Origin of the sequence: Phyllobacterium sp. A18/5-2 (assembly GCF_025452215.1) — a bacterium.
Taxonomy (GTDB): Bacteria; Pseudomonadota; Alphaproteobacteria; order Rhizobiales; family Rhizobiaceae; genus Phyllobacterium; species Phyllobacterium sophorae.
In genome coordinates this window covers 744,429-800,000 of record NZ_CP104966.1, presented here as the reverse complement: position 1 = coordinate 800,000, position 55,572 = coordinate 744,429, and the positions used below count along the sequence as shown (strand labels likewise).

Genomic DNA, 55,572 nt, shown 5'->3' with positions numbered 1-55,572 from the left:
CTTAGATATCTAGAAAGTTATTTTGGTTCTTCTGAACCAAAATAATTTCTAGATATCGTTATAAGGTATCTGACCTTCGAATACATAGGGGTTAGAAGCGAACCCGGGGAACTGAAACATCTAAGTACCCGGAGGAAAGGACATCAAACGAGACTCCGTAAGTAGTGGCGAGCGAACGCGGACCAGGCCAGTGGCTTTTATGAGACAAGTGGAACACTCTGGAAAGGGTGGCTAAAGTGGGTGACAGCCCCGTACACGTAATGCGAATAAAAGTCCTTGAGTAGGGCGGGACACGTGAAATCCTGTCTGAACATGGGGAGACCACTCTCCAAGCCTAAGTACTCGTGCATGACCGATAGCGAACCAGTACCGTGAGGGAAAGGTGAAAAGCACCCCGACAAGGGGAGTGAAAGAGATCCTGAAACCGAATGCCTACAAACAGTTGGAGCCCAAGATTTGTTCTGGGTGACAGCGTACCTTTTGTATAATGGGTCAGCGACTTAGTCTGACGAGCAAGCTTAAACCGGTAGGTGTAGGCGCAGCGAAAGCGAGTCTGAACAGGGCGTTCAGTTCGTTGGATTAGACCCGAAACCAAGTGATCTAGCCATGAGCAGGTTGAAGGTAAGGTAACACTTACTGGAGGACCGAACCCGCATCTGTTGCAATAGATTGGGATGACTTGTGGCTAGGGGTGAAAGGCCAATCAAACTTGGAGATAGCTGGTTCTCCGCGAAATCTATTTAGGTAGAGCGTCGATCGAATACCTTCGGGGGTAGAGCACTGGATGGGCTAGGGGATCTCACCGATTTACCAAACCTAACCAAACTCCGAATACCGAAGAGTACTAATCGGCAGACACACGGCGGGTGCTAACGTCCGTCGTGAAGAGGGCAACAACCCTGACCACCATCTAAGGTCCCTAAGTTATGGCTAAGTGGGAAAGGATGTGAGGATCCCAAAACAACCAGGATGTTGGCTTAGAAGCAGCCATCATTTAAAGAAAGCGTAACAGCTCACTGGTCTAAATAAGGGTCTTTGCGCCGAAAATGTACCGGGGCTCAAGCCATACACCGAAGCTGTGGATTTGCAGTTTACTGCAAGTGGTAGCGGAGCGTTCTGTAAGCCGTTGAAGAGGGACCCGTGAGGGCCTTTGGAGGTATCAGAAGTGAGAATGCTGACATGAGTAACGATAAAGGGAGTGAGAGACTCCCTCGCCGAAAGTCCAAGGGTTCCTGCTTAAAGTTAATCTGAGCAGGGTTAGCCGGCCCCTAAGGCGAGGCCGAAAGGCGTAGTCGATGGGAACCACGTTAATATTCGTGGGCCTGCGGGTAGTGACGGATCGCGTGTGTTGTTCCTCCTTATTGGATTGGAGGGGCTTCGAAGCGGTCCCAGGAAATAGCTCCCGCGTATAGACCGTACCCTAAACCGACACTGGTGGACTGGTAGAGAATACCAAGGCGCTTGAGAGAACTGCGTTGAAGGAACTCGGCAAATTGCACGCGTAACTTCGGAAGAAGCGTGACCCTTTTTGACGCAAGTCAAGGAGGGTGGCACAGACCAGGGGGGTAGCGACTGTTTACCAAAAACACAGGGCTCTGCGAAGTCGCAAGACGACGTATAGGGTCTGACGCCTGCCCGGTGCTGGAAGGTTAAGAGGAGAGGTGCAAGCTTTGAATCGAAGCCCCAGTAAACGGCGGCCGTAACTATAACGGTCCTAAGGTAGCGAAATTCCTTGTCGGGTAAGTTCCGACCTGCACGAATGGCGTAACGACTTCCCCGCTGTCTCCAACGCAGACTCAGTGAAATTGAATTCCCCGTGAAGATGCGGGGTTCCTGCGGTTAGACGGAAAGACCCCGTGCACCTTTACTATAGCTTTACACTGGCATTCGTGTCGGCATGTGTAGGATAGGTGGTAGACTTTGAAGCCGTGGCGCCAGCCATGGTGGAGTCATCCTTGAAATACCACCCTTACCTATATGGATGTCTAACCGCGGTCCGTTATCCGGATCCGGGACAGTGTATGGTGGGTAGTTTGACTGGGGCGGTCGCCTCCTAAAGAGTAACGGAGGCGCGCGATGGTGGGCTCAGACCGGTCGGAAATCGGTCGTCGAGTGCAATGGCATAAGCCCGCCTGACTGCGAGACTGACAAGTCGAGCAGAGACGAAAGTCGGTCATAGTGATCCGGTGGTCCCGCGTGGAAGGGCCATCGCTCAACGGATAAAAGGTACGCCGGGGATAACAGGCTGATGACCCCCAAGAGTCCATATCGACGGGGTTGTTTGGCACCTCGATGTCGACTCATCGCATCCTGGGGCTGGAGCAGGTCCCAAGGGTATGGCTGTTCGCCATTTAAAGCGGTACGTGAGTTGGGTTCAGAACGTCGTGAGACAGTTCGGTCCCTATCTGCCGTGGGTGTAGGAATATTGACAGGATCTGTCCCTAGTACGAGAGGACCGGGATGGACGTATCTCTGGTGGACCTGTTGTGGCGCCAGCCGCATAGCAGGGTAGCTATATACGGACGGGATAACCGCTGAAGGCATCTAAGCGGGAAACCCACCTGAAAACGAGTATTCCCTATCAGAGCCGTGGAAGACCACCACGTTGATAGGCCGGGTGTGGAAGTGCGGCAACGCATGAAGCTTACCGGTACTAATAGCTCGATTGGCTTGATCATTCTCATTACTCATATCCATCGCAACGCGATGCATATTCGATCTAAAAAGCGCTCACGCATGAGCGGGTCTTCGACCCTATGCTCCGCGAGGGCCTCGCAACGGCTCGGACGCACTAGCGTGCTGTATGGGCTCCTTCTGGAAACAGTCCAGAAAAATTACCCATACAGACCGATAGGTCGTCGTGGCTTGCCACGCGCCGTCGCAGCGCCCGTCCCGGCAGGGACGATACGGCGCGTGAGACAAAAAACTTCCAGCTTCTCACATAACGTTGCGCTTTGCTGACCTGGTGGTTACAGCGGGGTGGCCGCACCCGATCCCATTCCGAACTCGGCCGTGAAACGCCCCAGCGCCAATGGTACTTCGTCTCAAGACGCGGGAGAGTAGGTCGCTGCCAGGTCTGCTAAACGCAACGTTCACGCATGGATAAGCTGCATGCGATACAAAATCTTCTCACCAAACAGAACAATCCAACAGGCCGCCGCTTTCAATGCAGGGCGGCCTTTTGCTTTTGCAGACCAAACAAAGTAAGATCAAACTTACGCAAAACACGCAAAAGCCACAGACAATTCCGGTCAACAGCCGGATGGTGGCGCGGGGTGGAGCAGCTCCCCGTCCGGCCATAAGCCTCCTTCAGGCAAAAGGCCGGACAAACGGAAAAATCCGGGCTGTTACGGCAACTTGGCCGTTCTTGGTGACGCGGGGTGGAGCAGCCCGGTAGCTCGTCAGGCTCATAACCTGAAGGTCACAGGTTCAAATCCTGTCCCCGCAACCAAACTCAAAAGCAACGCTGTTCATCATCATCACCACCGTTCAGGCGCAGAACCTGAAGGGTGAGCGGGCGTCCGGCAAAGCCGGTCAATCAGTCCAGTGCACCGATTGAAGCCCCGAACGGGCAAATCCTGTCCCCGCAACCAAAATACAAAAAGCCCGGCTCGTCCGGGCTTTTGTATTTTGACCCGGTGGCCGGCCGAGCTGAACCGGCATCAGGGGCCCGCAAGGAGGCCCAGCCGACGCCGCGGGACAAAAACCAAATCCTGTCCCCGCAACCACATCAAGGCCATCAAAACCAGCCTTTCCAAGCAAAAACCCCGCACAAGCGGGGTTTTTGGCGTTTAGAGGCCAAGCTCAGTCAACCAAGACACGCATGTCGCCACAATCTCTGCAACCGGCTTCGCCACATCCTGACGCAGAACAAGCAATTCGCCAATCGGCGATCAGCCGGTGATATCGACCACGCCGCAGTCTCCGAACTCACTCCCGAAAACAAGACGATGTCCTGTCGTGTCCCAATTCATCGACGAAACAGCGCCTTTGCCAGGGCGGCGCAACAGCACTTCCTTCTGGTCGCCGAAACGTCCAACCATGATCATGCCATCCGAATAGCCGATCGCCACGATCTCTTCAACGGGATGGCAGGCAACCGCAGTTACAAGACTGTCGCCGCGTGTGCCTAGCTCGAGGGGGCTTTGCCCATGGGACCATCTTTCCCGGCAAAGGGCCAGATAATCGCTGCCGGCGCGCCTGATGTGGCGAGCCACTTACCCTTGACGCTCCAGGACCAACTCTTCACCTTGTTCGGATAACCGGTCATTCGCATGTGACGATTGTCCTCGAGCCGCCACCCATGCAGAGCATTTTCCTGCATCGACGTGACGAGGAAACGATTGTCTGGTGAAAATATCACCGAGACATGGGCGCCTTTCCACTCGAGTTCCGTTGGGGCGCCATTCGTTGCTGGCCAATGCAAGGTCACGCCATTATAGCGCGCAACCGCCAGACGCAATCCTTTGGGCGCAAAGGCGACACCTTCGACGCTGCGTTCATGCGGAAACTCCCGCAGCGAACCCTCGGGTGAGCGCACCCAGGCCGATCGCCCCGACGCGAAGGCGAGCGTCCCGTTTGGTGCCGCGGCCAGCGCAGTCATCCACTTGCGCGGAAGCATGTTCAATTCTTGCGCCTCGCCGTTCAATCCGGTCGCACAAATGCGGCCATCTTCACCGCCTGTAAGGATAGACTTACCGTCGAAGGACAGTACCGCGCAAAGCAGACCATCATGGGCCTGTGTTGTCTTATGGCCGTTGTCGAGGCGGTGGATCGTACCGTCGGCCAGCGCAAAGAACGGAACATCCTGGACAAAACGCGCGTCAACGCAATGGCCGGAAAGATCAAGCGGGGCAATTGTGGGCATCAGGCAAGGCAGCTTTCGAGACCGGATTTCAATGCAGCGTGGTCGAGTTCCCGGCCAATGAAAACAAGCCGGCTCTCATGCCTCTCACCCTCTTTCCAGGCACGCTGATGGTCGCCCTCGATGATCATGTGGACGCCTTGGATCACATAGCGCTCATGATCATGCTTGAAAGCAAGGATGCCCTTCAGACGGAGAATATTCGGACCCTGTTCCTGTGTGATTTTCTGGATCCACGCAAAGAACTTGTCGGGATTGAGCTCGCCCGTCCTGAGTGAAACAGACTGCACCGTTACATCATGGATCGGGGATGCGTTATCATGGTGTTCATGGCCATGATCGTGATCGTGATCATGGTGGTCATGGCCGTGGTCATGATCGTGATCACAATCCGGACCGCAGGCATGATCCGGATGATCATGGTCAAGGAAGTGCGGATCGCTCTCCAGCGCGCGCTTCAGATCAAAAGCTCCGCGATCAAGGACGCGCGACAGCTCGATGCCAGCGCGTTCGGTGCGGTGAATTACGGCATGGGGATTGATCGCACGCACAGTTGCCTCGACGGCGGCGAGCTCTTCAGCCGAGACGAGATCGGTCTTGTTGACTAGAACAACATCGGCAAAGGCGATCTGATCTTCGGCCTCGCGGCTGTCCTTCAAGCGCAGTGGCAAATGCTTGGCGTCGACCAGGGCCACGACGGCATCCAAGGCGGTTTTGCTGCGGACATCGTCATCCATGAAGAAGGTCTGTGCCACCGGAACCGGATCGGCAAGGCCCGTGGTCTCGACGATGATGGCATCGAAACGGCCGGGGCGGCGCATCAGGCCCTCCACGACGCAGAATCAGATCACCACGTACGGTGCAGCAAATGCAGCCATTGTTCATCTCGTAGATTTCTTCATCGGACTCGACAATCAGGTCATTGTCGATTCCGATTTCGCCGAACTCATTGACAATAACGGCATATCGTTTGCCATGATCTTCGCTGAGAATGCGGTTCAACAGGGTGGTTTTTCCGGAACCGAGATACCCAGTCAACACCGTCACAGGGATCTGAGGTGTTTGTGCAATCTCTGCCGCGGCAGTGGAAGTCGTCGGAGCTTCACTCATCGTGCGCCTCTTGGAATGGATTGACCCACGATATAGGTGATAAGATTACATATTGCCACACCTATGGCATTCAAATGCGTGAATGGCTGCTTCAATCCGGTTGAGCATTATTGTTTGAAGGTGGAGCAATCAAAGCGGTCGACATCCTCGAGCAGTTCGATAATACCTCTCAAACTGTGCGCCATAATCTTTTCACCGGCCTCTGCCGTGGCCCGGGACGCATTCCCAGCCACGCCGTGTCTGTTGAGGTCGGACATTTTCCAGCCGAAGGCGTGGGGTCCATAAGCACGCAGGTGCTTGTAGGTCTGCGCATAATAACGCTGTTTGGAATCGAAATTTCCAGCTTTTTTCATATCGACGAGCTCGGGACGCAATGCAAGCATCACAGAAGTTTCAATGAAGCCGCCATGGATATCCAATGCTTTCTCGTCCGGCGACATCAGATCATCCGGCAAACCAAATCGTGTCCAACTCGTTGCCACGGCAAGCATATTGAAACGAACGCGCAGCTCAGTGGCAACGATCGTCATGAGAGGTGCGTTGCCGCCATGGGCGTTCAGGATTACCAGTTTGGACAGGCCGCGTTGGACAAGGTTTTCGCCCACGCCGATCCAGCGGCGAACTGCTTCGTCAAAAGCAAGTGTCCGTGTGCCTGCCACATCCATATGTTCGATGGAATAGCCAATCGGCTCAACGGCAAGAAATTCGATGGAAAGAGCGCTGGGAAGCGAATTCCTCAGCCGATCAACCAGCCCAGCGGCGATGATCGTGTCAGTTTCGAACGGCAAATGCGGACCATGCTGTTCATGCGCGCCAAGGGGGAGAATGGCGATCGTTCTCGTACAAGATGTTGGCATGTCCGGCTCATCCGTCTGGGTCAGTTGTGCTATCATACCCGTATGCTCGACAGGAGGATATGTGCCTCGGATAGCATTATTACAGGCATATTTTTGCCTCCATACCAATTCGTCGGCAAATTTCATCAGAATGTCATATAAGCATTGTAACGCGGACTTGCCGGGCAAGGAGAGCCGACGGTTTGGCCGCTGTAGTGAATCCGCCGCGCCAATCCGTGAATACTAGTCTGCGTACAAGAAGTTTGTCTGTTAATTGCTATCCACCAAAGAGACCTAGCCGTCTCATCATCAACCGGACACGCTACAAAGCGAGCAGGAGTTTGAATGGTCAAGGATCGTAAAACCCTCATTCTTCATAGGCTACAATCGACGGCGCGTCTGACCAGAACAGCTTTGGCGATGCGCTTGCTGGGGCATGGGTTCTATGCCGGACAAGATGCGGTGATGCTGCAGTTGGCGCACGAGGACGGTCTTTCTCCAAGCATTCTGGCCAAACGGCTTGGCGTTCGTCCACCGACGATCACCAAGACGATTTCGCGCTTGCAGACGCAGGGGTTTGTCAAGAAGGAAGGTTCGACAACTGATCAGCGTCAGGCCCATATTTTCCTTACCGAAACCGGGAACGAGGCAATCAAGGCAATTGAAAAATCCATTCGGAAAACCGAAAAGGATGCGATGAAGGGTTTTGACAAAAAAGAACGCAAAGCGTTCGTAAAAATGCTGTCGCGTCTTGAAGTCAACCTTTCGGCTGCGGAACAGTTGCGTCAGACGAGCCCTGATGATGCCCATGATGATGACGACGACAGCGATGACGAGTGATCGAACGTCAAAAGATATTTGCAATCTGCGATTACAAACTGCCTGAACTTGATATCATGCGGACGAATCTCGCCCGCCTGATTGGTCATTCAATTGCCTCTAGCTTCCCGCTCTTCACAGGAACCTGCACCGCTCGCTGCGGTCCTTTATCTGCTGGCGGCGGGATTCTTGTTCTCCTGCCTCGATGCAAGCGCCAAATATCTTGTCGTTTCGGGAATTCCGACTGCCTTTATTTCCTGGATGCGGTTTATTGAACATACATTTCTGGTGTTGATCTTTTTTCGGCCGTGGTCCAATCCCGGAATTTTCAAAGTCCGCAGCATTCCCCTGCAGTTCCTTCGCGGGCTCTGCTTGTTTGGCTCGACCTATTTCAACTTCCATGCACTGCAGACAATGCAGCTGGGTGAAACGATCACGATTACCTTTGCAGCGCCCATGGTAATCGCCGCGCTCGCCGGGCCGCTCCTTGGTGAGTGGGCGGGCTGGCGGCGCTGGGCCGCGATCATCGTCGCATTCATCGGCGTTCTGATCATTGCTCGCCCGGGATTCGGTTCGTTCAACCCGGGGTTACCCTATTCCATTGCCGCGATGCTCAGCTACTCTTTCTATGTGCTTCTCACACGGCGCATGGCAGCGACGGAATCTCCGGAGAGCCTCATTTTCTTTTCGGCCCTCGCTCCGGCCATTTTAACGTCACCGGCAATAATGCAGGCCGTCATCCCTGAATCGCCGTTTCAAATCGCGCTGTTGCTCATGCTTGGATTTTTCGGCGGGCTCGGCCACTATCTGATCATTCTGGCTTACAGGCGAGCAACGACAGCGGCATTGGCGCCGTATCCGTTCCTGCAAATCATCTGGATGCTGGCCTTCGGATATTTCATCTTTGACCAGTTCCCGGATATCTACACGCTTTGCGGTGCGGCGATCGTCATTGGCAGCGGTCTTTATATCGTGCACCGCGAACGGCAGTTGCGCACACATAACTGAAGTTCGGGGTCCTGGCCAAACGTTTGACCGCACCCATAACGAAAGAACTTTGATTTATCCGGCTGCAATGGCATAACGCCGGGTAAAGATTACGTAGCTTGTTGGACGATACTGCGGGAGGCGGTTTTTGGCGCAGAAGATCAAACTATCGACGATTGCCGACGCGCTTAAAGTGTCCACTGCAACCGTATCACTGGCATTGCGCGACAGCCCGCTTGTGGCCGACCAGACGCGCGAGAAGATCAAAGAACATGCCCGGGCGATTGGTTACATTTACAATCGGCGGGCTGCAAGTTTGCGCACCTCACGGTCAGGGATCGTCGGCGTCGTGGTGCATGACATCATGAACCCGTTCTTTGCCGAAATATTGCGAGCGATTGAGGGCGAGCTCGACCGCTCCGGTCAGACCTTCATTCTCTCCAACCATTATGATCAGTTGGACAAGCAGCGGACATTTATCGACACTGTGCTGCAATTGGGTGGAGATGGCGTGATCATGTCTCCGGCTATCGGCACGCCGGCCGAAGATATACGCATGGCCGAAGACAATGGACTGCCCGTTGTTCTGATTGCCCGTAGCGTCAAGGATGCGAATGTTCCTGTATTCCGCGGTGATGACGCTTATGGCATTGGCCTCGCCACGAACCATCTGATTTCGCTGGGCCACACCCGCATTGCTATGGTGGGCGGTACGGATCAAACCTCGACCGGCCGGGACCGTTATGAAGGCTATCTTCACGCAATGCAGAAGGCAGGCCTTGAGGTAAAGCCGGAATGGCGCATTCCCGGTCCGAGAACCAAGCAGGCGGGCTTTGATGCCGCGCCACAGTTTCTCGCCTTGAAGGATCACCCGACGGCTGCAGTCTGCTGGAATGACCTTGCAGCAATCGGCATGATGAACGGTATTGCACGAGCTGGATTGGTCGCCGGAGTTGATATTTCAGTTACCGGTTACGACGACCTCGAGGAGGCAGCAATTGCTACGCCAGCTTTAACCACCGTGTGGAACGGCCAGAGGGAAGTCGGCCAGCGCGCGGCACGGGCTCTGCTCGACCAGCTGAACGGTGCTGATACCCATGCTCGTCAGGAGTTGATCAAACCGGAATTGCGAATACGGCAATCCACGTCAAGGCCCAAGGAACGCTAAGCCTCAGCTCGGTCGGCGGGCTGCCATCCGCGCGTTTCACCGTTCGTTAACGCTGCACTACTAGGCTCCCAGGGTGTTGATACCGGGGGTGCATCATGAAATTGGCTAATTCGGCCTGGCTTGGCCTCGTGAGCGCAGCGGCAATTGTTGCCATGTTTCTGGATTTCGCGACATACACGTCCGATGAAGATCCAAGTATTGATATCGCTACAACAGCGTCCATTGCAACTGACGATGGAAAGAGCCTGGATATCCCGACATTCGTCATTCGTGGTCCGGGGGAGGAGTGAAATGCATGGCATTCCCAAAGGAAAATGGCATGCCGGGGCATAACGCTCTCTCCGTCGACAGCAGCTGCGCCGGTCTCTATCCACCGTTGGCGAATGCCAGGACGTGGCACAATAACGAAGATGGAACGATCGATCTGTCCGACAATCTCGGCCGAACGATCGTGGAGTTCAGCCCTGGTGACGGGCTCGACTATATCAGCGTCGAGCCCCGCTCCGTAATCCTGTCGATGTCAACGGAAGGCGTGAGTCTCTTTTAAATCATTCGGCAGCGTGAAGCCGCGCGCGGCTTGCCTTGTGGGCGCGTGCCGCATCGCCGAAAGCTGCGAAAATCTTGCGCGAAGGACTGTCGTTCTTCACCCAATATTCCGGATGCCATTGGACCCCGACCGCGAAACTGCGCGCGTTCTTGACCGAAACTGCTTCGATCGTGCCATCATCGGCCACTGCCTCGATATCCAATTGCGGCGCTGGTCTGTCGATAGCTTGCCGATGAACGGAATTGACCTCTACGGAATCGCTTTGCATGACACTGGCGAGGCAAGAGCCCGGCTTGATTCGCACCGGATGGCGGATCGCGAATCGTTCGGCCTGCTGGTCAGACTGCGGAGCGCGATGGTCCATGCGCCCGTCCAGTTCTTGAATTTCGGTAGCCAATGTCCCACCCAAAGCAACGTTGAGTTCCTGAATTCCACGACAAATCGCCAAAAGAGGGATTCCGCGCTCAATGGCACGCCGGATAAGCGGCAGCGATGTAGCATCCCTGGCGGGATCATAGGGCTCGTGAGCCTCAGTTGGTGCGGCGCCATAAAGCGACGGATGAACGTTGGATTTGGAGCCAGTAACCAGTACACCATCGACACCGTCGAGGATGGCATCGATGTCCAGCCCGTCGCCGAATGAAGGGACGATCAAAGGGATTACGCCAGCCGCGTCGTAGGCCGCTGCCAAATATTGGTCAGGGGCTGCGTGCCATGTGTAATTCTCGAAGGTGCGAACATCGGATGTTATGGCGACGAGAGGTTGCCGCATTGGGTTACTCCAGAAAAATGTTGCCTCATATGTAGTGCAATTCTACAGCGTTTCCAATGGTGACCATAGTGCGGGAATTTTGGCCAGTGCGATGGATATTATTGAAGTATTTCCTAGTAATTTCAAATGACTCCATGGCCACACCCCCATTGTCACTCCACGTGCTGGACTTGGATAAACGAGTGTGTATGGTGATCCCCGAGATCGGGAGACCAGGACACAATTGTCCGGTGATCTGGGCTGAAGAGTTGAGTTCAATCGTTTTTGGAGGAGAATTAATGGATCGTCGTTCGTTCATCACGAAGGCAGGATTTGCCGGAGTTGGGGCTGCTGCTGCAGCAACCACTTTAGCGGCTCCAGCTATCGCGCAGTCGTTGCCAAAGGTCACATGGCGTTGTGCGTCGTCATTTCCCAAGTCGCTTGATACGATTTACGGCGGCGCCGAAGTCTTGTCGAAATATTTGAAGGAAGCGACGGACGGCAACTTTACCATTCAGCCATTTGCGGCTGGTGAAATTGTGCCTGGCCTCCAGGCGGCGGATGCGACCGCAGCCGGTACGGTCGAGCTTTGTCATACGGTTGCCTATTATTACTGGGGTAAAGACCCCACGTGGGCCTTGGGCGCAGCAGTCCCTTTGCGTTGAACGCACGTGGCATGAACGCCTGGCAGTACCATGGCGGCGGCATCGACCTCATGAACGAGTTCTTTAACAAGCAAGGCCTGCAAGCCTATCCAGGCGGTAACACGGGCGTGCAGATGGGTGGCTGGTTCCGCAAGGAAATCAAGACCGTCGATGATCTCAAGGGCCTCAAGATGCGAGTCGGCGGTTTTGCCGGCAAGGTCCTGGAAAAACTTGGCGTTGTCCCGCAGCAGATCGCTGGCGGCGACATCTATCCTTCGCTGGAAAAAGGCACGATCGATGCGGCGGAATGGGTAGGGCCTTACGACGACGAGAAGCTCGGTTTCCAGAAGGTTGCACCCTTTTACTACTATCCTGGCTGGTGGGAGGGTGGTCCGACGGTCAGCTTCATGGTCAATAAGGAGAAATGGGATCTCGTTGCCGCCCGCCTATCAGTCACTGTTCCGCACCGCCGCGCAGGCAACGGACGCAGACATGCTGCAGAAGTATGACTCGCTGAATCCAGCGGCAATCAAACGACTGGTCGCTGGTGGTGCTCAGTTGCGTCCGTTCAGCCCCGAGATATTGAACGCCTGCTTCGAGGCGGCCAATGGTGTCTATGCTGAAATGGAAGCCAATAATCCGGCGTTCAAGAAAATCTGGGAATCCATCAAGGCCTTCCGCAATGAGCATTTCCTCTATGCTCAGGTGGCTGAGTACTCCTTCGACACCTTCATGATGATTCAACAGCGCAACGGCAAGCTGTAAGCTTCACAAAACCAATCAAAATAAACCCCGGTACCGCAAGGACCGGGGTTTTTTCTTGCTGCTTCGACCTTACATTTTCGGCGGCTGGCTGAGGTCGGGTGCTGCCGGTTGGGCAGGAGCGGGCGGGTTGGCCGGTGTTCCACCCAATGGCGGTGAACTCAATTCTCCACCTGGTCCACCAAGATCTCCGCCCAATCCACCACCGAGGCCGCCGCCCAGGTCGCCCGGTATTTCAATCTTCATGGTTGCAGGGTCAACAGTTGGGCCGCTGCCCTTGTAGTGCATAACCATCTGCGGGAACATGATCGTCAATGCCACCATCAGGATCTGGATGCCGACAAAGGGCACGGCGCCCCAGTAGATCTGGCCGGTTGTGATCGGTTGGATCTTCTTTCCCGTTATCTTGTCGAGATAAGGCACCTTGGCGGCAACGGAACGCAGATAGAACAATGCGAAACCGAATGGCGGATGCATGAAGCTTGTCTGCATGTTGATGCCAAGAAGAACGCCGAACCAGATCAGATCGATGCCGAGTTTGTCCGCGGCCGGAGCGAGCAATGGCACGATGATGAAGGCAAGTTCGAAGAAGTCGAGGAAGAACGCCAGGAAGAAGACGAGGAGGTTGACGACAATCAGAAATCCAACCTCGCCGCCTGGCAGCGATACAAGCAGATGCTCAACCCATACGTGACCGTTGACGCCATAGAACGTCAAGGAGAACACGCGGGCTCCAAGCAGAATGAACATCACGAATGATGATAGCCGCGTCGTGGATGCCAAGGCTTGGCTTATGACGCTGAAATTGAGACGGCCTTTTGATGCCGCCATGATCAATGCCCCGACCGCACCCATGGCACCGCCTTCGGTTGGCGTTGCGATGCCAAGGAAGATTGTACCAAGAACGAGGAAGATCAGCGCGAGTGGTGGTATGAGAACGATAATCACCTGTTGTGCAAGGCGCGACATCGTATTCAGTCCGAATGTACGGTCTGCAAGGGCGAAGGCATAGATAATGATAATACCGATGGTCGCGCCCCAAATATCGGCATTTGCTCCGGCAACCGGTGCCAGCAGAATGTGAGCCCCATAGGCAACAGCACCAGCAATCAGGAGTGCTATGATCAAGGAACTGACGCCGGACCCCAGCGTCCGTGCTTCAACCGGAAGTGCAGGCATTGAGTCCCGCTTCCAGAACGTCATGATCAAAATGTAGAGCATATAGAGGCCGGTGAGAACAAGGCCGGGCACGATTGCTCCGTGATACATATCGCCGACGGAACGGCCAAGCTGATCGGCGAGAACGATCAGTACGAGCGAGGGCGGAATGATCTGCGCCAGGGTCCCTGAAGCCGCTATAACGCCTGATGCAACGCGCCGGTCATAGCCGTACCGCATCATGATCGGCAATGATATCAAGCCCATGGCGATTACAGATGCAGCCACAACACCTGTCGTCGCTGCCAGCAGAGCACCGACGAAGATGACCGCATAGGCAAGACCGCCCCGGATCGGGCCGAAGAGTTGCCCGATGGTGTCGAGCAGATCCTCGGCCATACCGGAGCGTTCGAGAATGATTCCCATGAATGTGAAGAAGGGAATGGCGAGAAGTGTTTCATTGGCCATTTGGCCCCAGAAGCGCTCAGGAAGGGCGTAAAGCAATGGCCATGAGAGCGTGATGCTGCCATTCGAATAGGGAGCCAATTCGACGCCCACAAAAAAGAAAAGCAGACCGTTGGCGGCAAGCGCGAAGGCGACAGGGTAGCCGATCAGCATGAAAATGATTAGCGAAGCGAACATGATCGGTGCCATGTTCTGCGCAATAAACTCAATCATTACGCGCCTCCGCGATGGCAGCCACTTCCTGATCCGCAAGCTCTTCGAGGGACATTGGTGGATTGGGATCGGGCATGTCCCCGCGCATCACAGCGATCTTCTTGATGATTTCTGAAACGCCCTGGATACCGAGAAGCAGAAAGCCCACGAGCAGGATCAACTTGGCGGGCCAGAGGATAAGACCGCCTGCGCTGGAGGAAACTTCGCCACTGTTGTAGGAGAGCCGGACATAAGGAATGAAATAGAAAATCATCAGGATGACGAACGGCATCAGGAAAAATATATGGCCTAGCAGATCAATCCAGTGCTGGACGCGCCGAGAGAACGCGCCATAGACAATATCGATGCGTATGTGTTCGTTCTGCAGCAAGGTATAGGCGGCGGCCAGCATGAAGGCCCCTCCGAACAGATACCATTGAAGTTCGAGCCAGGAGTTCGACGATACGTTGAACACCTTGCGAATGATTGCATTTCCAGCGCTGACGATGACCGCGAGAAAGATCAGCCACGCGACATGGCGTCCGATGAATTCGTTGATGCGATCGATTGTTTTTGACAGAGCGAGCAAAGCCGGCATTTAGTCCTCCCCATAGATTCTGACAGCCTGAGTATTGTGAGCGTCCCGCTTTTTTGATCGCGCGGTGTCAGCCTCTTTCAGCCTTGCCTATTAAAAACATGTCGAAGCACTGGTACCAGCCCAGCCTAAAACCATCAACAGAATTGATGGTGCCCATCCATCAAGCAAGAGACTCTTGGCCACGAAGGACCATAGGCAGTTGTCATGACCGCATGAGCAGTCTAACAGTGACAGAACATTCAGGCTTGATGCTCATCGGTATTCGACTAAATGACAGGTGATTCTTCTATTTCCGTTGCGGGAAAAACCATTGCGGTGACCGGAGGCTCGTCTGGTTTGGGCCTGAGAATGGTGCAGGTTCTCGCCGCACATGGCGCAAATGTCGTCTCGATTTCGCGTACACCTGCGCCTGCTCCCGAAACGGAGCTTCAGTCAAGCATCATGAATATCATTGCCGACATTACCATCGCTGCGGATATCGAGCGCGCATTCGACGAGGCAGAGCGACGGCTTCGGCACCGTTACGGTCGTATTTAACAATGCAGGAGTGGCCGCGGTAGAACGGGCGCTGACAATGACCCGAGAACAGTTGCGGCAAATACTCGAGGTAAACGTCGAAGGCGCTTTTTTTATTGCCCAAGAGGCGGCGAAACGAATGATCGCCAAGGGTGCCGGGGGATCAATCATTAATCTATCCAGCATCCTTGCAGACGCGCCGATCAAGGGATCAGCCGCCTATGCAATGTCAAAGGCAGCGGTCTCGCAGATGACCCGGTCGCTGGCGCTCGAATGGGCCTGTCACGGGATCCGGGTCAATGCGATCGCCCCGGGCTGGTTTCCAACGCGGCTCAACGAGACAATCATGGACGGGCCGGCCAAAGGGTTTCTGAAAGGAAAGAATCCGATGCGGCGGCTGGGAGAGCCGGAAGATATTGACGGTGCGGTGCTAATGCTTGCGTCGGATGCGAGCAGCTATATTACTGGCACTGTTATTACGATCGATGGCGGACACAGCCTACAGGGCTAGAACGGCTCCATATAGATAAAAACTTGCTCCAGGTCAGATCCTATACGCGCTCGGTCGCCTGCTGATTGATGCGTGTCGCGAGGACAAAGACCAGCAGCGAGAACACCGCCGCATCACGCCAGAGAACCGAGAAATAACCACCCCATAGTGATTCGACCATCCCGACAATGGCTGCACCGAAGGCTGCATGCAGTGGTCGGGAAAATCCGCCAGCGGCCGTGATAAAAAGGATTTTCAAACCGAAGATCATGCCGGTGTTGAAGCTAACATTGCCATAGTAAAGTGCCGCGAGAAATCCCGCTAATGCGCAAACACCGTAGGCAGCCAAGATCGCTTGTGTCCTCACTTTTCCTGGGTCGATGCCGCACATCGCCGTTGCTACGGGTTCATCACTGACAGCGCGCCAGATGCGGCCAGCGGAAGTTTGCAGCATGATTATCTCTCCAGAAGCAATCACGGCCAAGGCTACGACAATGTTGACCACCTGCATTTGTGTCAGGCTGATGTCTATCTCCGGCCCCAGTAATGGTACCGGTGAAGCGAGCATCGGCGGCAGCCAATAATCCCTTGTGTTGGCAGCAATCCGCGACAGTTCCATCAAGAAAATGCTAAGCCCAAGCGTAGCAACCAAAACGGTGTTGCGCGTTCCCGTGTCGAGCGGGGCGTAGATGAGTTTGGCTATGGCGTAGCCGCCAATAGAGACATAGACGATAGCAATCAGTGCCCCGAACGATAGCGCTGCAGGGAGCGTCATCCAGAGAACGGACCATCCGAACGCAGTCGCAAGGATGAAAGTCTGCCCGGAAAAAGCAAAGATGGCGCCTAGGGAAAGATCTGTACGATGCGTGAGGCCATGGATCAGCACATAACCGTAGGCGAGCAGCGCGTAGAGCGCGGCATTGTGGATGCCGTTAAAAACGAGTTGAAGAAAATACGACATTTTGCGGCTCTCAGATCTGCCCCATTCTAACTTGCAAAACGGATTTTACCAGTTAGAATTTGGGTATGACGTTTGACTGGAATGCTCATCGATTCAGTGGAGGCGTGCTGGCCCTCGATCTCGCCAACACCGTAATTTTTCGCGAGACGCGGGAGCGCTCGCAGGACCGTCTTGCTGATCCGGCCGAAATGCCACGGTTTGCGACGGCTGCTGCAAATTTCAGGCGGGGAGAATGGGGTAACGTACAATTTAGTTCTCCGACATCGAGCGGCGAAATAACGGTGCTGATCGACGTTCGGGAGGCGATCAATGAGCTGTTCCGGACGGCCGTTCGTGGTGGCGGGTTTAGGCCAAAACCGTTGTCGGTTTTCCTGCGCCTTGGTTCCGAGCTCTTCGGTGACGAGCCGAGCGGTCAAAACCTGGCACTGCCGCGGCCTTGCGAACAGAGGCGCGAATTGCCTTTGGCCTCCGCAGCCTTCCTTTCCGGCGTGCGCCTGTTCGAACCGGCGAGACTCGAACGAGATCAAGATATGTCCAAATTGTCATTGGCTGTATTTCGATGAAAGCCGTAATCGCAGCCGGCGTTGGTGTGACATGCGCGTGTGTGGCAATCGAGCGAAGGCGCAACGGCATTACAATCGAAATTCAAAACAGGCAGGAAACGATCATGTCTGAGGGAGTAGGGTCTTTTCGACGTATTGTCCTGTCGGCCGTTCTTGCCAGCACGCTCGGTTTGGGCGCTTGCCGCGACGCGGGCGAGGGTGACTATGTGAATGTTTCCGGCAAGATTTTCGTTTTCAACTACCGGATCGCGCAGGCGACCTATCTCCTCACACTCGCAAAAATCAGGCCCTTGCCTGACGGGAGCATGTTGGAGACGACTTTTGAAAACCCGTCAGGTGGGGATCCGTTTATCGTTAGGCAGAAAATATGGCCCATGATGGACAAGATCACCGTCGAGAGCCCGCCGATCAAATGCGTCAAGGCTAACCGGGAATATAAGGTCAGTATGCGCCTCGAAGACGCTAGCGGGAAATTACTGCAGACAATTGAGCGGAAAATGATTTCCGATGTCGATCAGTCTGTAATGCCCGGAAAACCACTTGTTGTCGGCCCGTTCTACGACACAAATCCCGATAAGAATTCCGAGGATGTCTTATCCACAGCCTGTCCATCGTCATAGAACCAGCGGCTTTTTCAGCGCTGTTGACGTAAAGCAAACTCCTTTTAGGAATTGGTAATTCTGTTTTTCGATTCCTGATGTCTGAATTTTCCCCCTCCCAAAATTAAACGATTTAGATGGATGTCCACCCTATAACCCAACGGTGTTCGCCTTCGAACGTTTTCGTCGGCGTATCCCGGCACGGGTAAAGTTATTTGCGGGCGGCATGGATGACTATTGAACGCAATGAGAGCAGCTCGCTCGAACTCACATCTCTTCACACGCTATATGCGAATAAAACCGCTGTTTGGCGGACGTCTGTTGTCCAGATCATCGCGACCTTGATGATCTATATCAAGACCGGTCACCCGATCTACTCGGCCTTTGCGCTTGCGTTCTTTTTGACCATCCTGGCGAGGACGGCCAATGCCATCGCTTTCGAACAGACGGATTTATCGACTGCCACTGATGCAACCTTGAAGAAGTGGGAGTGGCGCTATCTGTCCGGCGCGCTGACGACGTGCATCTTGCTCGGAATGCTATGCTTCGTGAGTATCTATGTTTTGGCTGATCCATCGGCAGCGATCACAAGTGTTGTTATCGCGGTCGCATCGATGGTTGCCTTGGTGACGCGAAATTATGTTTCGCCCATGGTCGTCGTTGGTATGTCGGTCGGAATTCTTGCGCCACTATTCGTCACGTTCATCTTGCTTGGCGGATTCTATAACTGGCTCCTCGCCTTGCTGATCGTGCCGTATTTCTGGAGCAATATCGCGATCGCTTCGAGATCTGCGCCGGGCACTCTTCGATGCACTGCTGGGCAAAAGGCAACTTGGTATTGTAGCCAATAATTTCGATGCGGCCCTCAACGGCATGCCTCAGGGCTTGTTGATGTTCGACAGCGGTCAGACCATTACGGTCGCAAATATGAGGGCGGCAAAGATGCTGGGGTTTGATCGTCCGGAAACGCTACAGGGGCGCTCCCTTGATGTGCTGCTGCGCTTGGCGCAATTGCGGGGGCACTTCAACGACGATACGCTGGCATCGCTGCGTGTAAAGATGCGGGATCTCCTGAACGGCTCAAAACAGCGCGACACGTTTGTTTCACCCGCGAACCGCCATTACGAATTTACTGCCACACCCGATCCGCAACACGGAACCGTTCTGGTTATTCAGGACGTCACGCGCCGCGCCGATGCGGAAGCCCAGATTAACAGGATGGCGCGGTATGACAGTTTGACGGGTCTTCCTAACCGCAGCCAATTCGCGGAGGTCGCCGGCGCCTACACGGGTACAGTTCAGCTTGGCGCACAGATTGCGCTGATGGTTGTCGACATCGATGGGTTAAAGCGAACGAATGACACGTTTGGACATCGTATCGGCGATGAGTTATTGCGCGCCGTCGCCGACCGCCTGGCTTCCGTGGACGCCAGCCAAGCTGTCATCTCGCGCTTTGGCAGCGACGAATTTGTGCTCCTGTTTGCTGCAACGTCACATGACGAAGCGCTGCTGCGCGTCGAGCGGGTGATGGCAACGATCTCAGGGCAGTACATTGTGTCTGGCCATGAGATACTGATCGGCGTCCATTCGGGTGTCGCGATCGCGGAGGCGACGAAACTAGATTTGGCAGCCATGCATATGAATGCCGATCTGGCGCTCGACGTTGCCAAAAAGGAAACTCAGAAGAAATGGGCGGTCTTTGTTGACACGATGGATCACTCGTTCCGGAGCAAGCAGCGGCTCAAGGGCGATTTGCGCAAAGCCATTGCCGATGGTGCCCTGTCGGTTGCCTACCAGCCAATCGTCAATGTTCGCACATTGCGCATGACTGCGTGTGAAGCGCTTTCCCGCTGGGACCATCCCGAATTCGGAGCAATATCGCCAGCGGAATTCATCCCCATGGCAGAAGAAATGGGACTAATTTCGGAGCTTACCCGAAGCGTCATTGAACGTGCCATCATGGACTGCAGCAAATGGGAATCCCGGATCGCTGTATCGGTAAATTTATCGTCGCATGATCTGCGGAACATGGACATGGTCAACATCATTCATTCCACATTGCGCCGGCATGATATCGAGCCGCATTTGCTTGAAGTGGAAGTAACGGAAGGTGCGATCATCACCGATCGCGAAACGACGGGCAGCGTTCTCGCAGAACTCAAAGACTACGGCATACAGGTCGCCATCGATGATTTCGGAACCGGTTACTCCAGTCTGAGCTATTTGAAGGACCTCCCGGTAACGAAGGTCAAGATCGACCGGTCCTTCATCGCAGACATCGTCAAGGAAGGTCGCTCGCTGAAACTTCTGCGCGGTATCGTCCAGATGTCCCATGAACTGGGCTTGTCTGTGACGATCGAAGGGCTTGAAACAAGCGAGCAATCCGAGCTTATCAACCAATGGATTGGTGCGGAATATGTCCAGGGATACCTTTATGGTGCGGCCATGTCTGCGGACGAGATCGCAAAGCTCCTTGACATTCCAATGGAGCAGAGATTGCTGGCCGCAAAAAACGATCTTGTTCCGCTACTGCATTGATCTTCTTTGACAGCTTGCAATAGTATCGGCGGCGGGTTGCTGTGGAAATTGCTGCTATTCCGGCTTCAGGAGGAAGGACGCCAACATGATTGCTCAAATCGCCATTGCTCCGCTCGTAGCGTTGATTGCGGGCATTGTTATCCTCATAGCTCCTCGACTGTTGAACTACGTGGTCGCGCTCTATCTGATCATCATCGGCGTCGTGGGGCTTTTTCCTAATCTGCTCAATTAGTTGGCCCAAATCTGCTCAATTCGTTGGTATTGAAGCAATCCTTGGTTTCGGAGAAACAGTCTATTTGATTTATATCGATTGAGTCTCCCATGAGCGACCATCTGCGCATTGCACTGATGCGGCGTTTTCGCTATTGCCATTACAACATCGACTATAAGAGGTTTTGAAGATGGCCGAACATCACGATACTTCGCCCGCGGAATTGGGCGCTCCCATGGATTACAAGGAACATGAGAGCACTTACAATCTGTTTCTTACGCTCTCAAAATGGGGCGTGATCTCTTGCTTGGCATTGGTGGCTGCAATGGCATTCGGCTTTTTCGCCGGCGGGTTCTTCTCGGCTACCGTTCTGTTTATTGTTATTTGTCTGGCTGCTTGGTTCCTTCTCTAGATCAGCCAAACCGGGTGGAATGCCCTATCAAAAGCCGTTCGTTCGAACCGGTCGCATCTCAGGGTTGCCAATCGTTATAAGCGGGAAAGGCGCGCTGGCTCCAGGGCCACTGTCTTTGTAGTGATAACTTGCTTGGGGGATGAAGAGCTTGGCTCAGACACTATTCATACCGAAAGAGATTGATGCCAACGAGCCGCGGGTTGGCGGTTCGGCGGAGACAGTCAAAAAACTTATCGGCCTTGGCTTTACCGTCATTGTGGAAACGGGTGCCGGTACGGCATCGCGTATTCCGGATCGTGAATTCGAAGCTGCCGGCGCAACTATTGGCAAAGCTGCGAATGTCAAGGACGCCGACGTTGTTCTGAAGGTGCGGCGTCCGAGTTCTGCCGAGCTGACTTCCTACAAGCGCGGGGCGATTATCATCGCCATGCTCGATCCCTATGGCAACGATGCTGCGGTCAAGGAACTGGCAGATGCCGGGGTGACCGCCTTCACGATGGAGTTCATGCCGCGCATCACTCGGGCGCAGGTCATGGACGTGCTTTCCAGCCAGGCCAATCTTGCAGGTTATCAGGCGGTCGTCGATGCGGCGGCAGAGTATGACCGGGCGCTGCCGATGATGATGACGGCGGCGGGCACGGTGCCCGCGGCCAAGGTGTTCATCATGGGTGTTGGCGTTGCCGGCCTGCAGGCTATCGCCACGGCACGCCGTCTCGGTGCCGTCGTTACCGCGACGGACGTGCGCCCCGCTGTTAAAGAGCAGGTCGCCTCGCTCGGTGCCAAGTTTCTTGCCGTTGAGGACGAGGAATTCAAGGCGGCGGAAACCGCTGGTGGTTATGCCAAGGAAATGTCGAAAGAATATCAGGCAAAGCAGGCAGCGCTGGTCAATGACCATATTGCCAAGCAGGATATCGTCATCACCACGGCGCTCATTCCGGGTCGTCCCGCGCCACGCTTGGTGACCCGCGAGATGGTTGCGCGCATGCGCCCGGGTTCGGTGCTCATCGATCTTGCGGTGGAGCGCGGCGGCAATGTCGAAGGCGCGGTCGCCGGCAAGGTCGTTGAGGTCGACGGCGTCAAGATCGTCGGGCACCTGAATGTTCCCGGCCGCATTGCCGCCACCGCATCGCAGCTTTATGCAAAGAATCTTGTGGCCTTCTTTGAGACGCTGGTCGACAAGGACAGCAAGAGCGTCAAAATCAACTTCGATGACGAGCTGGTCAAGGCAACCGTTTTGACCCATGGCGGCAAGGTGGTTCACCCGAATTTCGCCAGTGCGGCAAGTGCGGCAGCACCGGCTCTGGCCGCGAAGACGGCTACCAAGAAGGCCGCCCCTGCCAAAGCGCCGGCCGCAAAGGATGCGCCCGTAAAGGTAGAGGCCAGCAAAGCGGCTCCCAAAAAATCCCCGACGCCGAAACCGGCTAAGGCGGCTGCCCCCAAGGCTGCATCCAAGAAGACTGAAGGAGACGCGTGATGGCTGATGCTACACTCGAAAAGGCGCTTGAGACGCTGAACCAGGCCACCGAGATGGTGCGCCGGGCGGCCGAGTCGATGCCGGATGCGGCTGGGGCCGCGGCCCACGCGGTCACCGGCGGCGCGGTCGATCCCTTCGTCTTCCGCCTGGCGATTTTCGTGCTGGCGATCTTCGTCGGCTATTATGTAGTCTGGTCGGTGACACCGGCTCTCCATACACCGCTTATGGCCGTCACCAACGCCATTTCCTCGGTGATCGTTGTCGGCGCACTGCTGGCGGTCGGTCTCTCGGCCAGCGGCGCGGCCACAGGATTTGGCTTCATTGCGCTCATTCTTGTCAGCGTCAATATCTTTGGCGGCTTCCTCGTCACCCACCGCATGCTCGCCATGTACAAGAAAAAAGAAAAGTGAGATTTGAATGATGAGCGTGAATTTCGCAACTTTTCTTTATCTTGTCTCCGGCGTCCTGTTCATTCTGGCGCTGCGCGGCCTGTCGCATCCGACCACCAGCCGTCAGGGCAATTTCTACGGCATGGCCGGCATGGGCATCTCGATCCTGACCACGCTGGCTCTGGCCGAACCGAGCCTGAAGGGTCTTGGCCTGATCGTCATCGGCCTTGCCATCGGCGGCAGCGCGGGAGCCTATATCGCCAAACGCATCGCTATGACGGCCATGCCGCAGCTGGTTGCCGCCTTCCACTCACTCGTCGGTTTTGCCGCTGTGATGGTTGCGGCCGCGGCCATCTATGCGCCGGCCTCCTTCGGCATCGGCGAAGTGGGTAGCATTCATGGCCAGGCGCTTGTTGAAATGTCGCTTGGCGTTGCCATCGGTGCCATCACCTTTACCGGCTCGATCATCGCCTTTTTGAAGCTCGACGGGCGCATGTCGGGCAAGCCGATCATGCTGCCCGGCCGCCACATCCTCAATGCCGCCCTGCTGGTTGCCATTGTCGTGCTGGTCGTGGCGCTGGTCCTGACCGAAAGCCATGCGGTATTCTGGCTCATCGTCATCCTGTCGCTGGTCCTCGGCGGGCTGATCATCGTGCCGATCGGTGGTGCCGACATGCCGGTGGTCGTCTCCATGCTGAACTCCTATTCCGGCTGGGCGGCAGCCGCGCTTGGCTTTACACTAGGCAACCTGGCGCTGATCATCACCGGCGCCCTGGTGGGCTCATCCGGTGCAATCCTCTCCTATATCATGTGCAAGGGCATGAACCGCTCGTTCATCTCGGTCATTCTCGGCGGTTTTGGCGGTGAGACCGCCGCGGCCGGCAGCGGCGAGGTCGAGCAGCGTCCGGTCAAGCAGGGCTCGGCCGACGATGCCGCCTTCATCATGAAGAATGCCTCCAAGGTCATCATCGTGCCGGGCTACGGTATGGCCGTGGCGCAAGCGCAGCACGCGTTGCGCGAGATGGCCGACAAGCTGAAAGCGGAAGGCGTCGAGATCAAATACGCCATCCATCCGGTGGCCGGACGCATGCCCGGGCACATGAACGTGCTTCTCGCCGAGGCCAACGTCCCCTACGACGAAGTGTTCGAGCTTGAAGACATTAACTCGGAATTCGCTCAGGCGGACGTTGCATTCGTCATCGGCGCAAATGACGTGACCAACCCGGCCGCCAAGACCGATCCGAAATCGCCGATCTTCGGCATGCCCATTCTCGATGTCGACAAGGCTGGCACTGTCCTCTTCATCAAGCGTGGCATGGGCTCGGGTTACGCCGGGGTCGAGAACGAACTGTTCTTCCGCGACAACACCATGATGCTCTTTGCCGACGCCAAAAAAATGGTCGAAAATATTGTCAAGGCACTCGATCACTAAGCGTAAATTGATGGCGATACTGAAAAAGCCCGCCAGAAGTGGCGGGCTTTTTATTCAGATCAGTTCTTGCATTTTCTGCTTCAGCGCTTTCTCAAAAGCAGCCAATCTGCCCGCAGTAATCTTCTCGGTATCATAAAACGACAGCATGGAAAATCTTGCCCCTGGCGCACAGGGGCCAATAATGGCTCGCGACAGGACACGGCGAACAGGCCGAAACATAATGAACCAATCAATCCACCAGGGCGATCCGAGCGTTGTTATGGCAAGGCAGGCTTGCAGCTGTGTAAGCTTTGGGACCATGCGTCCGAAATCTGGCGCGTGATGGTAGGCTATGCCGGGTACGAAGACCCGGTCGATCCAGCCCTTCAATATGGCGGGCAGTCCGAACCACCACGTGGGGAATATAAGGACAAGCACATCCGCGATCTGAAGGCTTTCTGCGTCCTCGGCGACGGCACGGCAATCATACTCTGAAGCATAGTAGCTTTGCCGCTCGCTTGATGTAAGGCGCGGATCGAAATCCCGTTCGTAGAGGTCGACGATATGCAGATCGTGACCGGCCTCGGCGATCAAGGAAGCAGCGAGCTTTGTCAGATGTCCGCAAAGACTATTCTGAAGCGGATGGGCGAGCACAACGACAAAGCGCTTGCCCACGGTGCATCAAGAAGTTTTGCGTGTACGGGCGAGCCCATCGAGGGCCGGTTTGTATTTTGGATCAAGCTGTACGGCCTTGGCGTAGGATTTCGCCGCACGGGCTTTGTCGCCACGGTGCTCATAGATCAGCGCCTGGTTGGCCCAGCCTTCGGCAATCGTTCCGTCCAGCTTGATTGCTGTATTGAAGTCGTCGAAGGCATTGTCGTCATCGCCGAGAGCGACATAGGAGATGCCGCGGCCGTTATAGGGTTCAGCAGCATCCGGCTGCAGCGAGATGGCCGTCGAGAAATCCTCAATTGCCTGCTTGTGCTGATTACGCGCCTGATAGATCAGTCCGCGGTTGTGATAGGCGCGCGCATCAGTCGTGCTTAGCTGGATCGCCTGCTGGAAATCATTCAGGGCCTGATCCAATTGTCCAGACTGACGATAAAGGTTGCCGCGCCCGATATAGGCAGCATCGTACTGAGGATTGATCTGTATAGCCTTGCTGTAATCTGCCGCTGCCTGAGCTGTATTGCCCATATTGCGGTAAACAAGTGCCCGGTTGGCATAGGCCTGATAGAAATTGGGGTTCAACTGAAGCGCAGTGTTGAAATCCTTGATCGCATCATTGTTGCGGCCGGCACGGCCAAAAGCGGAACCGCGAACATTGTATGCTTCCGGGTCTTTCGGATTGTTGCGAATGACGTCGTTCAGCGAGCTTATGTTCTCGGTGGAGCCCTGTGCCTTGTCAATTCCAGTCATATCAGCTGTGGAGGTGCTCTGACATCCAGCGATTGCCAAGGTAAGGACCGAAGCAATTACCAAACCGGAAAAGCGCGCCGACTTGAAGGTTGATCGAGTTCCACGATACGAAATCATTTCAACTGAATTGGTCATGCTTTATGTGTCCCGTACTACCAAGAGCTTTGCAAGCTCTATTGTTCCGATGGCACCAAACGAAAAAAGGGCGGTGTGGCACGTGCCACTCCACCCCGTATTCGGGTCAAGGCGTCGATAAAATGCTGATCAACGAGCCGCAGAAGCGCGGACCGGAGCCTTGCGTGCCGGCATTGGCAGAAGGCCTTCGCGCTGTGCCTGCTTGCGGGCAAGCTTACGGGCACGGCTGATTGCTTCTGCCTTCTGGCGGGCGCGCTTGATCGAAGGCTTTTCGTAATGATCATGCATCTTCATTTCGCGGAACATGCCTTCGCGCTGCATCTTCTTCTTGAGAACGCGGAGAGCCTGATCAACATTGTTTTCGCGTACGAGTACCTGCACGTTTTATCCTGTATAGCTTAGAATTTCGTTGAGCCCGGCTCGCCGTACCCAATCCTTATTGATGGGACAACAAACCAGACTTCGCGACGGTCATCCATCGCAAACTGCCGTGGGCATTATCAGAAAGTTGGTGGGATGTCCATGCTTTCGATGGGCAAATCGCCGGATATTCTCGCGGTCTGCGGGCAGCTTGTCCGGAATCTTAAATTAAGCGGCGTGGAGCGCCAATCTCCGTCGCAAAATGGCAAAAGACCTTTGGACGGATGCGATACTGATGCGTTAAAGCAAGCTTCCACGCCATAAAATCGATGTCGATTTCTGGACAGGGTCTTGTGAAAATCTCTGAACAATCGCTCTGCGAAGGCCAACTGGTTCGCAAAGGAATAGTTAATGCGGAAATATTCGGTGTTTGCTCTGGCCCGCGAAGCCCTGCGTGCTCACAAAGGCTGGGAGCAGCAATGGACATCACCAGAACCCAAATCGGAATATGATGTCATCATTGTCGGTGCAGGCGGGCATGGCCTGGCGACCGCCTATTACCTTGCCAAGGAACACGGCATCACCAATGTCGCGGTGCTCGAAAAGGGCTGGCTCGGGGGCGGCAATACCGGCCGCAATACGACTATCATCCGCTCCAACTACCTCTATGACGAATCCGCTGGCATCTACGAACATGCGGTGAAGCTCTGGGAGGGCTTGAGCCAGGATCTCAACTACAACGTGATGTATTCGGCGCGCGGCGTGATGATGCTCGCGCATAATATTCATGACGTTCAGGTGTTCAAGCGCCACATCCACGCCAACCGGCTGAACGGCATCGACAATGAGTGGCTCACGCCGGAACAGGTGAAGGAATTCTGCCCGCCGATCAATCTCTCGGCCGACGCCCGCTATCCGATCATCGGTGCGGCCCTGCAACGGCGCGGCGGTACCGCCCGGCACGACGCCGTGGCCTGGGGCTATGCCCGCGCAGCAGCCGATCGTGGCGTGCACATTATCCAGAATTGCGAAGTTACCGGCATGCGCCGTGCTGCCAATGGCGCGGTCATCGGTGTCGATACCAATCGCGGTCCGATCAATGCGAAGAAAGTCGGTGTCGTCGCCGCCGGCCATACATCGGTGATTATGAACATGGCCGGCGTACGCATGCCGCTCGAAAGCTATCCCCTGCAGGCGCTCGTCTCAGAACCGGTCAAGCCGCTGATTCCCTGCGTGATCATGTCCAATACCGTTCACGCCTATATTTCCCAGTCCGACAAGGGCGAAATGGTCATCGGAGCCGGAACGGACCAGTACACGTCCTACTCGCAAACGGGTGGCCTTCACATCATCAATCACACGCTCGATGCGATCTGCGAGATGTTCCCCGTACTGACGCGGTTGAAGATGCTCCGCTCCTGGGGCGGTATCGTCGACGTGACACCGGATCGCTCGCCCATCCTCGCAAAGACGCCAGTGCCTGGTCTCTATGTCAATTGCGGCTGGGGAACAGGCGGTTTCAAGGCGACGCCGGGGTCAGGCAATGTGTTTGCCCACACGATCGCCCGTGATGAGCCGCACCGGATCAACGCGCCGTTTACGATCGAGCGCTTTACCACCGGCCGCCTGATCGACGAAGCGGCCGCCGCTGCTGTCGCGCACTGAATTCAAGAAACGAGACGAAGACGATGCTTCTCATCAAATGCCCTTACTGCGAAGAAGAGCGCCCGGAACTGGAATTCCGCAATGCGGGTGAAGCGCATCTCGTGCGTGCTGCCCCGATCGTCGAGCAGTCTGACGACGATTTTGCCGCCTATCTGTACTTCCGGCAGAACCCTAAAGGGCTGCAGTTCGAACGCTGGCGGCATATTCATGGCTGCGGGCGGTTCTTCAATGCCGTGCGCGATTCCGTTTCGGACAAGTTCCTGACCGTCTACAAGGCCGGTGAGCCGCGCCCGAACGTGGAGTTGCTCCTCTCCCGGCCAGCCGCATCGCCAGACCCGGTTGAGCAGCCAGCATCGACACGCGCGCCCCGCGCCAAGAAAGCAGAGGTGTAAGCCGTGAGCACGTCTATTCATTCAGGAAGCAACCGTATTGCCGGCGCGGGCCGATTGACCCCGGCGAAAACCGTACGCTTTACGTTCGACGGCCAGAACCTGACTGGCCTCGAAGGCGACACGCTGGCCTCCGCGCTGCTTGCCAACGGTATTCACCTGGTTGGCCGCTCGTTCAAATATCACCGTCCGCGCGGTATTCTCTCCGCAGGCAGCGAAGAGCCGAACGCATTGGTTGATATCGAGCGCGACAAGTCGCGCAAGCAGCCCAATGTGCGTGCGACCGTGCAGGAAATCTATGACGGGCTGAAGGTCAAGTCACAGAACCGCTGGCCATCGCTGACTTTCGATGTCGGCGCCGTCAATGATGTCTTCTCGCCGATGCTGCCCGCGGGCTTCTACTACAAGACTTTCATGTGGCCGAAATTTGCCTGGAAGACCATCTACGAGCCCAAGATCCGAGCCGCCGCAGGTCTCGGTGTCGTCCCTGGCGAGCCAGACACGGATCGCTATACCAACCGCTTCGCCCATTGCGATGTGCTCATTGTCGGCGCGGGCGCCGCTGGTCTTGCCGCAGCGCTGAGCGCGGCATCGACCGGTGCCAAGGTCATTCTTTGCGACGAGCAACCCGAAGCCGGCGGCGCATTGCGCTATGAAAGCGACGTCACCATCGACGGCGTTTCAGGCCATGAATGGGCAGCTGCGACGGTTGCGAAATTAAGGGCGATGGACAATGTCACCGTCCTCAGCCGAACCACGGCTTTTGGCTATTACGCGCAAAACTTCGTTGGTCTGGTCGAGCGTATCAGCGACCATCTCAGTAATCCCGGCTCAGATATGCCGCGCGAACGGCTTTGGCAGGTTCGGGCGAAAAAGGTGATCCTCGCCACTGGTGCTATCGAACGGCATATGGTGTTTGCCAATAATGATCGCCCGGGGGTCATGCTGGCTTCGGCTGCTCGAATGTTCCTCAACCAGTACGGGGTTGCGATTGGCCGGAAGGTTGGGGTCTACACTTCCAATGATTCGGCCTATGCCGCGGCGATCGATCTGAAGCGCGCCGGGGTCGATGTGCCTGTGATTGTCGATACGCGCGACGATCCATCATCTGCGGTTGTCAACGAAGCCCGCTCGCTTGGTATCGAGGTCTTGACTGGGCATGCCGTCTATAGTGCCGGCGGCAAACGCCGCGTATCGTCGATGTCGATCCAGCCAAACCGGGGAGGCAATGAGCGCAAGGTCGCCATTGACGCGCTGATCATGTCCGGTGGCTGGACACCGTCGGTGCATCTGTTTTCCCAATCACGCGGCAAGGTCGCGTGGGATGCTGAAAACGAGCGTTTCCTGCCTGGCACATATGCGCAGGACTGCGTTTCTGTCGGCGCCTGCAACGGGACAGACGGCCTGCAAGCTACACTGGATGAGGCTTTCGCAGTTGGCGGCGGCAACGCCAAATCTATTTCTGCGACCGGCGGTACGGACTGGGTCGGTGGTATGATCGGCTCGGCACCTGGCGCTGGTGCGGACACAACCGTCAAGGCCTTTGTCGATTTCCAGAACGATGTGACGGCGAAGGATGTGCGGCTCGCCGTGCGCGAAGGCATGCACTCGATCGAACACGTCAAGCGTTTCACCACCAACGGCATGGCGACCGACCAGGGCAAGACGTCCAATCTGCATGGCCTTGCGATTGCCGCCGAAGCGCTGAATCGGCCAATTCCGGCCGTCGGGTTGACGACATTTCGCGCGCCCTTCACGCCGGTCACATTCGGCGCGATCGTCAATCACGCGCGGCATGATCTTTTCGATCCGACGCGGTGTACCCCCATGCATGCCTGGCATGCGGCACATGGCGCGGCCTTCGAGGATGTCGGCCAGTGGAAGCGTGCCTGGTATTATCCCCAGGCTGGCGAAGACATGCATGCGGCGGTCAACCGCGAATGCGTTGCCGTGCGCAATCAGGCCGGCATCTTCGATGCGTCGACGCTTGGCAAAATTGAGGTGGTCGGGCCGGACGCCGCAAAATTTCTGGAACTCCTTTATACCAACCCTTGGGAAAAGCTCGGCGTCGGCCGCTGCCGTTACGGTATCATGCTGCGCGAAGACGGGTTCATCTATGATGACGGTGTCGTCGGCCGCCTCGCTGAGGATCGTTTCCATGTGACAACGACGACCGGCGGCGCGCCGCGCGTCATGCATCACATGGAAGACTATCTCCAGACTGAATTCCCGCATCTCAATGTCTGGCTGACCTCGACGACCGAGCAATGGGCGGTGATTGCCGTACAGGGTCCGAAGGCCCGCGAAATCATTGCGCCGCTGGTCGAAGGCATCGACATGTCCAACGAAGCCATGCCGCATATGAGTGTGCGGGAAGGCAAGATCTGCGGCGTGCCGACACGATTGTTCCGGATGTCGTTTACCGGGGAGGCCGGCTACGAAATCAACGTGCCTGCTGATTACGGTCAGGCGGTGTGGGAGGCCGTCTACGCGAGCGGTAGGCCGCTTGGCCTGACGCCCTATGGCACGGAAGCGATGCATATCCTGCGTGCGGAGAAGGGTTACATCATCGTGGGTCAGGACACGGATGGCACAGTAACACCGCAGGACGCCGGCCTCACCTGGGCCATCGGCAAGAACAAGACAGACTATGTCGGCATTCGTGGCCTTCTGCGCCGTGATCTGGTGGCGGATGGTCGCAAGCAGCTTGTCGGGCTGAAAACCGTGGATCCGAAGATCGTGCTGGAGGAGGGCGCACAGATCGTTGCCAACCCGAACCAGCCGGTGCCGATGACTATGATCGGTCATGTGACCTCGTCCTACTGGTCGGAAAATTGCGGCCGCTCCATCGCCATGGCGCTGGTGATCGATGGGACAAAACGGCTTGGAGAAACCCTCTACGTACCTATGCCGAACGGAGTGATCGAAGTGGAAGTAACCGGAACAGTGTTCTTCGACGAAAAAGGAGAGCGTTTGAATGGTTGAGATGATCCAGGCAACACGGTTGCATCCCCTGCAGGCGGGCTCAGTATCAGTAGCCCTGGCTGACAATGCGACGCGTGTCTCGCTTCGCGCGAGATCAGACGCGATCCCGGCGCTCTCCAAGGCATTGGGGCTGAATCTGCCGGTCAAGCCGAAATCAACTGTCGCGAACGGCAGCCGCACCGCCATGTGGATCGGTCCCGACGAATGGCTCATTATCGACGGCGCAGATAGCAGCCTTGTTGCTGACCTGGCAAAAGGACAAGTGCTGCACTCCGCAGTCGATATTTCACATCGCAATGTCGGTATTATCGTTTCCGGCAAAGGCGCGGACAGAGTCGTCAATGGCGGATGCCCGCAAGACCTGTCGCTCAAAGCGTTTCCAGTGGGAGCCGCGTCCCGGACTGTTTTCGGCAAGATCGAGATTGTCCTGCTGCGTACCAGCGAGAACAGCTTTCGTATCGAATGCTGGCGGTCGTTCTCGACCTACGCCTACGGTTTTCTGCAGGAATCAGCGCGCGACGCCGCTGTATAAGACAGACTCCGGCATAAGGTCAGGACCTGTTGATCTGGTCCAAATGGTGTGAAGCTTTTCGTGCGGATACGAGGAGAAGAGGCGACGGCAATGTTTATTCATTGTCGTGCCTTTGCGACACAGTATCCGGGCGAAAAGGCCATATCCGCGGATGCCGAGACGGCGGCCAACTGCGGTATGGAGCTGCTTGACCGGGGAAGACCCCGCCCTTCGCGTATCTCCTCGAATTTTCTATCTCTCCCAATGAAAAGGCAGCACAGCGGTCCACCCGCATCAATTTTATGTTAGACGTCCTGATAATTGAACTGCCGGTCGCAATTACGCCGCCGTCTGGCTTAAAGAGATGCCGGTGACCGCTGATCTCGCGTGGTCTCTTTGCTCAGAGAAACGAAATGGCTGTCAAAAAACGCCTGGTTGTCAATTTTACGGGCTATGAGGGATTACATCCTGACGCGGTTCGCGGGCGCTATCTGAACAGTTCCGCCGATTTCAACAATCTCTGGCACGCGAAGACCCGAGCAGGGTCAATGGTGCCACAGGGGCAGAACATTGCATCCATGCAGATCGCAACGAGCGGCGCCAACTGGCAAACACAAACCGAGTTTTGCCAATATGGCGCAGCGGATATTTTCGACGCCTATGCCGCGCGGAAAGTTGCCACGCGCTTTGCCACGGGATTGATGGCGTTTCTCGATATTCTGCTGACGGGTACGTTCTGGCGTTACCTGCGCACCAGCTGGCGCTTCTGCGTCTTTTTCATGTGGCCTTTTGCGCTTGCCTGCTTCATCACGCTGGTCACGGTAGCCATCGGACTGTTGCCATTATTCGCCGGTTACAGCGCCCTTCATCTGCTGTGGACGATCCCGCTCGCGCTGGCAACTGGCCGGCTTCTAATCATCTGGCCAGGCGAAAAATTATTCTTTTCCTATCTGCTCGATGACTGGGCGGCCGCCTCGGACCGCATCCACGGCCGCAATCCTAGCCTCCTGCAACGCCGGCACGCTTTTGCAGATCAGTTGGCGGAAAAGCTGCGGACAACCGACGCGGATGAGGTCCTTATCATTGGGCACAGCCTTGGCACCGTTCCTGCGGTGGAAGCTATCGCCGACGTCTGGCGCAGCGATCCGGAGCTGCTGAAGCGGAAGCCTGTGTCGTTGCTGGCGGCGGGCTCCTGCCTGTTGATGATCGCTTTTCATCCGCGAGCGGCTGGATTGCGTGAGGACGTGCGGATTGTCTGCCAGGACACACCGGTCCTATGGGCGGAGTTCCAGACGATCACCGATATCATCCATTTCTATAAATCCGATCCCGCGAAGGCGCTTGGCATCAAACCGCGAAGCGCGCTGACAATCCGGCGGATTCGTTTCAAACATATTCACAGTGCCAAGCGCTACGCGCGTGCCAGGAAGAATTTTTTCAAGATGCACTTGCTGTTTCTCAAAGGGGCACAAATTCGCAATCCCTACGACATAGGCATGTTCGTACAAGGTCCTTTTGCGTTTGGGGATCTGGTAATCAGATATCAGAACAGTGCAGCGCCGCTCGACGAGGCGGGCAGGGTCATGGAACCGGCCTGACGCCTCTGCTCAATCCATTTCGGGCGGATGTTCGAGCACGGCGATGGTAAGCCAGTTGGCAACGAGCGCCGGCTTGAGCGAACCTTCGATCTCAAGGGTCACTTCGTAATTATTGAGCACGCGGCCCGAGGGGCGGATATCAGCATCCACCAGCTTGAAGTGCGCCCGTACCTGCTTGCCGGACTTGACCGGTGCCATGAAGCGCACCTTGTCAAAACCGTAATTAATGCCCATCGTTGCGCCCTCGATCATCGGCAAGGCTTCGTAGGCAAGCGTCGACAGGAGCGAGATCGTCAGGAACCCGTGCGCGATGGTGCCGCCGAAGGGCGTTTCCTTCTCGGCGCGTTCCGGATCGGTGTGGATGAACTGATGGTCATCGGTGGCATCGGCAAACTGGTTGATCATCTCCTGGCTGACGACGCGCCATTCGGAACAGCCGATCTCGGTGCCAACCGCTTGCTTCAATTGCTTGAGCGTAATCGCTTCTTTCATGATGTTCAGCTTTCCACCGGCTTCTTCAAACTCTTGCGCAGTCGATAGCCGGTTATGCCCCGGTTGTCATCCCTTGCATGAGAGGTTGCGCCCTGGACGCCGGGAACCTGGCGATTTGTGCTTGGTTATGGGAAAGATCAGATGGTGGGCGTGACAGGGATTGAACCTGTGACCCCTACGATGTCAACGTAGTGCTCTCCCGCTGAGCTACACGCCCATCTGACCGGGCGCATACACCATATTGAATCCGCTCCGTCAATAGCATTGCGAAGAAGTTATCAGGCTTTCTTTGCCAGGACGAAAGAAACTCGCAGCTGTCTTACGCCGCGACCAGCATTTTTTCGATTTCGTTGACGAGATCCCGCAGATGGAATGGCTTGGAAAGCACCTTTGCGTCCTTCGGAGCCTTCGAGTCGGAGTTCAATGCCACTGCAGCAAAGCCGGTGATGAACATGATCTTGAGATCCGGATCGATTTCCGATGCACGGCGAGCAAGCTCGATGCCGTCCATTTCCGGCATGACGATGTCAGTCAGCAGCAGCGAAAACGGTTCTTCGCGCAAGCGGTCATAGGCGCTGGCGCCATTGTCGAAATGCGTGACATGATACCCCGCCTTCTCGAGCGCCTTGACCAGAAAGCGCCGCATATCATTGTCATCTTCTGCAAGAAGGATTCTCTTCATCAGTCCGTCCGAATTATCTAGCGCCGGATCATCCCCATGCCAGCGTCCCATCAATATTCAGAGAACGCTTTTTTGGTAAAGATCGCGTGAATGATTTGGTAGAAATAAGGGCGAACAGCGTAAAAGTCGAGGTGCTCCGCAGGTGATATGCTACCTGCGGTGGAAGTAGCTGACGTACATCAGAAAGATAGTTGCATATCACTCTTGATCAATTCCATCTGCGGTAAACTTGCACTAGAGTGAAGGATATATCGTCCGCCTGTCCCGCAGCAAACTTTGAAGTGAATAATGACCGTCGAGCGCGACTTTCCTGATGATCTGCCCTACGAATTGCGGCAACCGTCCGATCAGCGCATTCCATTTGTTTTCAATTCGCCCCACAGCGGACGATCTTATCCAGAGGCGTTCCTCCAGCAATCTCAACTCGATGCGCAAACGATACGCCGCTCGGAGGACTGTTTCGTCGACCAATTGTTTGCTTCGGCCGTCATGCTTGGTGCACCCTTGATGGCTGCGCATTTCCCGCGGGCCTATCTCGACGTGAACCGGGAACCTTACGAGCTTGACGCCAAGATGTTCCTTGAGCCGTTACCGTCGTACGCCAATGGCAGCTCGGCGCGTGTTGCCGGTGGACTTGGCACCGTCCCGCGTCTTGTCGGTGAGGGCCAGGAAATCTACGCGCATAAGCTGCCGCTCGCCGAGGCGCTGGAGCGAATCAACACGATCTACAAGCCATATCATGCGTTGCTCGGGGATGTGCTTGCAGCCACCCGTGCGCGCTTTGGCTACTGCGTACTTGTGGATTGCCATTCGATGCCTACGGGTATTCGTTTTCCTGAGAGCGGCATGCGGCCCGATTTCATCATTGGTGACCGGTTTGGGACAAGCTGCGCACCGGAACTTGCGAATGCAGCGATCCACCTGCTGCGGGAGATGGGATACCTTGTGGCGCATAACAAACCCTATGCCGGCGGCTATATCACCGAACATTACGGCCGGCCGCTAAAACGCGTTCACGCGCTGCAGATCGAGGTGAATCGCGGCCTTTACCTCAACGAACATAGCTATGAGCCGAAGCCGGGCTTTGATCAGCTGCAGCGCGATATCGGGCTGTTCCTGGCCGATCTCGTTTCGCTGCCGGATTTCTATTTCATCGATACACCGCTGGCCGCGGAATAACGCTTACAGGTGGGGCATTCGTCTTCGAACAAAAAAAGACCGCGCATAAGCGCGGCCCAAGTCTAGGGAGGAAACGCCCAAGGAGGGCATAGACAGGTCGCCCTGTCCATGTATCAATCTATGCTGCGTCGCACAAAAGTCAAGAGAGTTGTATGATTTTTTGTGCATACTTGTAAGATGCCTAAAAATAATGCAAAAAATTGACCGACAAGGCACCCAAATGAGAACGTTTTAATCGCAAGGAGCTATTTTGGTCGTAGAACTTTCCTTTTTGAGGCAGATTGCCGGTGTGGCCGCCGAGCAAACGTTGCCGCGATTCCGTAATATTTCCCTGGTCGACAACAAATACCAGACGGGGTTTGATCCTGTCACCGAAGCTGACAGGGAGGCTGAAAAAGCGATTCGCAGCCTGATTAACACTGCTTGTCCCGAGCATGGTATTCTCGGCGAAGAGTTTGGCGGCGAGAACCTCGATCATTCGCATGTGTGGGTGATCGATCCGATCGACGGGACACGGGCGTTCATTTCCGGCATTCCGGTCTGGGGCACGCTGGCCGGCCTGACCATCAATGGCGATGCGGCGGCGGGGCTGATGGCGCAGCCATTCACCAACGAGCTCTTCATGTGTGACGGCGAAGCTTCCTGGTATGAAGGTCCGGGTGGTGTGCGCCGTCTTGAAACGCGCAAGACCATCCAGCTTTCCGAGGCGACGCTGTTCACCACCACGCCGGCGATGTTCAAGGATGAAAAACGGGCGTCCTATGACCGTGTCGAGCAAAGTGTGCGCCTTGCCCGCTACGGCACCGATTGTTATGCCTATGCCATGCTGGCAGCCGGGTTTGTCGATCTGGTCATTGAAACCGGATTGCATCCCTACGACATCGTCGCGCTCATTCCCATTATAGAGAAGGCAGGCGGCATGATCACGACGTGGGATGGCGGGCCGGCCGAAAGGGCGGGCAGTATCCTTGCCGCTGCGACGCCCGAGCTGCATGCCAAAGCCCTTGATCTGCTCAATCGCTGAGCTCCATTTCCAGAGCTTCACCTCCAGTGCCCGGAATGAAAGCGTCGAAGGCGGCGAAGAATTGCTCGCGGTAGAAATTCTTTTCCTGCAGGATTTCGTGTTTGGCACCATCGACAGTGAGCAATGTGGCGTTCCGCAGTTGCAGCGCATAGCGCTCGATTGCCGGAGTGGACACCACGCTATCCATGCCTGCTGCGATAATGAGCATCGGGATTCGGATCGTTTCAATGAAGTCCGGCCGGCTGACTTTCTTGATGGCCGCTGCGGCCGCAACGATCCAGCTTGCTGTCGGTCCGCCAATGGCAAGTTCGGGAGCTTGTTGGAGAATTTCGCAATTTCGCGAATAGCGCGGAGCATCCGAGGTGACTTCATTGGCGGCAAAGGGCTTTATCGCGAAAGGCCCGCCGAGCATGTAGGTCTTGCCGAGACCGGTTGAGCGCAATGTGTTGGCGGCAAATCTCGCGGCCATCTTTCTGGCACGGCTGCCGGTGATGTCGAGCAGCGGCGCGAGCAATACCATGCGGCGGATGCGGTTGGAGAGGGCTGGCGCGGCCAGAAGAGCGGTCAACGCACCCGCCGAATGAGCAAGGATGTAATAGGGGGCGCGGCAATCGGGCAGGAGAACGGCTTCGAACAGTTGCTCAAGATCTGCTGCGTAATCATCGAAGCTCTTCACAAAGCCCTTGGCCGGATTGCGCAGGAGGCGGCTGGAGGCACCTTGGCCACGCCAGTCGAACGTCGCGACGGTAAAGCCGCGAGCCGCGATGTCACAAATTGTTTCGAAATACTTTTCGATGCACTCATTGCGGCCATGCAGGATGATAACCGTACCCCGGGCAGGATGGGTGCTCGCCGGTGTAATCGCAAAGCGCAGTTCATTGCCGTCCGTGAGAATCAACGAGATCGACGCGTATACCGGGAGGAATGGGGTTGGACGCCGTTTCGGCAAGCGGTCGGATCATTTGAGTTGACTGGTCCTCATCTTGCGCTTGCCGGAAATCAGTCCCTCTCTGATAAAATGCGCCGCTGCAAAGGTCAAACCAGCTCTTGACAAAAAGAATGACCGGAAACTCTGTCGGGAGCTTCCGGTCAGTACGTTCCGGGCGGAAGGGACGTTACACCCGGAACGATTTCGGCCTTTTAACGCAGTACTCAGTAAGCCGGGTTTATTTCGATGCTGAAACCGTTCTGACGCCTGTCACCGTAACGATCACCACCCATGCGGCGGGTTTCGAGGATTTCGCCGCGACGCGATACAACAACCAGTACCGGCGCACCGCGGCGCGAGGTTCTTACGAAATAGCGGCCGCGTTCGAAATTGACATCCCGGACGCGGTAGCCGCGGCGCTCGAGCATGCGGGCCACGTCGCGCGGGCCAAACCGGTCGCGGCGGTCATAACGGCGGTCCTCGCGGTAACCATCCTCATAGTAGCGACGGTCCTGGACCAGATAGCCGTCAGCACCAACGCCGTCCTCCATATAAATCGCAGGCGAACCTTCCCGGTAGTAGCGACCGTCAGCCATTGCCGAAGAGGCAAAGCCGGTGACGAGAAGCGCCGAGGCGGTAAGTGCGAGAACGATTTTCTTCATTTTATTTGGTCCTTTGTGATGTCGGATCGTTGCCAACCTTGAGTGCAGTTATAGATGCGCCGAGGTGAACGTATTCCGAAGATCATGTTCATTTTGCGTTCATCCACAGCGTTGAGACGCCCTCACCCCCCGCGAAATTTCTAGCGTCAAAACACCCTTGAAATACGTGTTCTGTCTAACCAAATAAATTCCGTGACCGCCATACCGGGGTCACTGGTTCACCAGGACTTGCCAGTTAAGGAGTCCTTCCAGAACCAAAACACGCAAACATTGTCGCTCTAAAGGAGGGCTTAACCATGCGTCACGTTGATTTTTCCCCGCTCTACCGTTCAACCGTCGGTTTTGATCGGCTTTTTACCATTCTTGATTCGCTGGCTCAGCCAGAAGGTGCGCAGACCTATCCGCCATACAACATCGAGCGGACCGGCGAGAACACCTACCGGATCACCATGGCTGTTGCCGGGTTCTCGGAGGATGAAATCCAGATCGAGGCCCATCGCAACCAGCTCAAGGTGACTGGTGAAAAGAGCAATGAGAAGACCGACGAAAATGCCGAAACGCTTTACCGCGGTATTGCTTCACGCGCTTTCGAACGCCGCTTCCATCTTGCCGATTTCGTCGAGGTCAGTGGTGCCAGCCTGAAAAACGGCTTGCTCCATATCGATCTCAAGCGCGAAATTCCGGAAGAAATGAAGCCGCGCAAGATTGCAGTCACTTCCCTGTCTGACAAGGAAGCCAAGCAGATCGAAGCGAAAGCTGCCAACTAAGCGATTGGCACGGTAGTCAGAAAAGGGCGGCGCGAAAGCGCCGCTTTTTTCATGCGATCAGTCTGCCAAAGCGATCGATTTCTTCAGCCGAGGTGGCATAGCTCGTGACAAGACGAATGAGCGTTTCATTTGTGCCGACGAGGTGCCGTTCCGAATGCGGTGGCTTCCAATCGTAGAAGATGGCGTTGTTCGCATGGAGTGCCGCGGCCGTTTCTTCTGCCAGAATGGCGAAAACCTCATTAGCGCGTGGCTGCCACGCCAGCCGTAACGAGCTTGATGCGGTGATATGGTTGGCAAGGCGCGCCGCCATTGCATTGGCATGCCTGGCCAGATCAAGCCACAATCCACCGGCAAAGTAAGCTTCGAACTGGGCGGCGATGAATCTGGATTTCGAAAAGAGCTGAGCAGAGCGTTTGCGAATGAACGGCATATCTTGTGCCTTGGCCGGATCCATGAACACCAGAGCCTCAGCACACCAGCAGCCATTCTTGGTTCCGCCAAAAGAGAGAATGTCGACACCCTGGCGCCATGTCATGTCCGCTGGTGAGCATCCAAGAGACACGAGAGCATTGGCAAAACGTGCGCCATCCATGTGAAGCGGCAGTCCGTTTTTTCGGCACAGCGCTGCAACAGCGGCGATTTCGCCGAGTTCGTAGAGCGTGCCTATTTCAGTCGATTGGGTTATCGAAACCCCCATCGGCCGTCCTGCATGCACATCGCCAGACCTGAAGCCTTTGACGGCGGCCTCGAGATTGTCGATGTTCATGCGGCCGATTGGGCCGTCGACCGCTTGGAGACGCGCGCCGGTGAGGAATTCGGGTGCACCGCCCTCGTCTTCAATGATATGGGCGCCGCGATGGGCGAGCGTTACACCACCGGGCCTGGCGATGCTTGCTTGCGCCAGTGAATTGGCGGCAGTGCCGGTCCCCACGAAGAAAACCGCGACTTCCCGTTCGAAAATCTCGTTAAACGTCTGCTCCAAAGCTTTATCGAGAGTGCTCGTGCCATAGGCGCTAGCAAAGCCACTCGCGTGTCTGCTCAGATTCTCTGCAATCTTCGGGTGGGCTCCGGCCCAATTATCGGACGCAAAATGCACGGAATGACCTCGAGGTTCGAATTGACGTCGAAAGCCATACGCCTTTAGCCTGGAGGTGAAAAGGGAACTCGAAAACCTTCTCATGTGGAACCGTCTGTTTTTCTTTGTATTTTTAGCGGAAACCTCCTGTTTCGAAACTTAAGGGATACTTTTGGTACGTTTTGCGCAATGATATTTCGCCTGATGCGGATATTTTTTGCTTTTCCATCTTGTTTGTTTGGAATTATTCTGGCATACGACAATAAGACAGCAATGCTGTCCTAATTTGCGCGAACTTAAAACAAGGATGGTGAGCAAAGCTGCTTCCGTCCTTATAATGGTGACCGCAATCTGCAATCGGAAGATATGCCGCACCAAAGCCGGACTGGAATTATGCTATTCCGTCCCATGAAACTGACCGCCCGCGACGGGCTCTACTGGAGGAATTGACGATGTCGGATTTGACGCCATCTGTAACGACTGAACTCGCTCAGGCCGTGCAGACTCGTGCGGTCAAAACCAATAAATCGTCTGGCATTCCAGTTCGACAAGGCCTGTATGACCCGCGCAACGAGCATGACGCCTGCGGTGTCGGTTTTGTCGCGCATATGAAGGGCGTCAAGTCGCACAAGATCATCGAAGACGGGCTGTTCATGCTCGAAAACCTGACGCATCGCGGTGCTGTCGGCGCCGATCCGCTGATGGGCGATGGTGCGGGTATGCTCGTGCAGATTCCCGACAGCTTTTTCCGTGCGGAATGGGCTGAAAAGGGTGTCGAGCTTCCCCCCGTCAACCATTATGCCGTTGGCTACCTTTTTCATGCCGCAGGACGCCGACGAACGGGCTCATATCGAAACGGTTATTTCCGAAGTGATCGCTTCGGAAGGTCAGTCGCTGATTGGTTTCCGGGATGTTCCCGTCGACAACTCATCACTGTCAAAGGCGCCGCATATCGCGGCAACGGAACCGGTGCACCGGCAGGTGTTCATCGGGCGCAATCCCAACATTGAAACAAACGAGGATTTCGAAGGCAGGCTCTTTGTCTTGCGCAAGGTGATCTCGAACCGCATCTACCAGGAGAACGGCGGCAAGGAGAGCGACTTCTACGTCGTTTCCATGTCTGCGCGGACAATTGTCTACAAGGGCATGTTTCTCGCCTACCAGGTCGGCGCCTATTACAAAGATCTGAAGGATCCGCGTTTCGAGAGCGCAGTCGCGCTCGTGCATCAGCGCTTCTCGACCAACACCTTCCCGTCATGGAAGCTCGCGCATCCTTATCGTATGGTCGCACATAACGGTGAAATCAACACGCTGCGGGGCAACGTCAACTGGATGGCCGCGCGTCAGGCTTCGGTCGATAGCGAATATTTCGGCAACGACATCTCGAAGCTCTGGCCGATTTCCTATGAAGGCCAATCGGATACCGCATGCTTCGACAATGCGTTGGAATTCCTGTTTCAGGGTGGATATTCGCTCGCCCATTCGATGATGATGCTTATCCCGGAAGCATGGTCCGGCAACAAGCTCATGGCCGATGATCGCAAGGCGTTCTATGAATATCACGCCGCGCTCATGGAGCCGTGGGATGGTCCGGCAGCGGTTGCATTTACTGACGGCCGCCAGATCGGCGCGACCCTTGACCGCAACGGTCTGCGCCCGGCACGTTACATTGTCACCGACGACGATTTCGTCATTATGGCATCGGAAGCTGGCGTGCTGCCCGTACCCGAAGCGAAGATCGTCAAGAAGTGGCGGCTCCAGCCCGGCCGAATGCTGTTGATCGACATGGAAAAGGGCGAGATTGTTTCTGATGACACGATCAAGTCCGAGATTGCCAACCGTCACCCCTACAAGCAGTGGCTGAAGAACACGCAGCTGATCCTGGAAGAATTGAATCCGGTGGAGCCGCGTGCTCTGCGTAAGGATGTGAGCCTTCTCGACCGCCAGCAGGCGTTTGGTTACACGCAGGAAGACACGCGCCTGCTGATGTCGCCGATGGCAACGACGGGTCAGGAAGCCATTGGTTCGATGGGCACCGATACGCCGATCTCGGCGATGTCGGACAAGTCGAAGCTGCTTTACACCTATTTCAAGCAGAACTTCGCGCAGGTCACCAACCCGCCGATCGATCCGATCCGCGAGGAACTGGTGATGAGCCTTGTGTCGTTCATCGGTCCGCGCCCGAACATTTTCGACCTGGTGGGCTCGTCCCGTCGCAAGCGGCTGGAAGTGCGCCAGCCGATCCTCACCAATGGCGATCTGGAAAAGATCAGGTCCATTGGCCACACGGAAGACCGGTTCGATACAAAGACGCTGGATACGGCCTATAACGTCGACGAAGGCGCGGCGGGCATGGCCGGTGCGGTCGAACGACTGTGCGACCGTGCGGAAGCGGCGGTGCACGGCGGCTACAACATTATCATCCTTTCCGACCGGCAGGTTGGTCCGGACCGGATTCCGATCCCGGCTCTTCTCGCGACGGCTGCGGTCCACCATCATTTGATCCGCAAGGGTCTGCGTACGTCGGTGGGACTCGTGGTCGAATCGGGTGAGCCGCGTGAAGTGCATCATTTCTGCTGCCTCGCCGGTTATGGCGCCGAAGCGATCAACCCCTATCTCGCCTTCGATACCCTGCTCGACATGCACAAGCGCGGTGAATTTCCACCGGAAGTAGACTCGAAAGAAGTCGTGTCGCGCTACATGAAGTCGATCGGCAAGGGAATCCTGAAGGTCATGTCCAAAATGGGCATTTCCACCTATCAGTCCTATTGCGGCGCGCAGATTTTCGATGCAGTCGGCTTGAAGTCGGCGTTCGTTGACCGGTTCTTCTTCGGTACTGCGACGACGATCGAAGGCGTTGGTCTTGAGGAAGTCGCGGAAGAGACGGTTCGCCGGCACCGGGACGCCTTCAGCAATGATCCGGTCCTTGCCACGACACTCGAAGTTGGCGGTGAATATGCTTACCGCATGCGCGGCGAAGCGCATCTCTGGTCGCCGGATGCCGTTGCGAAACTGCAGCATGCGGTGCGGACGGATTCTCCAAGCACGTTCAAGGAATATTCCGACATGGTGAATAGCCAGTCGGCCCGCGCCAAGACCATTCGAGGTCTGTTCAACATCAAGTTGGCCCCGGATATGGGGCGCAAGCCGGTTTCGATCGATGAGGTCGAGCCTGCCAAGGAAATCGTCAAGCGGTTCTCGACAGGCGCGATGTCGTTCGGCTCCATCAGCCGCGAGGCGCATACAACGCTGGCCGTCGCCATGAACCGGATCGGCGGCAAGTCGAACACAGGCGAAGGTGGCGAGGAGCCGGATCGCTTCTATCCGCTGCCGGATGGCAAGCCGAGATCCTGAGCGGTCGGCGATCAAGCAGGTAGCGTCCGGCCGTTTCGGCGTGACGACGGAATATCTTGTCAACTCCGACATGATGCAGATCAAGGTTGCGCAGGGTGCCAAGCCCGGCGAAGGCGGTCAGCTGCCCGGTCACAAGGTGGATGCAACGGTCGCCAAGACCCGTCACTCGACGCCCGGCGTCGGCCTCATCTCGCCGCCGCCGCACCACGATATCTACTCCATCGAGGACCTGGCGCAGCTCATCTACGATCTGAAGAACGTCAATCCTGAGGCCGATGTCTCGGTGAAGCTTGTCTCGGAAGTCGGTGTCGGCACCGTTGCCGCCGGCGTTGCCAAGGCGCGCGCCGATCACATCACTATCTCCGGATATGATGGCGGAACAGGCGCGTCGCCGCTGACGTCGCTCAAGCATGCCGGCAGCCCGTGGGAAATGGGCCTTGCGGAAACGCAGCAGACGCTTGTGCTCAACGGACTGCGTTCGCGCGTCGCGCTACAGGTCGATGGCGGCTTGCGGACTGGCCGCGATGTCATCATCGGCGCGCTGCTTGGGGCCGACGAGTTCGGTTTCTCCACCGCACCGCTGATTGCCGCCGGTTGCATCATGATGCGCAAGTGTCATCTCAACACCTGCCCCGTCGGCGTCGCAACACAGGATCCTGTCCTGCGCAAGCGCTTCAAGGGCACGCCGGAACACGTCATCAACTTCTTCTTCTATATGGCGGAAGAGGTGCGGCAATTCCTGGCCGAAATGGGCTACACCAAGCTCGAACAGATCGTCGGCAAGACGGAACTGCTCGAGAAGCGTGAGATGATCGACCATTGGAAGGCCAAGGGTCTCGACTTCACCCGCATCTTCCATAAGCCGGAAGCGCCCGAGGAAAAGACCCGGTGGACTGAACGGCAGAACCATCCGATCGTCGATATTCTCGACCGCAAGCTGATCGAGCAGGCCAAGACCGCGCTCGAAAGCAAGATTCCGGTCAAGATCGAGATGGATATCAAGAACGTCGACCGCTCCGCCGGTGCAATGCTATCGGGTGAAGTTGCCAAGCGCTATCGGCATAAGGGCCTGAAAGAGGATACGATCTCGGTCAAGTTCAATGGAACGGCCGGGCAGTCCTTCGGTGCCTTCCTGGCGCGCGGTATCTCGTTCGAACTGATCGGGGATGGTAACGACTATGTCGGCAAGGGCCTTTGTGGCGGTCGCATCGTGATTCGCCCGCCGGAAGAGACGAAGATCGTGCCGGAAGATTCGATCATCGTCGGCAATACGGTACTTTACGGGGCGATCGAGGGCGAAGCCTATTTCCGTGGTGTGGCCGGTGAACGTTTTGCCGTTCGCAACTCTGGTGCCATCGCGGTGGTTGAAGGCACGGGTGACCATGGTTGCGAGTACATGACCGGCGGTGTTGTTGTCGTCATCGGCCAGACCGGCCGCAATTTCGCGGCCGGCATGTCCGGTGGTGTCGCCTATGTGCTTGATGAGGCTGGCGATTTCGCCCAGCGTTGCAACATGGCGATGGTCGAGCTCGAACCAGTGCCCGAAGAGGACGACATCCTTGAAAAGCTGCACCATCACGGTGGCGACCTGGCGCACAAGGGACGTGTGGATGTGTCGGCCAATATGACGCGGCACGACGAAGAGCGTCTTGTGCAGCTCATTTCGAACCACATGCATTATACGGGTTCGGGCCGGGCCAAGGAAATTCTCGACAATTGGGAGAGTTTCCGGCCGAAATTCGTGAAAGTCATGCCGGTCGAATATCGCCGCGCGCTCGAGGATATGGAGCGTATGCGGATGGGAGTCGCAGCCGAATAAGGTCAACGCGCTCCATGCTTCGAGCGTCGTCATGATGCTCGGCATGGGGTCCAATGCTGCCCAAAGCCCCGTGCGGGAATGGGTGGTCCTCCGAGAGGCGAGGGAGCAGATTTATGGGTAAGGTTACAGGTTTTCTAGAGATCGACCGCCAGGTCGGCAAGTATCAGCCGGCTTCTGATCGCATCCGGCACTTCCGGGAATTCACCATTCCCATGTCGGATAGCGAGGTCAAGAAGCAGGCAGCGCGCTGCATGGATTGCGGGATTCCCTTCTGCCATGGGCCGACCGGATGTCCGGTCCACAACCAGATTCCGGACTGGAATGATCTCGTTTACAACGACAACTGGGATGAGGCGATCCGCAACCTGCATTCCACCAATAATTTCCCCGAATTCACTGGCCGCATCTGCCCGGCTCCCTGCGAGGAGGCCTGCACGCTGAACCTGGAGGATGTGCCGGTATCCATCAAGACAGTGGAGCAGGCGATTGCCGACAAGGCCTATGAAAAAGGCTTCATTATTCCGCAGCCTGCCGCATCCAAGACCGGCAAGAACGTGGCGGTGATTGGTTCCGGACCGGCTGGTTTGGCTGCAGCACAGCAACTTGGCCGTGCAGGGCATGAAGTCCACGTGTACGAACGCGAGAGCCGTCCGGGTGGGCTGCTTCGCTATGGGATCCCTGACTTCAAGATGGAGAAGCACTTCATCGATCGCCGCGTTACCCAGATGGAAGGCGAGGGCGTCACGTTCTTCTGCGGGGTCAATGTCGGAATTGACAAGCCGGTTCAAGAGCTTATCGACACCTATGACGCAGTGCTCTACTGCGGCGGGGCAGAGACACCCCGCCCGGCCGGTATCCCCGGCGGCGAGCTCGAGGGCGTGCATGATGCAATGCATTACCTCGTCCAGCAGAACCGGCGCATCGGCCGTGAGAACATCGACTCGGTCGCTTGGCCGAGCGATCCGATCATCGCCTCCGGCAAGCACGTAGTGGTTGTGGGTGGTGGTGATACGGCGTCGGACTGCGTCGGCACGGCGTTCCGTCAGGGCGCGGTGAAGGTCACCCAGCTCGATATTCGCCCACAGCCGCCGGAGAAGGAAGACAAGCTCAGTGTCTGGCCATACTGGGCGACAAAGATGCGCACCTCCTCCTCGCAAGCGGAGGGTGCGGACCGCGAATTCCAAGTGGCAACACTTGAATTCATTGGTGAAAATGGAACCCTGACCCATGTGAAGTGCTGTGAAGTCGATGAGGCACGCAAGCCCATTGCCGGCACCGACTTTTTCATCAAGGCCGATCTCGCCTTTATCGCCATCGGTTTTTCGGGCCCCTTCGAGAACAATATCGTCACGGAACTCTCCGGTTCGCTCGATATGCGGGCTGATCGCCGTGGTAACCGTTCGGTTGCAGCGGATGACAAGGATTATCGCACCAGTGTCGACAAGCTCTACACGGCCGGTGACGTCCGTCGCGGGCAATCTCTCGTTGTCTGGGCGATCCGCGAAGGCCGGCAGGCAGCCCATTCCATTGATGCGGCATTGATGGGTTCTTCGGTTCTGCCGCGGTAGCATTTCAACCAGGCACGTCCAAAATTCTCGTGCCGGTTGAGAATCTTGCGCCAGATTCGCCGATTCCTGGGCGGTTCTCGGGTGCTTTTCTGTGTAATTCGATGAGCTTTCCCAAAACGCATTCGTGCTTTCGCTTTTTCTTCGCAACAGGATTGTCGCACTGCCGCGATGGTTTGTGCGAAATCGCGGGATCGTAATTTGCTCGATGCAACCAAGGCGAGTTTCCCGGTGTAGAAACTGCTCAAAAAGAATCTTCAGCATTATTTGGTAGAATATTAGGCAATTTGCGACTTATGGCTAATTGACCTGAACTCTCACAGTTGCGCATAGGGCTCTCTTTTCGAATTTGAGAGCACCAATGATTTTCAGACTTTTGTTGCTAGTGGCCCTTTTGGGGCTCTCCGCCTGTAATGGCGCGGACACAAACTCTCCACAGACTGACGCCGACACATCGGACAGCACATTCGCCTTGGCCACGGCAAGGGACGATCTGGCCACGGTCAATGCCACGATTGCGGAGTCGGAACGGAATCGGGCGCAGCTGGAGGCCGAACGGGTGGCCGCGCAAACGGCGCTGGACGATCTGAAGGCGGCACACGCAAAGGAAATCGCCGCGGTTAAAACGGCGCTGGAAGACCTTGCTGTCGAGCTCGAGTCCAAGACCGAGGCATTGCAAACGGCGCGGCAGGAATTCGACGACCTGACCCGGGAAGATCCGGCCAATCCCGGCGCGCTCAAGCAGGCGCGGGATGCGCTCGCCATCCTCAAGGAGATGAAAACACGCCTGGCTCGATCAAGGAGGCGGTGAAGAAGCGTAACGACGCACAAGCCGAGCTTGCCACTCTTATGGCAGAGGCAAACACGCCAGGCTCGATCGCCGAGGCGAAGGCCAAACTTGATAAAGCTCAGGCCGATCTCGACGATCTGACCCGGGAAGACCCGGCCAATCCCGGCGCGCTCAAGAGGGCGCGGGATGCGCTCGCCATCCTCGATGGGGATGAGTTCATACCCGGTTCGATCAAGGCGGCACAGGTCAAACTCAAAAAAGCCCGGGACGAGCTTGCCATTCTCAACGGGGATGCTGACACGCCCGGTTTGATTGCAGCGGCGCAGAAAAGACTGGACGATCTAATCCGCACCGACAAGGACAACCCGGGCGAGATCGCCAAGGCGCAGAAACTGCTCGCAGATATCAATGCGAAACTCGCCGCGCTCGGCAAGGCAGCGAAACTGATGGCGGACGGCAAGCCGCAAGAGGCCGCCAAGGGGCTCGAGGATGCGGGATTCACCCAGGAAGCCATTGATGTGCTGAAGGGGGCGGGCCTCTTCAATGAAGCCGCGGATATGCTTAAAGCAGTTGGCAGGGCCCAAGAGGCATTGAAAATGCTGACGGATGCCGGCCTCTTCAAGGAAGCTGCCGCAATGCTCAAGGCAGACGGAAAGATGCCGGAAGCGGTCGAGCTGCTGAAAGGGGCCGGGCTGGACGCAGATGCATATGCGTTGTTCGCCCCGGAAGAATACAGGTTTATCGCAAACGACAATCCCGATCCTTCATCACCGCAGGTGAACGGGAGACCATCGGTCATGCGGCACAGTATAACCGTCCACAAGGGTGCCAGCGACGAAAAGACACTCTGGTACACGGCGTCCGCCGGGCACCTCATTGCCTATGGACCGAAGGATGTTACCGGCACAAAAAAACCCGAAGCGGCAATGTTCTATGTGTCCTATACGCGCGATGATCTGCCAAGAGACAAGCGTCCTGTGACATTCTTTGTTAATGGTGGTCCGGGAGCGGCCACAATCTATTTGCACATGGCGGCGTACGGGCCAAAACGGGTCAAGATCGACGCACCCAATTTGCCCATGCAAGCGAAAGATTTCAATTTTCCGGTCATCGACAATGACGAAACCTTGCTGGATCAAAGTGACCTTGTTTTCGTCGATATGGTCGGCACCGGGTATTCAACCGCGATCCAGCCGCTCAAGGACGAGGATTTCTTCGATGTCACCAGGGATGCTGAGATATTTCGTGATTTTGTGACCAGTTATTCCAACAAAAACAACCGGCAAAGCTCGCCCAAATATGTCTATGGCGAATCCTATGGAGGTGCACGCGTCGCAAAGGCTTCGGCGCTTCTGGAGCAAGCGGGAACAAGCAACTTCGATGCTGACCCATCGGGCAAGCCGCCGATCATATTATCCGGGATCATTCTCAATTCACCGCTTTTGTCGGGTGATAGCTGTTCGCGGTTTGGAGCCGTATTTACGACGCTGCCCTTGTGCACTTTGGGTTTCCCGACCCAGGCCTTGGTTACGGACTATTTTCAGGCCACATATTCCAAAGAGCCCGACGAGCGCTGGAGCAAAACGAAGGGCTTCGATACGCTCACGGACGACGGCCTTGATAGATATGTCGACTACATCCGAAATTTTCATGCCAATACATATATCCCCATGTTCAAGAAGCTGTTTCCGCTGTTCACTGAAACGGTTGACAGCAAGAAAGTACTCAAGGAAATACAGGGGATACTGGCAATTCCGGATTTGAGATGGTCTAGTGTAAGCTTGGCAATATCGAGACTATTTTTGCCAAAAAAAGACAGCAAATACGGCATTTTTGATGCACGCATGATCGGTACTGATTACGATCCTGACTATTTTGATAGCGAGGTGCTCGGTAACGCCCTCAAGGATCATCTGCCAAATTCTGTCAATTATGTTCCTCGCACAAGCCCGGACTATGCCGTCGTGTGCAACCGATGCAAATGGGACTATGAGATGAGCCAATTGGGCGGTGTTACCGATCTGGCCGCGGTGTTGAAAACCGATCCGAAACTGAAAATACTGGCGCTGCTTGGCTATTACGACAATGCGGTGTGGTTCTACCAAGTGGAATCACAGTTGAAGATCGCCAAACTGGACACAGACAAACGCGTTACGGTCAAGAGATCTCGCCAGCGGACATATGACTTATTATACAGAAGCCGCCAGAGGTCCCCTGAAAAAAGCACTCGATGAATTTTATGCACCAGCTACGGGGGTGGCGGCGACGCAGTGACCACCAGGGCTATACGCGTATCCCGGGTCATGAGTGGGACGAGTTCAGGTTTGGTTACGGCGCTTTTTGCACGGGCCAGGAGAAATCGTTGACGCGGCCCGGCTGACTGTCCGGGGCGACGCCGTCGATGACGAGACGATCGCGGGCCGATTTTTCAATGGCGGGTACAGGTCGCGGCGCGGCCCCGAGGAGATCGGTACCGCCATCAAGTTCAGGATCGCTGAGGCTGATCGGCGCCAGCCGGTCGACCTTCACGGGAGGTTGCGGCGTTCCGGGCAGGGCCTGCACCGGGGCACCCGGTTTGATTGCAGCAACATCCGGTGAAGTTGCATTACCGAGCATCTGGCGCAGCGGCTTTTCGACATAGAAGGCGAGCTTGCGTTTGCCTGCGATGGTCAGGCCGATCCCGTCATTGTTGCGCAGGCGTGCGGTCTGCCCCGAAATGTCAAATCCGGACAATGTGAAATTGCCGCTCTGATCGACAAAGCCATCCCAAACATCGACAAACGTGCCATCGGCTTTCTCCGCCGCATTGCGATAGAGTTCATTGAAGGCAAGCACGTCATTGGTGATGCTTTTCGACTTGAAAGCTGGCTGACCCACCCAAACCACCGGATGACCGGTCTTCTTGACCGCTTCCAGGAACGCGTTGATGCGCAGTTGATATTCCTTCGTCCATTCGTCGGTCAGCAGCGTCTGGCCGCTGGCGAATTGCTGGCGATCATTGGCCCCGACCATGATGACGACAACGGCTGGTTTTTCCGCTTCGATCATGCCACCGATCGTTGCAGGCCAGTCGCGGTGATCATTGCGTACAAAGCCAGAGGACCCATCTGCCCTGTCGACGACACGCACACCCGGTGAATCGATGAATGCGGCGTCCAGGCCCTCCGCCAGGTTGCCTGCCATGAAATCGCCGACAATGAGGACAGTCTTGGCATCGGGCAGTTTTGCCGGAATGGCTGGTTGTGGCGCGGTTGCAGAGGGCCCCTCTCTTGGCGAGGTGCGTAGGGGGGCAGGCGCACGGGGGCGGGCTCGCTTTGCCGGGCGGCTCCTGGGAGGACGTGCCCTCCTCCTGCCATCGTCAATGAGCCTGTCCGTCGGCTCCCGATAGATCTCGCGCGGCCCGAAAAGCATATCGAGGATCGTTCGTGCAGAGGCAGTTTCGACGAAGACAAGGGTGCCTGCGAGACCAAGAGCCAAGGACAGGAGCAGGGGTGAGAAAGGCGAGGAGTGTCTGCCCATATATTCCGCGCGATACAATCGATTGCAATCCATGCGTTTGTCCTGTGACCCCGATTTGCACCGACAACAGCGGAAGCATATCTCTCCCCTTGTGGGGGAGAAAGGATTTTCTTGGATTTAGCCTCTTTACCAAATCCTTGGAAAATCCAAGCGAGAGGATTTGCAAATCATCAATATCCCCTCTCTTGCGATTTCCAGCACTTAGCAAGGGCCAAGAAGCTGAAAATCGCTTTCTCTCCCGCAAGGGAGAGATAATCGGCATCAGCCGTGGACTATTTCTTCCGGATGACGGTCAGCACTTCCTTGCTTGGATGACCATCGGGATCCAGTCCCATCTGCTTCTGGAAAGCCTGAATGGCATCCCTTGAGCCCGTGCCGATTTTCCCGTCAACCTTGCCGTCATAATAGCCGAGTTCGCGCAAATGATGCTGCAATTCTTCGCGCTCCTTCATGGTAATCGGCGTGAACGGGCGATTCCAGTCCTGGCGAAGGCCAGTGGAACCGGCAATCTGATCGGCCAGAAGACCAACGCCAAGAGCGTATTTATCGGCATTGTTGTAGTTCTTCAGCACAAAGAAATTCCGTGTCATCAGGAAAGTCGGGCCGTTGCGGCCATCCGGCACCTTCAACGTCGCTTTTTCGCTGCCATGCGGGAACGCTTTGCCGTTGGCCCGGACGACGCCAAGGCTTTGCCATTCGGCAATGGTACGCGAACCGCCTGGAAATTTGCGACCGGCCGGCAGAACGACTTCATAGCCCCATGTGCGGCCGGACTGCCAGCCGTTCTTGCGCAGCAGATTGGCTGCGGTGGCGAGCGCGTCGGGCACTGAATTCCAGATATCGCGCTTGCCATTGCCATCCATATCCACGGCATAGGCCAGATAGCTTGTCGGAATGAACTGGGTGTGGCCAAGGGCGCCAGCCCAGGAGCCGGTCAGATGGCTGCGGTCGATATCGCCGGTCTGAAGGATCTTCATTGCAGCGATCAGCTGGGTGCGGGCATATTTCGCCCGGCGTTGATCGGCATAGGCGAGGGTGGCGAGCGAGCGCACAGCGTCGCGCATGACATCGTCACGCTTCATGATCTCGCCGAAATTGGTTTCCATCGACCAGATGGCGAGCAGGATATTGCGATCGACGCCGTAGGACTTTTCGATGGCACTGAGCCAGCGGCTATATTTGCGCGCCATTTCCCGGCCCGTGGCAATCGATTGCTCGTTGACGCGGTTGTCGAGGTAACCCCAGACAGGCTCCGTAAATTCCGGCTGGAACTGGGCTTTCTGCAGGACTTCCGGATCGATCTCGGTCACGCCGGCAAAAGCCCGGTTATAGGTGGACGCAGAAATGCCGCTCTTCATTGCTGTACCGCGGAACTCCGCGATCCAGTTCTGGAACTTTGCATCGGCAGCGGCATTGTTGATGGCGCCGGTCAATCCGATGCCCGCGACCGCAGCAACCATCAACATGCGCCTGGCGAAAGCCGATGAACAACTCACCATTGTGTTTTCTCCTCGAGCTGTGTTTCCATATTTTTGGGTCAAACGATAAATTACACACCTCAAAGTTAGGAATTGGTTTACCATGCGCCGTCAAACGAGATTCATTTGGCCACATTAACAGTGGCAAAGAATGTTTATTTTACAGTCGCATGCATTTTGGGTCTTTGAAACGAAATTGTCTAGCGCACGGCCCCAGGTCCTGAACCTAAGTTTCGAACCAATTTTGTAGAGGATTGTACGGAAATTTGAAGTGTTATTGTGCGCTTGTGCATCCAATAGAGCCTATGCCACAGTAATAAACAACAATAATTGCATGCAACACCATGAGGTAATGATGACGACGAGCAAGAAAATCCGTAAGGCCGTCTTTCCAGTTGCGGGTTTTGGCACCCGCGTTCTTCCCGCCACCAAGTCCATTCCGAAGGAAATGCTGACCGTCGTCGACAAGCCGGTCATCCAATATGTGGTGGACGAGGCGCGCGAAGCCGGTATCGAGCATTTCATTTTCGTGACCGGCCGCAACAAGGCGGTCATCGAGGATTATTTCGACGCTCAGTACGAGCTCTATGCCACGCTCGCCGAACGCGGCAAGACCGGCCTGCTTGACGAGTTGCAAAGCATTCAGCCGGGTCCGGGAACGACCAGCTTTACCCGCCAGCAGGTGCCAATGGGTCTCGGCCATGCGGTGTGGTGCGCGCGCGACATCGTCGGCGACGAACCCTTTGCGCTGCTATTGCCGGACATGATCATGCAGCCTGAAGGCAATGGCTGCCTTGCCGACATGGTCGAGCTCTACAACCAGTCGGGCGGCAATGTGATCGCAGTACAGGAATGCGATCCGGCCGAGACGCACAAATACGGTATCGTCGGTCAGGGCAAGCCTATCGGCAAGGGGTTCGAGCTGACCGAAATGGTGGAAAAGCCGGCCAAGGGCACGGCTCCCTCCAATCTCTACATCAATGGCCGCTATATCCTGCAGCCGGAGATTTTTGACATTCTCGAGCATCAGGAACGCGGTGCCGGCAACGAAATCCAGCTTACCGACGCGATGCTGAAGCTGACCAAAGAGCAGGATTTCTTCGGTTATCACTTCAAGGGCCGCACCTATGATACGGGCTCCAAGGAGGGCTTTGTCGAAGCCAATGTGGCCTTTGCCCTTTGGCGCAATGACATCCGCAATGGGGTCATCGACAATATCGGCAATATGCTGAAGACGATCCAGCCCAAGCAGGGGTGAAGTCGCACCATCGTTCAGCTCCCCCCTCGAGGGGGAGATAAACGATGCCCCCCGAGGTCAACGCTGTAGCGTCACACCCATGAAGATGCTGGTTTCTTCGGTCTGGCGGCTTTCTACTTCGCTGTGGGTGAATTCGTGGCGGGCGCTGACGTCGAGACCGACAAAACGGTTGAACCAGTAGGTGGCGCCGATCTCCGCACCGAACCCCTTGTCCCAGCCTGAGCCGTCCGTATTGTCGCGCAGCGAGCCGATCAATGTTGCGTTGACATCAAGGTTCGACCGGACCTGACGCTTTATACCGAGTGTACCTTCATAGAATACCGAGCCGCTGTCGTCAGGGGCAGTCGCTCCTTCGACGCGTGTCAGCAGGCCGAGACTGACATCGGTGCCCCGTTGCGGCGACCATGTGATCGCGCCATCGACACTCATGCCATCGACGGCTGCGAGCCTTGGGTCGTCGATGTCCTGGCGCAGATAACCAATCGCGAGCTCGCCCTTGAGTTTCTCGGCGATGTCGAGTTCGACACCGCCTCGCAGTCCGATGCGCGGTCCCGAACGGCGGAAGCCGTTGGCATCGAGAGATCTCGTCGTACATCAACTTGCCGAGTTCCACTTCGACAAACGGCTTTATGGCCGGGGACATTTCAAAACCGCCGCGCAGTGCAATGCTGGCAAAGGTATTGTCGCGGTCTTCCTGGCTGACGACACTGCCATCGGAGAATTCCGCATTGCCATAGGTCGTGTGGTCGACATTACCTCTTACATCGGCAAAAAACTTGCCGAACTCGTGGCGGACACCAAGGGTTGCGTCCAGTTCCTGCACGAGAGGGCGATTCGAGGTTCCCACGATGGTCGTTGGTGCGCTCGGATCTTCCTGGCGGATGCGATAACCTGCCTCGCCCTTCACGGTTGTGCGTTCGCCGAGATCGAGCTGGAAGCCGCCGCGCAAACCGGCATTGGGAGCAGAATATTCTTCTCCAGAGATCGATTTGTCATAGGTGCCATCGAAATCCAGAAAGGCGGAATGACGCGACCAGTCGGTTGTGGCGCGCGCGCGCAAGCGTGTTTCGGAAAGCACAGCACTGCTGCCGTCCGAGCTGCCATCGGCATTGGTCGTGGCGCGAAGGCCGGTGCTGATCGACGGGCGCAGCGTTACTGTTCCTGCCCTGATGCCGAGCGGGGCAAAGGGTTCAGGGTCGGGACGTATCGTGCGGCGCTCGATCGCCGGTTCGGGGAGATTGTCCCGGGCGGTGCGCTCAGCGGGGGGATTGGCTTCCCTGTTCTGTTCGATTGCTCCAGTGGCAAGCGAGATCAGTCTGTTCGTCGCCGCTTGCCGTTCCGGTGATATCGGCACGTGTCTCACCCGGCCGGGCAGGGACGGTACGCGCGGCGGGTCTTTCCGCTGGAACGGGAACACTTTCTCCGGGCGCAGCAGCCGGATCCGGATTAAGAC

Annotated in this window: 42 protein-coding genes, 2 tRNA genes, 2 rRNA genes and 7 pseudogenes (2 of these 53 running past the window's edge); 33 read left to right on the top strand and 20 right to left on the bottom strand. The window is 56.2% G+C overall.

Features of this window, described 5'->3' with window-relative positions:
* The 3 genes from N8E89_RS03955 to N8E89_RS03945 all read left to right on the top strand — a co-directional run.
* Nucleotides 1-2,678, top strand: a 23S ribosomal RNA gene (locus N8E89_RS03955) (it extends 132 nt beyond the left edge of the window).
* A 283-nt stretch (nucleotides 2,679-2,961) separates the two neighbouring features.
* Nucleotides 2,962-3,076: ribosomal RNA gene (rrf, locus tag N8E89_RS03950) — 5S ribosomal RNA — on the top strand.
* A gap of 298 nt (nucleotides 3,077-3,374) precedes the next feature.
* Nucleotides 3,375-3,451: transfer RNA gene (locus tag N8E89_RS03945), tRNA-Met, on the top strand.
* Between the two features lie 442 nt (nucleotides 3,452-3,893).
* Here the strand turns inward: N8E89_RS03945 and N8E89_RS03940 are convergent.
* The 3 genes and pseudogenes from N8E89_RS03940 to N8E89_RS03930 form a co-directional block, all read right to left on the bottom strand.
* Nucleotides 3,894-4,867 (bottom strand): annotated as a pseudogene (locus N8E89_RS03940) (WD40 repeat domain-containing protein).
* A pseudogene (locus tag N8E89_RS03935) lies at nucleotides 4,867-5,974 on the bottom strand (CobW family GTP-binding protein). The pseudogenes N8E89_RS03940 and N8E89_RS03935 overlap by 1 nt, the downstream one beginning before the upstream one ends.
* Before the next feature lie 107 nt (nucleotides 5,975-6,081).
* Nucleotides 6,082-6,867, bottom strand: coding sequence for a creatininase family protein (locus N8E89_RS03930; RefSeq protein ID WP_262261203.1), 786 nt, complete (start codon nucleotides 6,865-6,867; stop codon nucleotides 6,082-6,084).
* Nucleotides 6,868-7,155: 288 nt separating this feature from the next.
* Here N8E89_RS03930 and N8E89_RS03925 point away from each other — a divergent pair, with 288 nt between their 5' ends.
* The 5 genes from N8E89_RS03925 to N8E89_RS03905 all read left to right on the top strand — a co-directional run bounded on the left by N8E89_RS03925 (nucleotide 7,156) and on the right by N8E89_RS03905 (nucleotide 10,331).
* A complete protein-coding gene (locus tag N8E89_RS03925) occupies nucleotides 7,156-7,650 on the top strand; it encodes a MarR family winged helix-turn-helix transcriptional regulator (RefSeq protein WP_106664252.1) in 495 nt (164 codons plus the stop codon).
* A 93-nt stretch (nucleotides 7,651-7,743) separates the two neighbouring features.
* Complete coding sequence (locus tag N8E89_RS03920) at nucleotides 7,744-8,637, top strand: DMT family transporter (protein WP_262261202.1); 894 nt, start codon at nucleotides 7,744-7,746, stop codon at nucleotides 8,635-8,637.
* Between the two features lie 127 nt (nucleotides 8,638-8,764).
* Nucleotides 8,765-9,784, top strand: coding sequence for a LacI family DNA-binding transcriptional regulator (locus tag N8E89_RS03915; protein ID WP_106664251.1), 1,020 nt, complete (start codon nucleotides 8,765-8,767; stop codon nucleotides 9,782-9,784).
* A 95-nt stretch (nucleotides 9,785-9,879) separates the two neighbouring features.
* The gene (locus N8E89_RS03910) at nucleotides 9,880-10,074 is read left to right on the top strand and encodes a hypothetical protein (RefSeq protein WP_262261201.1); all 195 of its coding nucleotides are present in this window, start codon (nucleotides 9,880-9,882) and stop codon (nucleotides 10,072-10,074) included.
* 5 nt (nucleotides 10,075-10,079) lie between these two features.
* Complete coding sequence (locus N8E89_RS03905) at nucleotides 10,080-10,331, top strand: hypothetical protein (RefSeq protein WP_262261200.1); 252 nt, start codon at nucleotides 10,080-10,082, stop codon at nucleotides 10,329-10,331.
* Between the two features lies 1 nt (nucleotide 10,332).
* Here N8E89_RS03905 and N8E89_RS03900 read toward each other — a convergent pair whose 3' ends face one another.
* The gene (locus tag N8E89_RS03900; protein WP_113173930.1) at nucleotides 10,333-11,103 is read right to left on the bottom strand and encodes a gamma-glutamyl-gamma-aminobutyrate hydrolase family protein; all 771 of its coding nucleotides are present in this window, start codon (nucleotides 11,101-11,103) and stop codon (nucleotides 10,333-10,335) included.
* A gap of 278 nt (nucleotides 11,104-11,381) precedes the next feature.
* On the opposite strand from N8E89_RS03900, the pseudogene N8E89_RS03895 reads away from it, so the two are divergent.
* Nucleotides 11,382-12,491 (top strand): annotated as a pseudogene (locus N8E89_RS03895) (TRAP transporter substrate-binding protein).
* A gap of 69 nt (nucleotides 12,492-12,560) precedes the next feature.
* Here N8E89_RS03895 and N8E89_RS03890 read toward each other — a convergent pair.
* Complete coding sequence (locus N8E89_RS03890) at nucleotides 12,561-14,324, bottom strand: TRAP transporter large permease (protein WP_262261199.1); 1,764 nt, start codon at nucleotides 14,322-14,324, stop codon at nucleotides 12,561-12,563.
* Nucleotides 14,317-14,901, bottom strand: coding sequence for a TRAP transporter small permease subunit (locus N8E89_RS03885; protein ID WP_106664246.1), 585 nt, complete (start codon nucleotides 14,899-14,901; stop codon nucleotides 14,317-14,319). Before N8E89_RS03885 ends, N8E89_RS03890 begins: the two co-directional genes overlap by 8 nt.
* 270 nt (nucleotides 14,902-15,171) lie before the next feature.
* Here N8E89_RS03885 and N8E89_RS03880 point away from each other — a divergent pair.
* Nucleotides 15,172-15,928: pseudogene (locus N8E89_RS03880) on the top strand (SDR family NAD(P)-dependent oxidoreductase).
* 40 nt (nucleotides 15,929-15,968) lie between these two features.
* Here the strand turns inward: N8E89_RS03880 and N8E89_RS03875 are convergent.
* Complete coding sequence (locus tag N8E89_RS03875) at nucleotides 15,969-16,868, bottom strand: branched-chain amino acid ABC transporter permease (RefSeq protein WP_262261198.1); 900 nt, start codon at nucleotides 16,866-16,868, stop codon at nucleotides 15,969-15,971.
* A 65-nt stretch (nucleotides 16,869-16,933) separates the two neighbouring features.
* Between N8E89_RS03875 and N8E89_RS03870 the strand changes: the two genes are divergently transcribed.
* From N8E89_RS03870 to N8E89_RS03825, 10 genes are all read left to right on the top strand, one after another.
* Nucleotides 16,934-17,431: an ABATE domain-containing protein gene (locus tag N8E89_RS03870; protein ID WP_262261197.1), complete on the top strand. Its 498-nt coding sequence runs from the start codon at nucleotides 16,934-16,936 to the stop codon at nucleotides 17,429-17,431.
* Nucleotides 17,391-17,543 carry a CGNR zinc finger domain-containing protein gene (locus tag N8E89_RS03865; RefSeq protein WP_410010356.1) on the top strand — a complete coding sequence of 51 codons (153 nt, stop codon included), beginning with the start codon at nucleotides 17,391-17,393 and terminating at the stop codon, nucleotides 17,541-17,543. Before N8E89_RS03870 ends, N8E89_RS03865 begins: the two co-directional genes overlap by 41 nt.
* Complete coding sequence (locus N8E89_RS03860) at nucleotides 17,536-18,051, top strand: hypothetical protein (protein ID WP_262261196.1); 516 nt, start codon at nucleotides 17,536-17,538, stop codon at nucleotides 18,049-18,051. Before N8E89_RS03865 ends, N8E89_RS03860 begins: the two co-directional genes overlap by 8 nt.
* Nucleotides 18,052-18,260: 209 nt before the next feature.
* Nucleotides 18,261-18,881: a hypothetical protein gene (locus N8E89_RS03855; RefSeq protein ID WP_262261195.1), complete on the top strand. Its 621-nt coding sequence runs from the start codon at nucleotides 18,261-18,263 to the stop codon at nucleotides 18,879-18,881.
* Between the two features lie 40 nt (nucleotides 18,882-18,921).
* Nucleotides 18,922-20,568 (top strand): putative bifunctional diguanylate cyclase/phosphodiesterase, encoded by a 1,647-nt coding sequence (locus N8E89_RS03850; protein WP_262261193.1) that lies wholly within the window; start codon nucleotides 18,922-18,924, stop codon nucleotides 20,566-20,568.
* 85 nt (nucleotides 20,569-20,653) lie between these two features.
* Nucleotides 20,654-20,800 carry a DUF3096 domain-containing protein gene (locus N8E89_RS03845; RefSeq protein WP_106664240.1) on the top strand — a complete coding sequence of 49 codons (147 nt, stop codon included), beginning with the start codon at nucleotides 20,654-20,656 and terminating at the stop codon, nucleotides 20,798-20,800.
* A 169-nt stretch (nucleotides 20,801-20,969) separates the two neighbouring features.
* Nucleotides 20,970-21,191, top strand: a complete 222-nt coding sequence (locus tag N8E89_RS03840) for an aa3-type cytochrome c oxidase subunit IV (protein ID WP_106664239.1) — start codon at nucleotides 20,970-20,972, stop codon at nucleotides 21,189-21,191.
* A gap of 148 nt (nucleotides 21,192-21,339) precedes the next feature.
* A complete protein-coding gene (locus N8E89_RS03835) occupies nucleotides 21,340-22,665 on the top strand; it encodes a Re/Si-specific NAD(P)(+) transhydrogenase subunit alpha (RefSeq protein WP_262261191.1) in 1,326 nt (441 codons plus the stop codon).
* Nucleotides 22,665-23,075, top strand: a complete 411-nt coding sequence (locus N8E89_RS03830) for an NAD(P) transhydrogenase subunit alpha part 2 (protein WP_106664238.1) — start codon at nucleotides 22,665-22,667, stop codon at nucleotides 23,073-23,075. The genes N8E89_RS03835 and N8E89_RS03830 overlap by 1 nt, the downstream gene beginning before the upstream one ends.
* Nucleotides 23,076-23,085: 10 nt before the next feature.
* On the top strand, nucleotides 23,086-24,486 hold the full coding sequence (locus N8E89_RS03825) for an NAD(P)(+) transhydrogenase (Re/Si-specific) subunit beta (RefSeq protein WP_106664292.1): 1,401 nt from the start codon (nucleotides 23,086-23,088) through the stop codon (nucleotides 24,484-24,486).
* A gap of 54 nt (nucleotides 24,487-24,540) precedes the next feature.
* Here the strand turns inward: N8E89_RS03825 and N8E89_RS03820 are convergent, their stop codons facing one another.
* The 3 genes from N8E89_RS03820 to rpsU all read right to left on the bottom strand — a co-directional run bounded on the left by N8E89_RS03820 (nucleotide 24,541) and on the right by rpsU (nucleotide 26,400).
* Nucleotides 24,541-25,140 (bottom strand): NAD(P)H-dependent oxidoreductase, encoded by a 600-nt coding sequence (locus N8E89_RS03820; protein ID WP_262261189.1) that lies wholly within the window; start codon nucleotides 25,138-25,140, stop codon nucleotides 24,541-24,543.
* A 6-nt stretch (nucleotides 25,141-25,146) separates the two neighbouring features.
* Nucleotides 25,147-26,001, bottom strand: a complete 855-nt coding sequence (locus tag N8E89_RS03815) for a tetratricopeptide repeat protein (protein WP_262261817.1) — start codon at nucleotides 25,999-26,001, stop codon at nucleotides 25,147-25,149.
* Between the two features lie 147 nt (nucleotides 26,002-26,148).
* Nucleotides 26,149-26,400: a 30S ribosomal protein S21 gene (rpsU, locus tag N8E89_RS03810; RefSeq protein WP_099997993.1), complete on the bottom strand. Its 252-nt coding sequence runs from the start codon at nucleotides 26,398-26,400 to the stop codon at nucleotides 26,149-26,151.
* Between the two features lie 390 nt (nucleotides 26,401-26,790).
* On the opposite strand from rpsU, the gene N8E89_RS03805 reads away from it, so the two are divergent.
* The 5 genes from N8E89_RS03805 (at nucleotide 26,791) to N8E89_RS03785 (ending at nucleotide 33,527) form a co-directional block, all read left to right on the top strand.
* Complete coding sequence (locus N8E89_RS03805) at nucleotides 26,791-28,044, top strand: sarcosine oxidase subunit beta (RefSeq protein ID WP_262261187.1); 1,254 nt, start codon at nucleotides 26,791-26,793, stop codon at nucleotides 28,042-28,044.
* Between the two features lie 23 nt (nucleotides 28,045-28,067).
* A complete protein-coding gene (locus tag N8E89_RS03800) occupies nucleotides 28,068-28,436 on the top strand; it encodes a sarcosine oxidase subunit delta (protein WP_106664234.1) in 369 nt (122 codons plus the stop codon).
* A 3-nt stretch (nucleotides 28,437-28,439) separates the two neighbouring features.
* Complete coding sequence (locus tag N8E89_RS03795) at nucleotides 28,440-31,418, top strand: sarcosine oxidase subunit alpha (RefSeq protein WP_245448746.1); 2,979 nt, start codon at nucleotides 28,440-28,442, stop codon at nucleotides 31,416-31,418.
* Nucleotides 31,411-31,950, top strand: coding sequence for a sarcosine oxidase subunit gamma (locus N8E89_RS03790; protein ID WP_106664233.1), 540 nt, complete (start codon nucleotides 31,411-31,413; stop codon nucleotides 31,948-31,950). The genes N8E89_RS03795 and N8E89_RS03790 overlap by 8 nt, the downstream gene beginning before the upstream one ends.
* 392 nt (nucleotides 31,951-32,342) lie before the next feature.
* The gene (locus N8E89_RS03785) at nucleotides 32,343-33,527 is read left to right on the top strand and encodes an alpha/beta hydrolase (protein WP_262261185.1); all 1,185 of its coding nucleotides are present in this window, start codon (nucleotides 32,343-32,345) and stop codon (nucleotides 33,525-33,527) included.
* A 9-nt stretch (nucleotides 33,528-33,536) separates the two neighbouring features.
* Here N8E89_RS03785 and N8E89_RS03780 read toward each other — a convergent pair whose 3' ends face one another.
* The 3 genes from N8E89_RS03780 to cpdR all read right to left on the bottom strand — a co-directional run bounded on the left by N8E89_RS03780 (nucleotide 33,537) and on the right by cpdR (nucleotide 34,701).
* Entirely contained in the window at nucleotides 33,537-34,019 is a 483-nt protein-coding gene (locus N8E89_RS03780; protein ID WP_106664232.1) for a MaoC family dehydratase, read from the bottom strand.
* 142 nt (nucleotides 34,020-34,161) lie between these two features.
* A tRNA-Val gene (locus N8E89_RS03775) sits at nucleotides 34,162-34,236 on the bottom strand.
* Nucleotides 34,237-34,338: 102 nt separating this feature from the next.
* Nucleotides 34,339-34,701, bottom strand: coding sequence for a cell cycle two-component system response regulator CpdR (gene cpdR / locus N8E89_RS03770; RefSeq protein WP_027229490.1), 363 nt, complete (start codon nucleotides 34,699-34,701; stop codon nucleotides 34,339-34,341).
* Nucleotides 34,702-34,989: 288 nt separating this feature from the next.
* Between cpdR and N8E89_RS03765 the strand changes: the two genes are divergently transcribed.
* Nucleotides 34,990-35,880 carry an N-formylglutamate amidohydrolase gene (locus tag N8E89_RS03765; RefSeq protein ID WP_262261184.1) on the top strand — a complete coding sequence of 297 codons (891 nt, stop codon included), beginning with the start codon at nucleotides 34,990-34,992 and terminating at the stop codon, nucleotides 35,878-35,880.
* A gap of 250 nt (nucleotides 35,881-36,130) precedes the next feature.
* Nucleotides 36,131-36,904: a histidinol-phosphatase gene (gene hisN, locus N8E89_RS03760; protein ID WP_262261183.1), complete on the top strand. Its 774-nt coding sequence runs from the start codon at nucleotides 36,131-36,133 to the stop codon at nucleotides 36,902-36,904.
* On the opposite strand, the gene N8E89_RS03755 is transcribed toward hisN, so the two are convergent.
* Nucleotides 36,894-37,853 carry an alpha/beta fold hydrolase gene (locus N8E89_RS03755; protein WP_262261182.1) on the bottom strand — a complete coding sequence of 320 codons (960 nt, stop codon included), beginning with the start codon at nucleotides 37,851-37,853 and terminating at the stop codon, nucleotides 36,894-36,896. The two genes, hisN and N8E89_RS03755, sit on opposite strands and share 11 nt — an antisense overlap.
* 203 nt (nucleotides 37,854-38,056) lie before the next feature.
* On the bottom strand, nucleotides 38,057-38,494 hold the full coding sequence (locus tag N8E89_RS03750) for an antifreeze protein (protein WP_106664187.1): 438 nt from the start codon (nucleotides 38,492-38,494) through the stop codon (nucleotides 38,057-38,059).
* Nucleotides 38,495-38,790: 296 nt separating this feature from the next.
* On the opposite strand from N8E89_RS03750, the gene N8E89_RS03745 reads away from it, so the two are divergent.
* Nucleotides 38,791-39,261: an Hsp20 family protein gene (locus N8E89_RS03745; RefSeq protein ID WP_106664186.1), complete on the top strand. Its 471-nt coding sequence runs from the start codon at nucleotides 38,791-38,793 to the stop codon at nucleotides 39,259-39,261.
* Between the two features lie 49 nt (nucleotides 39,262-39,310).
* Here the strand turns inward: N8E89_RS03745 and N8E89_RS03740 are convergent, their stop codons facing one another.
* Nucleotides 39,311-40,357: a threonine aldolase family protein gene (locus tag N8E89_RS03740; RefSeq protein WP_106664185.1), complete on the bottom strand. Its 1,047-nt coding sequence runs from the start codon at nucleotides 40,355-40,357 to the stop codon at nucleotides 39,311-39,313.
* Between the two features lie 431 nt (nucleotides 40,358-40,788).
* On the opposite strand from N8E89_RS03740, the pseudogene gltB reads away from it, so the two are divergent.
* The 4 genes and pseudogenes from gltB (at nucleotide 40,789) to N8E89_RS03710 (ending at nucleotide 50,098) form a co-directional block, all read left to right on the top strand.
* Nucleotides 40,789-45,509: pseudogene (gltB, locus tag N8E89_RS29240) on the top strand (glutamate synthase large subunit).
* A gap of 113 nt (nucleotides 45,510-45,622) precedes the next feature.
* Nucleotides 45,623-47,077, top strand: a complete 1,455-nt coding sequence (locus tag N8E89_RS03720) for a glutamate synthase subunit beta (RefSeq protein WP_113173917.1) — start codon at nucleotides 45,623-45,625, stop codon at nucleotides 47,075-47,077.
* 358 nt (nucleotides 47,078-47,435) lie between these two features.
* Nucleotides 47,436-47,885, top strand: coding sequence for a hypothetical protein (locus N8E89_RS03715; RefSeq protein ID WP_262261179.1), 450 nt, complete (start codon nucleotides 47,436-47,438; stop codon nucleotides 47,883-47,885).
* Complete coding sequence (locus tag N8E89_RS03710) at nucleotides 47,882-50,098, top strand: S10 family serine carboxypeptidase-like protein (protein WP_262261178.1); 2,217 nt, start codon at nucleotides 47,882-47,884, stop codon at nucleotides 50,096-50,098. The genes N8E89_RS03715 and N8E89_RS03710 overlap by 4 nt, the downstream gene beginning before the upstream one ends.
* 94 nt (nucleotides 50,099-50,192) lie before the next feature.
* Here N8E89_RS03710 and N8E89_RS03705 read toward each other — a convergent pair whose 3' ends face one another.
* Nucleotides 50,193-51,416 (bottom strand): SGNH/GDSL hydrolase family protein, encoded by a 1,224-nt coding sequence (locus N8E89_RS03705; protein ID WP_262261177.1) that lies wholly within the window; start codon nucleotides 51,414-51,416, stop codon nucleotides 50,193-50,195.
* Nucleotides 51,417-51,655: 239 nt separating this feature from the next.
* Nucleotides 51,656-52,795 (bottom strand): annotated as a pseudogene (locus tag N8E89_RS03700) (lytic murein transglycosylase); the annotation flags it as partial.
* Between the two features lie 421 nt (nucleotides 52,796-53,216).
* On the opposite strand from N8E89_RS03700, the gene galU reads away from it, so the two are divergent.
* On the top strand, nucleotides 53,217-54,119 hold the full coding sequence (gene galU, locus N8E89_RS03695; protein ID WP_106664180.1) for a UTP--glucose-1-phosphate uridylyltransferase GalU: 903 nt from the start codon (nucleotides 53,217-53,219) through the stop codon (nucleotides 54,117-54,119).
* A gap of 57 nt (nucleotides 54,120-54,176) precedes the next feature.
* On the opposite strand, the gene N8E89_RS03690 is transcribed toward galU, so the two are convergent.
* Together N8E89_RS03690 and N8E89_RS03685 are read right to left on the bottom strand one after the other, a co-directional pair.
* Nucleotides 54,177-54,656: an outer membrane beta-barrel protein gene (locus N8E89_RS03690; protein ID WP_262261814.1), complete on the bottom strand. Its 480-nt coding sequence runs from the start codon at nucleotides 54,654-54,656 to the stop codon at nucleotides 54,177-54,179.
* Nucleotides 54,657-54,762: 106 nt separating this feature from the next.
* A pseudogene (locus N8E89_RS03685) lies at nucleotides 54,763-55,572 on the bottom strand (outer membrane beta-barrel protein); its annotated part runs 84 nt beyond the window's last position; the annotation flags it as partial.

Bases quoted from the DNA above. Each gene is read 5' to 3' on its own strand.
- N8E89_RS03930 (WP_262261203.1), bottom strand. From the start codon at position 6,867: ATGATAGCACAACTGACCCAGACGGATGAGCCGGACATGCCAACATCT.
- N8E89_RS03925 (WP_106664252.1), top strand. From the start codon at position 7,156: ATGGTCAAGGATCGTAAAACCCTCATTCTTCATAGGCTACAATCGACG.
- N8E89_RS03910 (WP_262261201.1), top strand. From the start codon at position 9,880: ATGAAATTGGCTAATTCGGCCTGGCTTGGCCTCGTGAGCGCAGCGGCA.
- N8E89_RS03905 (WP_262261200.1), top strand. From the start codon at position 10,080: ATGGCATTCCCAAAGGAAAATGGCATGCCGGGGCATAACGCTCTCTCC.
- N8E89_RS03900 (WP_113173930.1), bottom strand. From the start codon at position 11,103: ATGCGGCAACCTCTCGTCGCCATAACATCCGATGTTCGCACCTTCGAG.
- N8E89_RS03890 (WP_262261199.1), bottom strand. From the start codon at position 14,324: ATGATTGAGTTTATTGCGCAGAACATGGCACCGATCATGTTCGCTTCG.
- N8E89_RS03885 (WP_106664246.1), bottom strand. From the start codon at position 14,901: ATGCCGGCTTTGCTCGCTCTGTCAAAAACAATCGATCGCATCAACGAA.
- N8E89_RS03875 (WP_262261198.1), bottom strand. From the start codon at position 16,868: ATGTCGTATTTTCTTCAACTCGTTTTTAACGGCATCCACAATGCCGCG.
- N8E89_RS03870 (WP_262261197.1), top strand. From the start codon at position 16,934: ATGACGTTTGACTGGAATGCTCATCGATTCAGTGGAGGCGTGCTGGCC.
- N8E89_RS03860 (WP_262261196.1), top strand. From the start codon at position 17,536: ATGTCTGAGGGAGTAGGGTCTTTTCGACGTATTGTCCTGTCGGCCGTT.
- N8E89_RS03855 (WP_262261195.1), top strand. From the start codon at position 18,261: ATGACTATTGAACGCAATGAGAGCAGCTCGCTCGAACTCACATCTCTT.
- N8E89_RS03850 (WP_262261193.1), top strand. From the start codon at position 18,922: ATGTTCGACAGCGGTCAGACCATTACGGTCGCAAATATGAGGGCGGCA.
- N8E89_RS03845 (WP_106664240.1), top strand. From the start codon at position 20,654: ATGATTGCTCAAATCGCCATTGCTCCGCTCGTAGCGTTGATTGCGGGC.
- N8E89_RS03840 (WP_106664239.1), top strand. From the start codon at position 20,970: ATGGCCGAACATCACGATACTTCGCCCGCGGAATTGGGCGCTCCCATG.
- N8E89_RS03830 (WP_106664238.1), top strand. From the start codon at position 22,665: ATGGCTGATGCTACACTCGAAAAGGCGCTTGAGACGCTGAACCAGGCC.
- N8E89_RS03825 (WP_106664292.1), top strand. From the start codon at position 23,086: ATGAGCGTGAATTTCGCAACTTTTCTTTATCTTGTCTCCGGCGTCCTG.
- N8E89_RS03815 (WP_262261817.1), bottom strand. From the start codon at position 26,001: ATGATTTCGTATCGTGGAACTCGATCAACCTTCAAGTCGGCGCGCTTT.
- N8E89_RS03805 (WP_262261187.1), top strand. From the start codon at position 26,791: ATGCGGAAATATTCGGTGTTTGCTCTGGCCCGCGAAGCCCTGCGTGCT.
- N8E89_RS03800 (WP_106664234.1), top strand. From the start codon at position 28,068: ATGCTTCTCATCAAATGCCCTTACTGCGAAGAAGAGCGCCCGGAACTG.
- N8E89_RS03790 (WP_106664233.1), top strand. From the start codon at position 31,411: ATGGTTGAGATGATCCAGGCAACACGGTTGCATCCCCTGCAGGCGGGC.
- N8E89_RS03785 (WP_262261185.1), top strand. From the start codon at position 32,343: ATGGCTGTCAAAAAACGCCTGGTTGTCAATTTTACGGGCTATGAGGGA.
- N8E89_RS03780 (WP_106664232.1), bottom strand. From the start codon at position 34,019: ATGAAAGAAGCGATTACGCTCAAGCAATTGAAGCAAGCGGTTGGCACC.
- cpdR (WP_027229490.1), bottom strand. From the start codon at position 34,701: ATGAAGAGAATCCTTCTTGCAGAAGATGACAATGATATGCGGCGCTTT.
- N8E89_RS03765 (WP_262261184.1), top strand. From the start codon at position 34,990: ATGACCGTCGAGCGCGACTTTCCTGATGATCTGCCCTACGAATTGCGG.
- N8E89_RS03750 (WP_106664187.1), bottom strand. From the start codon at position 38,494: ATGAAGAAAATCGTTCTCGCACTTACCGCCTCGGCGCTTCTCGTCACC.
- N8E89_RS03745 (WP_106664186.1), top strand. From the start codon at position 38,791: ATGCGTCACGTTGATTTTTCCCCGCTCTACCGTTCAACCGTCGGTTTT.
- N8E89_RS03720 (WP_113173917.1), top strand. From the start codon at position 45,623: ATGGGTAAGGTTACAGGTTTTCTAGAGATCGACCGCCAGGTCGGCAAG.
- N8E89_RS03715 (WP_262261179.1), top strand. From the start codon at position 47,436: ATGATTTTCAGACTTTTGTTGCTAGTGGCCCTTTTGGGGCTCTCCGCC.
- N8E89_RS03705 (WP_262261177.1), bottom strand. From the start codon at position 51,416: ATGGATTGCAATCGATTGTATCGCGCGGAATATATGGGCAGACACTCC.
- galU (WP_106664180.1), top strand. From the start codon at position 53,217: ATGACGACGAGCAAGAAAATCCGTAAGGCCGTCTTTCCAGTTGCGGGT.